The sequence below is a fragment of the Aliikangiella marina genome (genome assembly GCF_007004765.1).
Taxonomy (GTDB): Bacteria; Pseudomonadota; Gammaproteobacteria; order Enterobacterales; family Kangiellaceae; genus Aliikangiella; species Aliikangiella marina.
Genome location: NZ_VIKR01000001.1, coordinates 805256 through 862926 on the forward strand (window position 1 = coordinate 805256; position 57671 = coordinate 862926).

Consider the following 57671-nt stretch of genomic DNA (forward strand, 5'->3'; position numbering starts at 1 on the left):
CGAACTTCTACTCAATGGAGGATTCTCTCCACTCGAAGGTTTTATGTCAGAAGCTGACTATAACTCAGTTGTTGATGATATGCGGTTAGCTGATGGAACACTTTGGCCTATGCCGATTACTCTGGATGTTTCAGAAGCATTTGCGAGCGATGTAACCGTGGGTCAAGAGATTGCCTTGCGTGACGAAGAAGGAGTAATTATTGCGATAATCACTGTTTCAGATAAGTGGAAACCCAACAAAAGTAATGAAGCGATAAAGGTTTTTGGTAGCGATGATGATGCTCATCCGGCTGTGAGTTATTTGCATAATGTTGCGGGTGATTATTACATTGGGGGGCAATTAAAGGGAGTCAGTGATCCGAGTCACTATGACTTTAAGACTTTAAGAGATAGCCCCGCAGAGTTACAACAAAAATTTCATAAGTGGGGTTGGAATAAAGTCGTCGCTTTCCAAACTCGAAATCCAATGCACCGAGCGCATCAAGAGCTCACTTTTCGTGCCGCAAAACAGGTTGAGGCTAACTTATTGATTCAACCGGTGGTTGGTATGACTAAACCTGGGGATATTGATCACTTCAGTCGCGTTCGCTGTTATGAGCACATCGTTAAAAAGTATCCAGATCAAACCACTATGCTCAGTTTATTACCGTTAGCCATGCGCATGGGGGGACCACGTGAAGCGGTTTGGCACGCGATAATCCGTAAGAATTATGGATGTACCCATTTTATTGTTGGGCGTGACCATGCAGGACCAGGAAAAGATTCAAATGGCAATGATTTCTACGGTCCTTATGATGCGCAAGATTTGATGAACGAATTCAAAGATGAGCTTGGCATTGAAATGGTTCCATTTCAAATGATGGTGTATGTCGAAGAAAAAGCTGAATATGAGCCTATCGACAATATTCAAGAAGGACAAACCGTACTGAATATTTCTGGGACTGAATTCCGACGTCGATTACAAGAAGGCTTGGATATTCCCGAGTGGTTTTCGTACAAGGAAGTCGTTTCGGAACTTCGCAAGCGTTACCCCGCGCGTCACAAGCAAGGCTTAACAGTGTTTTTCACCGGCCTATCTGGGTCCGGTAAATCTACCATCGCTAATGCACTGTTAACAAAACTGATGGAAATGGGAGACCGTTCAATTACCTTACTCGATGGGGATGTGGTTCGGAAACATTTGTCGAGCGAACTCGGTTTTTCAAAAGAGCATCGTAACTTAAACATCCAACGGATAGGCTACGTCGCGAGCGAAATTACTAAAAACGGGGGGATTGCTATCTGTGCGCCTATCGCACCTTACAAAGCGACTCGCCGGCATGTTCGAGAAATGATAGAACCCTTGGGCGGATTTGTTGAGATTCATGTGGCGACCAGCTTGGAAGTGTGCGAATCTCGCGATCGTAAAGGTCTTTATGCTAAGGCAAGAGAAGGCATCATCAAAGAGTTTACAGGTATCAGTGACCCTTATGAAACACCGGAAAACCCAGAGTTAAGAATTGATACCGTCGACTGCACGCCTGATGAAGCTGCTCAGCGTATCATCCTCAAGCTTGAGAATATGGGGTACATCAAGTAACAGGCGTTATCCAAATTAGAGCCAAATAGCGAGGTTTGAATTTACAACCTCGCAACTTTTATTCCTTTTTAATCTCAACTCAAAATCTCTGTTCCTTTATACTCCAATCTTTAACGCTAATCCCCTTAAGATTCATTGCTTTATATACTGGTATTAGCTATTATCCGCCTAATTTTTATGGATAAAATCAAGCTTCTGAAGCAAAAGCACCGATAAGGTGCTTTTCGTGCTTTTTCAGTCGACTAAAATATTTTCAATCGTGGTTTAATTGATGATTAAACCGAAGAAACAAGGTTAAATTAAAGAAATGCCTGTAATTACGCTTCCTGACGGTAGTCAAAGAGAATTCGATAATGCAGTGACTGTGTATCAAGTTGCTGCCGACATAGGTCCAGGTCTTGCCAAAGCTGCTTTGGCAGGTAAGGTTGATGGTCAGTTGGTTGATACCAGCTACATCATCGACACCGATGCTGAGTTGTCTTTGATCACCGACCGTGATGCCGAGGGTTTGGAAGTGATTCGCCACTCTTGTGCGCATTTATTAGCGCAAGCGACTCAAGCCATTTTTCCAAAAGCTCAAGTTACTATCGGCCCCGTGATTGATGATGGCTTTTATTATGACTTTGCTTTCTCGCGTCCATTTACACCCGATGATTTAGTGGCGATTGAAGACAAGATGGCTGAAATCGTTAAAAAAGACCTTCCGGTCGAGAGAACTACAATGGAAAGGGACGAAGCGGTTAAGTTTTTCCGCGATATGGGTGAAGAGTACAAAGCTGAGATTATTTCTAGTATTCCTGCAGGGGAAGAACTTTCATTGTATCGTCAAGGTGATTTCATCGATTTATGTCGAGGTCCTCATGTACCCAGCACGGGGCGTATTAAGGCTTTCAAATTGATGAAATTAGCGGGTGCATACTGGCGCGGTGATTCGAACAACGAAATGCTCCAGCGTGTTTATGGTACAGCCTGGGCGAACAAAAAAGATCTCAAAAAATACCTTCATCGATTGGAAGAGGCAGAAAAGCGCGATCATCGAAAAATCGGTAAAGCCTTAAGCTTGTTTCATTTCCAAGAAGAGTCACCCGGCATGGTGTTTTGGCACAATGATGGATGGACTATTTTTAAGGAATTGGAAACTTATATTCGCCAAGTTCTTCGCGATAATGATTACCAAGAGGTTAAAGCACCGCAAGTGCTCGATCGTTCATTGTGGGAAAAGTCCGGTCACTGGGATAAGTTCAAAGACGATATGTTTACAACTGAGTCGGAAAACCGAACCTATGCAGTAAAACCAATGAATTGTCCTGGCCATATTTTAATTTATAATCAAGGACTTAAGTCTTATCGTGATTTACCACTCAAAATCGCAGAGTTTGGCTCCTGTCACCGGAATGAACCATCCGGCGCATTGCACGGCTTGATGCGTGTGCGCGGTTTCACTCAAGATGATGCCCATGTTTTCTGTACCGAAGCGCAAATACAAGAGGAAGTCAGCAAACTCATTGACATGATTTACGCAGTATATGCTGATTTTGGTTTCGATAAGATAGAAATCAAATTATCAACCCGCCCAGAAAAACGGGTTGGTGATGATGCGATTTGGGATCAATCTGAAAAAGCGTTAGCTGACGCATTAGTATCGAAAGATATCGAATATGAATTGCAACCTGGAGAAGGCGCTTTCTACGGCCCTAAAATTGAGTTTGCTTTGAGAGACTGCTTAGATCGCGTGTGGCAATGTGGTACGGTTCAGCTTGATTTTTCAATGCCCGGTAGATTAGGCGCTGAATATGTTTCAGAAGAGGGTGACAAGAAGATCCCGGTAATGATCCATCGCGCTGTATTAGGATCGTTGGAACGATTTATCGGCATTTTGATAGAAGAATATGCGGGCAAATTCCCGCCGTGGTTATCGCCAAATCAAGCGGTAATTATGAATATTACTGATAAACAGAGCGATTATGTCAAAAAATGTGCGAAATATTTGAATTCTCAAGGGTTTAGAGTAAATTCGGACTTGAGAAACGAGAAAATCGGCTTTAAAATTCGCCAGCACACTTTACAACGTGTGCCATTCTTGCTCGTTGCTGGCGACAAAGAGGTGGAGTCCGGCACGCTTTCCGTGAGAACGCGTGGTGGAAAAGATTTAGGCTCGTTGTCTTTAGAGGATTTCGCTGCTCATTTGCAGGCCGGAATTGAGCAAAAAGGACGCTATGAGGAATAAATCTGAGTAATTCGAGTTGGCGTAGTGGTAAAATATGCGCTTAACTGAGAGTTTACTCGTATAAGACTCATGCATATTGTTTAAATAGTAGAGGAAATTACACATTAAAAGACCAAGACCAAAAGCGGGGCAAAGAGAGCAACGCGCTAGTATAAACGAGGAAATTACCGCACCAGAGGTAAGATTAATCGGGCCAGATGGTGGTGCTATCGGCATTGTTTCTAACAGAGAAGCACAACAAGCAGCAGATGATGCTAAGCTGGATTTGGTAGAGATTTCGCCACAGGCTGAGCCGCCTGTTTGCAAAATCATGGACTATGGTAAATTCGTTTTTGAGCAGAAAAAAGCCAAAGCGGCTGCAAAGAAAAAACAAACCATCGTTCACGTTAAAGAGATTAAGTTTAGGCCAGGGACCGATATTGGTGATTACAATGTCAAATTGAGAAAACTGACTCAATTTTTAACTGATGGCGATAAGACCAAAATTACGGTAAGATTCCGCGGTCGTGAAATGGCTCACAAAGAGTTGGGCATGGAGTTACTCGGCAGAGTCGAGAAAGACTTGGCAGAATTTGGCGAAGTCGAAGCCCGACCAAAACTAGAAGGGCGCCAGATGATCATGGTTATCGCGCCTAAAAAGAAGAAATAAGCAGTAAGAAGTAGCCACAGGCATTGGTCGCCCGGCTACTAAATAAGTAGCAATGTTTTAAGACCTTCTCGTAGATTGAGGGTCAAAGAGAAGTCAGTCGCTTCTCTTGAAGAGAATAAGCAGTAACGAGAAATCGCAATCTGCTTTGCTCCTGCAAGGTTTTTGGCAACCCTGTAAGAGCTGGTGAGAAGACCACGATTTATCCTGGTCTTCTTTTTATTAACACTGTTAGGTAACAAACGGCATAGTTTGTAGTTAATTTAAACTCCATTCAAATTGCGACCTACAGCTGACATTTGAGGTAAAAGAGAAATGCCAAAAATTAAATCTGATAGTGGCGCGTCAAAGCGCTTCAAAAAAACAGGTAAAGGTGGATACAAGCACGCTCAGTCGCATCGTCGCCACATTCTTACTAAAAAGAGCTCTAAGCGTAAGCGTCATCTTCGTAACATGGAGATGGTAGCACCTGCTGATGTAGCACAATTGGATCGTATGATTCCTTACGCGTAAGAATGGGAGAATTAAAGAATGCCTAGAGTAAAACGTGGTGTGACCGCCCATAAGCGTCATAAGAAAGTTTTAAAAGCCGCTAAAGGTTACTACGGAGCACGTAGCCGTGTTTACCGTGTAGCGAAGCAAGCTGTAATTAAAGCTGCTCAATATGCTTACCGTGACCGTAAACAGCGTAAGCGTCAGTTCCGCGCTTTGTGGATCCAACGTATCAACGCTGAAGCTCGTGTTAACGGTATGTCATACAGCCAATTCATTAACGGCCTGAAGAAAGCGTCAATCGCTATCGACCGTAAAATCTTGGCTGACATTGCTGTTTTTGACAAAGCCGCCTTTGCTGCTTTGGTTGAAAAAGCAAAAGCTGCTCTTGCTTAAGCGCTAGCTGATTTAAAGCTGACTGAAATAGCTAAAACTATCTCAGTGGCTTAGAAACAGTCGATTAAAGGGAAGGGCTATTGTCCTTCCCTTTTTTTATTAAAATCGTTTTTTATTAATACCGATTTTTTATTAATCTCGAAACGTTTCGAACGATCAATAGAATATAGATAGACCTTTCTTGAGTGGGTGTTTTGCTGGAAAGGTAAAATAGAATAAGTAATCACTGAAACACATAAAACCAAATTAACCGGACAAGTTAAATGTCAGAAAAAATAGACGAACTCTTAAATCGTGGACTCACAGCGGTGGCTGATGCAGCTGATATGCAATCTCTAGAACAGGTTAAAGTCGACTTTTTGGGTAAAAAGGGCGAGTTAACGTCGCAACTAAAATCACTTGGCAGTTTGCCTGCCGAAGAAAGACCACTTGCCGGTGCTGCCATCAATAAAGCCAAAAAAGCAATTCAAGCTGCCCTTGATGAACGAAAAACAAGTTTTGAAGCGGCAGCAATTCAAGATCAGTTGTCGAGTGAGTCGGTTGATGTCACCTTAGCTGGACGCAACTCACAAGTGGGCGGTTTACATCCCGTTAATCGTACTCTCGAGCGAATAGTCAATTACTTTGCACAAATCGGTTTTGGTGTCGAAGAAGGCCCTGAGGTGGAAGATGATTTCCACAACTTTGAGGCCTTGAATATTCCAGGGCATCACCCCGCAAGAGCGATGCATGATACTTTTTATTTTGGTAATGGTGATCTGTTGAGAACACACACTTCACCAGTGCAAATCCGCACAATGGAAAAAACCTCACCCCCTGTGCGCATCATTGCACCAGGTCGAGTATACCGTTGTGACTCGGATTTGACTCACACGCCAATGTTTCATCAGGTTGAAGGGTTGCTGGTAGATAAAACTACTTCATTTTCTGATCTCAAAGGTGTTTTGGACGAGTTTTTGAAACACTTCTTTGAAAACGACAATCTCGCGGTTCGTTTCAGACCGTCTTATTTCCCGTTTACAGAACCATCGGCAGAAGTGGATATCGAGTGTGTTATGTGCTCAGGTAAAGGTTGCCGAGTCTGCAGTCATACTGGTTGGTTAGAGATTCTAGGCTCAGGTATGGTGCACCCGAATGTGCTTGAGTCTGCTGGGATCGACAGCGAAGAATATACTGGTTATGCATTTGGTATGGGCGTCGAACGCATGACGATGCTGCGCTATGGCGTGAACGATTTGCGCTTGTTCTTCGAGAATGACTTGCGATTTTTAAAGCAGTTTAATTAATCTTCAAGCGCTGAGCGCAAAAAGCGATAAACGATTAAAGAGAAAATACCCTCGCCAGTAGTAGAGGGGTTGGGAGAGGGGGATGCCCTCCGATAATTTCTGGAAAACAAAAGAATGAAAATTAGTGAAAATTGGTTAAGAACTTGGGTTAATCCTGATATCACAACTGAAGAATTGGTCGCTACGCTAACGATGGCGGGCCTTGAGGTTGATGGCACCGAAGCGTTAGGTGCAGAGTTGGCAGGTATCCTTGTCGGTCAAATAGAGAAAGCAGAGCGTCACCCAGAAGCCGATAAACTGCAAGTTTGTAGTGTGAATGTCGGCGCAGATGAAAACTTACAAATTATTTGTGGGGCGCCTAATGCTCGCGAAGGGATTAAGGTAGCGGTAGCAACTATTGGCTGTACCTTACCAGGCGACTTTAAGATCAAAAAAGCTAAGCTACGCGGCGTTCATTCTTTTGGAATGTTATGTTCTGGAAAAGAATTAGAATTGTCTGATGATCATGATGGCATAATTGAGCTAAATGAAGCCGCGGAGATAGGCACCCAGTTAGTCGACCACCTCGGTCTTAAAGACACTGCGATTGACATTGATTTAACTCCTAATCGAGGGGACTGTCTGGGGATCAAAGGTATCGCAACAGAAGTTGGCGTATTGACTCAAACAGAAGTAAATCCCGTTGAAATTAAAACAATCCCTGCAACTATCAACGATACTGTTGAGATTAAATTAAGTGCACCGCAGGCGAATCCTCGCTTTGTTGCACGAGTGATGAAAGGTGTCGACATCAATGCAGAGACACCAGAGTGGATGAAAGCGAGGTTATTAGCGAGTGATATCCGCTCAATCGATCCGGTTGTTGATGTCACCAACTATGTCATGCTTGAACTTGGGCACCCCATGCATGCATTTGATCTTAATAATCTCGAGGGCGCAATAGAAGTTCGTTACGCTAAAGCCGGTGAAAAATTAACAATGCTCGATGATACGGAGCTTGAATTGCGTGATGACACGCTGGTTGTTGCAGACGATAAAAAAGCCTTGTCTATGGCCGGAATCATGGGCGGTAAGTTTTCTGGAATTAATGAAAAAACAACTGATCTGTTGTTAGAAGCCGCCCACTGGGATCCGATTGATATTGCCGGTAAAGCGAGGAGCTATGGTATGCATACCGATGCTTCGCATCGCTTTGAACGAGGTGTTGACTATGATTTGTGCGCAAAAACCATTGAAAGAGCCACCGAATTATTACTTGAAATAGTGGGTGGCCAAGCGGGCCCTATTGTCGATCAGATTGATCCTGAACATTTCCCTAAACCGCGTTCCGTCAAACTCAGAAGTGCGCGTATCGAACGATTGCTCGGCATTCAGATGAGTGAAGAGCAAGTCGAGGACATACTTTCTCGTCTTGGCATGACGCTTTCTGCGGACGAAGAGGGGTGGCTGGTTGCTATTCCCAGTCGTCGCTTTGATATCGCCATTGAAGCTGATCTAATCGAAGAGCTGGTACGTGTTTATGGATATAACAATGTCCCAAGTCGAAAGCCGGTCGCAGAAATGGCAATGATACGTCAGCCAGAAAACCGCTTACAAAAATTGCAAATTGGCCGACTACTAGCCGGAAGAGGATACCAAGAAGCGATCACATATTCGTTCATCGACAAAGATTCTCAACAATTAATTGATCCAGGCGTCGAGCCATTACCGTTACTTAACCCTATCTCATCAGAGTTGGGCGTAATGAGAACCTCCATTTGGCCTGGCTTGTTAAAAGCCGTCGAATACAACCAAAAGCGTCAAAATGACTTAATCCGGTTATTTGAAACTGGTCTAAAGTTTGTTCCTGGTGAAGAAGGTTTGGCACAAGTGCCTGTTATTGCTGGGGCTATTTGCGGGCGTCGATACACGGAAAACTGGGAAGCGGCCAATGACAAGGTCGATTTCTTTGATCTCAAAGGGGATTTAGAGGCTATTTTTGCGTTAACTGCCGCGAGTGACCAATTTGAGTTTGTTGCATCGCAGCGTGACGGTCTTCACCCTGGACAAACCGCGAAAATCTTAAGAAATGGCGTCGAGTGCGGATTCATCGGTAAATTGCACCCGCAGACTCAAAAGGAGTTTGATATTGATGAAGCGGTATTTGTCTTTGAATTAGACCTAAAACGGGTTCTAGGCCGCAAATTGCCTGCTTTTAACCCTCTGTCCAAGTTTCCGGCCATTCGTCGAGATATTGCAATTTTAGTAAAAGAAAGCGTGACATCTTCGCAAATTGTTGATTTAATTGGACAAACGGCCAAACATTGGCTAAATAATATAGTGATATTCGATATTTATCGCGGTAAGGGTATAGAGCCCGGATATAAAAGTGTTGCTATTGGCTTTAGCCTCCAGCGTTCGGACCGCACTTTTAAAGAAGCCGAAATAAATAAAACCTTAGAAAGAATAATTTCAGCGTTAACAGAAAAACTGGATGCAGTTTTGAGGGATTAGCGATGGCACTTACAAAAGCAGATATGGCTGAGCGTTTGTTTGAAGATTTGGGTTTAAACAAACGGGAAGCGAAAGAAATGGTCGAAGGGTTTTACGAAGAAATTCGTAACTCTTTGGCAAGTAACCGTCAGGTCAAGCTTTCCGGGTTTGGTAACTTTGATCTGCGCGATAAGAAGCAACGTCCTGGACGTAATCCAAAAACAGGCGAAGAGATTCCAATCAGCGCAAGACGCGTGGTTACTTTTCGCCCTGGTCAAAAATTGAAAGCCCGAGTAGAGGCCTATGCTGGAAGCAAGTAATAATAACGAACTATTACCCATCCCAGACAAACGCTACTTTACAATAGGTGAAGTGAGCGAGCTTTGTTTGGTTAAACCTCATGTTCTGCGTTACTGGGAGCAAGAGTTTCCTCAGTTGAAACCCGTGAAAAGGCGAGGCAATAGACGTTATTATCAACGCGATGATGTACTGGTTATTCGTGAAATTCGTGAGTTACTCTACGACCAAGGTTTTACTATCGGCGGTGCACGCCAACAGTTAGAAACGGCTGATAATGGCGGTGCCAATGGTCAAGTTATTCAAGCAATCATCGATGAGCTTGAAGACGTTCTAAAAATTCTTAAACACTAAGTTAGATTGTTAAAAGTTATATGAGCGATAGTTCATCTATCGCTTGCAAACTTGTCAAAATACGGTAAGATTCCCGCTCACTCGAGTGGTGAGAACCCAAGAGTTTATTTTCAATCGGAGCGTGGCGCAGCCTGGTAGCGCACTTGCATGGGGTGCAAGTGGTCGGAGGTTCAAATCCTCTCGCTCCGACCAATTTCTTTATACTTCCTTCAAATAATTCTCGATTCAAGTCTTAGTTCGAAAGCGAAACTAATTCTTTGATAATTAACAATAACCTGTATACTTAAACCTAGCCATTAAACAATTAAAGAAGGTATTTTTCTTGTTAAGAATAGGTTTATTTTGCGCTATTCTGTTAATGGGGAGTTCATCCTTCGCTCAGGCATCTTCGAAGATCGCGGTTTTTTATCCGCAATCAAAAGAACCTTACCACTCCATTTATCGTGAAATTATTGACGGGGTCCGCTCCGACAGTGAGCATGAAATCATTGAGCAAATACTCGATAAAAAATTCGATATTAATGAAATTGTTGCTGAGTTAAAGCAAGAAGAAATTAACCAAGTTATCGCCCTGGGACGAATTGGATATCAGTTGGCTAAACAGTTACCGAGTGATATTAGCGCAGTCAGCGGCGCACTACCGTTTTCGCCTAATGGTGTCTCTGGTATCAGTCTTATTTCTGAGCCGGCCAATCTATTTGATTATTTAAGGCTAGTTGCACCTGAAGTGAAAACTATTCATGTAGCTTATAGTGCGAGAAGCGCTTGGATTATTGATCTTGCGCAAATTGCGGCCAATGAAAGAAATCTAAATTTTAACGCTAAAATGGTCGCTAATACTGCAGATGCCATTGCTTTTTATACCAACTTGTTTGATTCGAATATTTCAAAAAACGATGCCATTTGGTTGCCGGTCGACCGAGTCTCCTCTCATGACAAAGTGACTCTACCCATCATTTTAGAAAAAGCTTGGTCAAACGAAGTCGTCGTGTTTTCAAGTAAACCTTCGCATGCAAAGCGGGGGGCGTTATTTTCGACTTATCCGAATAATTTTAAACTCGGCCAACGTCTGGCAGGCATGGTTAACGAGTTGGCCAACACTCCCAAATCACAAAAATTTTCCGCGTTGAAAGATTTGCAGTTAGCCGTGAATTTGCGGACCGCCGCTCACCTAGGACTGAAGTACTCTTCCGAACAGCAACAATCCTTCAAGTTAGTGTTTCCTGAGTAAAAGCTAGGATAGATAAGGTGAGGTTTAATTCCAGACAGTCAGCAACTTTGCGAAGCCAACTTATTAGTTACTTCGTGGTGAGTGTGGTATTTGTGACCGTCTCCGCATCGATAGTTACCGCTTGGCAAACCAGTGAACAAATTAAATCATCAACTATTGCACTGGCGAAACAGTTGACTGAAAACCTTGCTGATCAAGCTGTGCTCGCGCTTTTGACGGGAAGTGAAGCGAATGCGGAAGAGGCTACACTCAATGCACTTGCGTTCAATTCGGTGGACAGTGTGACTTTTGTTACTGAAAGCGGCGGCTTGCTTGCAACCTCTGCTCAGATGGGGCGAATTCAATCGATAGTTCAAAGTCTGGTCGCGCCAACCTCTGTGCAACTTGCAATTGAAAGTGAGTCTTATTGGTTTTTTAGCGCGCCAGTCTATTTTATTGATGATGAGTTTGATTCAGATACGGTAGAGCCGGATCAGGAGCAGCTAGAGCGACAATTTCTTGGTTTTGTTCTCGTTGAATATAATAAAAATGAATTGGCGCAGATTCAACAATCGATTTTTGTGAATAATATTTTAATTGGCGGCATCGCAGGCTTGCTCTCGGCTTTTCTAATGCGGTTTATTATCAATCGGCTCACCAAGCCTTTAACGCTGTTATCGGAAACGATGAAATCTGCACGGGATTCTGGTATGCATAATCAAGCGAAAGTTTTTGGTGCCCTTGAAGTAAAGAGAATGGCTCAAGTCTACAATGAGTTAATGCTCAAGCTTAAGGCTCAGAACCTTGAGCTAAAAAGTTATCAAAATACCTTAGAGTCGGAGGTTGAAGTACGCACCCAAGAACTTAAAATTGCTCGGGATACGGCGTTGACCGCGAACCGTCTTAAATCTGAATTTTTGGCCAACATGTCCCATGAGTTAAGAACGCCCATTCAATCGATTATTGGCTATACGGACCTAGTCAGAGAAGAGCTTGAACTCGAGTGTATGGATGATTTAGCAAGTGACTTGTCAAAATCGATGCGCAGTGCTGCGAGCTTGTTGGAGTTAATTAACAATATTTTGGATATGTCTAAAATTGAATCGGGCAAGATGGATCTTTATGTTCAAGAAGTCGATATGTATCGACTTGTCGATGAAACAATGGAAACTATCTTACCGATGGCTAAAGGCAACAAAAACACTATTATTGTTGAGAAGGATCAACTCGCGGATAGATTATTTGTAGATGGTTTAAAGATAAAGCAAATCTTTCTTAATTTATTAAGTAATGCGAGCAAGTTTACTAAAAATGGAGAGATAGTTTTTAGTTTAAGAAGTGACGGTAAACGGTTTGAGTTTTCGGTTTCCGATACGGGAGTTGGTATTCCACAATCACAGTTGGCCTACATATTTGAGCCGTTTACTCAAGTGGATGGCAGCCAAACTCGAAAATATGAAGGAACCGGGCTAGGTATGGCGATAACTAAAAGCTTTTGTGAACTGATGGGCGGCGAAGTGAACGTCGTCAGCCAGGTTGGTGTGGGATCTAAGTTTGAAGTCTCCATTCCACTCGATGTTAAAGAGGTAAATTGAAGTCTGCTTGCAAAGCCGGCAAGGTTTACTAGAGTTATAAATTAGTATTATTAATTATTTCAATTAATTCGCGCATGGTGATTTGAATGTTTTCTGTGAGAGCTCTGTGTCAGACAAGCTTTTTGGTTTTTCTACTATCTAGCGTTACAACTATCGCAGCAGATAGTGAAGATACTGATATCGAAGAAAATTTAGAGGATTTTTATGGTGACGAGGACTTTGTTAGTATCGCGACCGGCACTAAAAAGTCGATTAAAAAAGCACCAGCAGTCGCATCAGTAATCACCGCTTCGGATATTCGGGCAATCGGCGCAAGAAATTTGGGAGAAGTGCTTGAGACTATACCGGGTGTTCATGTTTCGAGGAGCGGGCAGCAACTTACTCCCGAGTTTTGGTTTCGCGGGATTACTTCAACGTTCAACCCTCAAGCGCTTTTGATGATTGATGGTGTTTCTCAAAAAAGTGTTGTCAGGGGCGATAATCATACGGTTTGGGGAGAGTTTCCCGTTCATGCAATTGAGCGGATCGAAGTAATACGCGGTCCAGGGTCGGCGCTATACGGGGCTGATGCTTTCTCCGGCGTAATAAACGTAATTACCAAACGCGATCTGGACCAATTTAATAACGAAATAGGCGGTATGCTCGGGAGCTTTGATACCTATAATCTATGGGCGAACTGGGGAGCAAAAATTAGCGATTGGCGTTTAGTCACTAACTTTGAGTATTTAGAAAGTGAAGGCTACGATGGCTTCGTTGAAGCGGATGCTCAGACCATTGTAGACTCGGTTGCGGCTGGATTTAATGTGCCACCAGCATCTCTAGCTCCCGGTTATTTTTCAACGGGTTTTGAAAGCACCGATCTATGGGTTTCGCTGTCAAACGACCTAGTATCGTTGGGTTTCGGTCTGCAACATCGAAGCAATGTTGGTACCGGTCAAGGAGCGACTGAAGTACTCGACCCTCGTGGAAAACTTGGCAGTGAAAAAAGAACGGTAAAAGTGTCGCTTAATGAAATAAACATAGCCGATGATCTTTACTTTAAGGCACACGCAAGTTCCTATGTATCGACACAGGAGATTGAAGCGAATTTATTGCTCTTTCCACCTGGTGCTTTTTTAGGTGCGTTTCCAGACGGCTTTATCGGTAACCCACAATGGGAAGAGGAGACAACGCAAGTCGAACTCAGTGTTCGATACGATGGTTTCGAATCTAGCGAATTAATGTTTGGCACTGGCTACTCTCGTCAAAATTTATTTGAAGTCACTGAACAAAAAAACTTTAATCCAGACTTATCACCCCGTCCTGGTGGAATTGAAGACGTGTCTGATACACCCGAAATATTTATCCCAGAAGCCTATCGTGAAAATCGTTATGCTTATATACAGCTTATCAGCTTACTGTCGCCGGGCTGGGAATTAACCGCGGGGGCGCGCTATGATGACTATTCCGATTTTGGCTCCACATTTAACCCCAGACTCGCTTTAGTTTGGTCGACGAGTTTAAAGCTTACTTCAAAACTGCTTTATGGAAAGGCATTCAGAGCTCCTGCATTCGCAGAAACGACAGTCGTTAACAACCCGATCTCTCTGGGTAATCCAGAACTTGAGCCAGAAACGATTGAAACGCTTGAACTCGCATTTAATTATAACTTTTCTGAACAAGCTGACTTTGACTTCAACTTCTTTGTCTATGAAATCAGCGATTTTATAACTTTCGTGCCCGACTTAAATGGTATTACGGCGACAGCTCAAAATTTGGGTGAAAGAAGCGGAACCGGGTTTGAAGCGTCACTGGCTTATAAGTTTGAAAATGGATTTAAACTTACCGCGAATTCAGCCTTTGTTGACGCTAAAGACGATTTAGTGAATGACGATGTGGGAGAGTATCCATCCATTCAATTTTATGTTCAAGGTGATTGGCCGATCAATGACGCTTGGGTAATGTCGAGCCAGCTTTCGGTCATCGGCGAGCGCGAGCGAGTACCTGGAGATACTCGAGAAAAGTTGGACGGTTATACCACACTAAATATAGCTGCTACTTATCGATTTGCCGATGGAAAAACTTCGCTTAAGTTAGCGCTTAAAAATGTTTTGGATGACGATGTGCGAGAGCCTAGCTCGAATACCACTACTTTCGGACAAATTAATCTCCCGGGCGATTTGCCACAAGCGGGGAGTAGTGCCTATTTGTCGATGAGTACTACCTTTTAGCGGGTTAACTTTTAAAGGGGGAAATTTTTGAACGTTAGCTTTTTGAGGGTTAGCTTTTAGCCTGTCAACTTTGCTTATTCCAGGCTCTTTTGCTCGGGCCTGTATACCCAATATCGCTGCATTTTGTGGGCAAAAAGGCGCCTGGTGGTTTTTGAAGTGTATCTAAATAGCACGGCGGCATTCCGGCATAGACGAGAGTCGTGACAAATAAATTCATTTCAACTTCATTAAATCCAAGATCTAAACATACAGCAGAATACAAGGCTGCGATGTTCATTCTGATATTTTTCTTTTGCTTGAGATAGGCTTCGATTTTAAATGCAAGCTTGAAATTTGCACCGACGGGGTGTTGCTGTTCATTCAGAAAATTCACGAAATGGGGGACTCTTTCATCAATGGATGTAATTGGTCTTCCATAACCATAGATAGTCTGTTTTTTGTTAAGCTTTTCGTCGATTAAATCTTGGTAATCTGCCCCGTTGTCTACCTTGTCGCCGATAGCTTTTAGCATTTTTAAACAAGTAACGAGTGGTCTCGCAACAAATAGCTCTGCGTCGCAGGTACTAATCCCCCCAACCATCGCTAAAATTGGCGTTGTTCGTGCTGCGGCAGCGATAGCTGCAACTCTATTTGGCCAGATTCGGATGTCGGCATAACTGGTACTCGACCAAATGTAGTTGAGTACTTTAATTTCATTACTTGAAAACTGTCGTCCAGTAATGCCAAATAAATTGAGCTCAAACCAAGTTTTGTTTTTGATAAACTCGTGTAGGTTTTTACCACGAAAAATTGAACCACGACTTAATTCAGCGATACCGGCATGCGTCGGGTAAGACTGTCGATAAGCGGATAATTGTTGTTCAGTCATTAACGTACCCTTCAATCAAAGCGTCAACATCAGGCAACTCGAGTGGTTCAGACTCACCTTCGTATTTAACCGTATCAGCGAAAAACGGAAACTTTTGCCAGCCGAGATTTTTTTGTTCCATTGCGTGAGCCGCGGCACCGGGCAAACGTAAAATAAGAAAAAGATATTGAGCTTGTTCTCCAGAGAGAGCCAAGTCTCGAAATACGGCTGCAATTACGGTAGATAGAGCAATTGGTTGACCAAAATACTGTTCGATTTGTAGACGGTTTTGCACCAGCCATTTTAAACAAGAACCGTCTGAATAAGCCGCGAGTCTCACGAGACATTGACTAACAAATTTAGATGGCTGAGTTGAATATTCGTCAAACCCCGGTAGGTGGTCTAAATCAGGCCAAATATCCGAGTCTTTGCTGGAATTTTCGACGCGCTCGCAAAATGGTTTCAATTCTAATTTGTCGAAATAGCTCATGCAGTAGGCTATTTCTTTTGCGCCAAGGTATTGTCCAGATCCACCGGCAAGTGCAGCGACTAATACCGATGCTTCTGGAGCATTTCCTACACCGGCGTTCATCGCGGCTTGAACGCTTAAGTCTCGTATTCCTGGATTAGCCAGTAAAACCGCGAGCTTTTCCAACAATCGCGACTGGCTTTCACTAGGGCGATTACCGGATATGAGCAAATACAAATAGTCAAACCAAGAGGCGTTGGGGATTAACTCGTTGGCGACATCGTACCCATGACAAAAGCAAGCGTCAGGTTGAAACTCATTATGTGATGACTCTTCGTACCAAATCGCTGATTCGATGGTGTGTTTGTTACTCATTGTTAGCCACCCGGTGTTGCTGAGCCTTCGTTGGCGAGGCCTTTGACACGTTGACCCATCGGTGGCGTTTCATTGGGGTCGATAATTAAATTGATCATGGTTGGCGCTGATTTATTGCCAAGTCTTATCCAATCGATTTCATCCAATTCTTGCGGGGTACGGACAGTGATCCCTTCAATCCCCATAGCTTCTGCCATTTTAGCGTAGTCAATTTGTGGCAATTCAAATCCGATTTCTTCCGCTGAGCCAAGCTTTTGGCCGTGCTTTACCATGCCTAACTCACTATCATTTAAGACGACATAAATGACAGGCAGCTGGTGTTGCAATGCGACGGTAATTTCTTGTCCAGCCATTAAATAGCTGCCGTCGCCAGTAATACACACCGAAGGTTTCTTACTGGCTAAAGTATTGCCGATAGCCGCTCCCACGGCCCAACCCATCGAACCAAAACCCATTGCAATGTGGTAATAACCTCTAGAGCTTGCCCGGTGAAAATAGTGAGTGAACCATGCCCATGCGTTTCCGGCATCTAAATGTATCCTAAAAGCGGAAGGAATTCGGCGGGCAAACTCGGTGGCGACTCGTTGCGGCTTTAAAGGGACTTCGAGCGATAAACATTTTTCCGGCTCTTGGAGTCGGATTTGATAACCATGATTTTTACTGGGTTTCGCGTGCTCTAAATAATTTTGTTTTACGGGATCGACCGCCGCCCAACTTCGGCCCCATTTCATACCTAAGCGTATATTTTTGTTTAGCTGTTCGAAAATGGATTTTATATCACCGCAGACGTGGAGTCTTGCCATTGGGGAACGTGAAAAATGTTCAAGTGTCGAATCGATATGCACCAGCCTGTCACTGAGCAAAGAAGCGTGCCATCCGCCGGTACCTAATTCAGTCATTGGTGTACCCACGGCTAAAATTAAATCGATTGTTTCATCATTCATCGTTTCTTGCGCGCTTTCATGACCAGCAAAGCCATAAACTCCGCGGTAGAGAGGGTGGAATCCATTTACCCAACGTTTGCCAGCAGGTCCAGTCATGATTGGGGCGCGAGTCAGTTCTGCAAACTCGATAATTTGCTCGCTCGCCGCGCCGCAGCCCTTGCCAATGAATAAAGCTACACGCCATGAATTGGAAAGCATATCAGTGAGCTGTTCAACCGCACTGTTATCGGTCAGTGTCATTACTTGATTCAGTCGTTCGACTTTGACTTTTTCTTTAACCACGGCGGGTTGTCTTAAAATATCTGACGGAATGCTAATGTGAGCAGGGCCTGCCGGCGTTCGGTTGGCGGTCATGATTGCGCCAACTAACTTAGTATCAAGTTGTTCTGAATGCGACACGAGCGTATTGTAGCGAGTGCACTGCCGAAAAATCGCGACAGTATCTATTGCTGTGCAAGAAGACTCTTGTAACGCATTGCGACCAAATTTCGGCAGCGGCGTTTGTGCAGTTATGACTAACATCGGCACGCTGTCGGCGTAAGCCGATGCAACGCCAGTTAACAAGTTGGTTGCGCCGGGCCCCGTTGTTGCACAGACAACGCCTAATTTTCCGGTTTCTCTTGCGTAGCCTTCGGCCATGAATGCAGCGCCACATTCATGACGGGCAACCACCAGTTTTGGGCCGCCGCTTTGTTCATTTCGAGCAAGCGCATTAAATAGCGGTTCAATTGCACCACCTGGAACGCCGAAGACATATTCAATACCTAAAGCTTTCAAGTATTCGATTATTAAGTCGGCATTGTCTTTTGTTGATTGAGTGTAAACTGTTAATGGGGCTTGTTCGCGTTCGGGTTCTTGTCGTTCTTGTTTCGCGTCGTTGGCTAGATGCGCTAATTTCATACCATACCTCTTAGTTAAACTCACTGGTAATCTCAAGCTCAAAACAGTATAGACTATAAATCTCAGTTGCACTGATTGAGTAAAAAATAAACAGAGGGTATAGAGTTTTGAGATAAATCTCAATTAAAAAGGTAATATTACTTACATTTTTTAGTTTGAAAAGTAATCATCAATGGGGGCGGGTTTTCCCAAATGGTAGCCTTGAGCGTAGGTTACACCGATAGACTCTAAGATATTGAGGGTTGCTTCATTTTCGACAAATTCTGCAACCGTTTCTTTATCAAGAGCGGTGGCGACTTCGTAAATAGCCTTAACCAGTGCGTTGTCGACAGGATTTGATACTAGGTCAATGACAAAAGAGCCGTCAATTTTTACTGATTGTGCGGGGAGCTGTTTGAGATAGCTGAATGTGCTGAAGCCTGTTCCAAAGTCGTCGATAGAGAAATCGCAGCCTAATTCAGCGATATTCGAAACAATTTTTTTAGTCGCTGCAATATTGGACAAACTGGCACTTTCGGTTAATTCAAAAATAATCCGGCTTGGTTCTACTTGATAGGTTTCGATTTGCTCCTTAATCGCAGGAACAAGACGTTCGTCGCTGAAACCTTGTGCGGACAAATTAACGGACAGTTTTGGGAGTTCCGGATAAGTCTTTAAGTATTTGATGGCATTCTTAATCACTTGCATATCGAGGAAGCTCATGTAGCCTTCGCGTTCTAGTGCTGGAATAAATTCGCCCGGAAGGATAATTTGTCCGTCGATTTTTAATCTGACTAACGCTTCATAGTAGGCCGTCTGACGAGACTGTATATTAACGACAGGCTGAAGGTATAGCGCTAAGTTGTCATTCGCTACGGCTTGATGAATTTTTTGGGTCCATTCCATACTCGTTTTTAATTCAATACTTTGAGCATCATCTGCGGTATACAAATGGGCCATATTACGGCCTTGCTTTTTGGCGGCGTAAAGAGCGATGTCGGCTTGTTTCATATATTCTTCTGAATTTTGTTCATCGCCATCGATCTCGGCTATCCCGATGGAACAATTTAACCGAAAGAATTTATCTTTTAATTTGAACTGATAGTTATCCAAAAGTTTACATAGCGCTTCAGCGATAATAATTGCTTCTTGAGATTTTGTGTTCGGTAGAAGAATAGCAAACTCGTCACCGCCAATCCGGGAGAATATATCGGAGTCGCGCAAACGCTCTTTGACGAGCACGGAAATATCGCGTAAAACTGCATCGCCTTGTTGATGACCCAGCGTATCGTTAATGACTTTAAAATGATCAAGGTCGGCATACAGTAAACAATGCGGGCCATTTCCTCTCGATGCGGTCGCTGCGAATTGATTTAATTCTGCTTCAAAGTAATGGCGGTTAAACAAACCGGTCAGACTGTCATGCATGGCTAAGTATTCGAGATCTTGCTGGGCTTTTTTGCGATCGGTAATGTCATCTATCGTACCTGAGAAGGACTTATGCGTGTCATTCTCTGATTGGCAGTCTTTAATCTTTGCTTCGACCCAAAGGGTTTTCGAGCGGTTATTTTTTAGTTGAAACTCAAAACTATTGCGACCACTGGCGCTAAGTAAATCAGAGATTTGCTGGGAAAAATGGCGGTCGGACGGGGAATGTGATTCGATGTAATTAGATAGTGGCTGGTTAAGGCAATGCTCGATCGAAAATCCAGTTAGTCGAGTCCAAGCTTGATTTAAAAAAGTTATGTTGCCATCCGCGTCAAGCTCAATAACAACGCTGCCGAGCTGATCGAGTAGTTGTTGGTGAGCTTCGAAAATTTGCTGGTAGTTTTGCCTGCTCTTATTTAAAGAGTCAACTTTTGCTGCGAATTGTTGGTTTGAAATAAGATAGTCTTCGCGTCGAGCGGCTGTTTCGCAAGCGCGTCGTAACTGTTCTGCTCGAAAGGGTTTGGTGACAAAATCAGCTGCGCCGCCAAGCATGAGTTCTTCTGCGAGTTCCATAGTGTGGTTAGCTGTCATGATTACGACTGACTGAGAAGGGCACTCGGCCATGATTTGGCGCAGCACATCTTTTCCCGATAAACCGGGTAGCATCACATCGAGCAAAACAAGTGCTGGCTTGAGATCTCGCCATATCTTTAACCCTTCTTCGCCATCTTTTGCGTGGTGAATTTCAAATCGAGAACTTAATATACGACTAACAAGGTTACTGGTTTCGGGATTGTCTTCTATTGCAAGTAGTTGAAGCTTTTCGCGATCTTCAATTGGCTCTAGCTGATCCTCATTGATGATTTGAAGCAGTTTTGTATGTTCTTCGAATGAGAGTAGGCGGTTAACACCAAACTCTCGAGCGGTAGTGTTGGCGATATGCTCACACCAAGTATTCGCAACAATAACAAATGGCGTATCAGCTGAACACTTGAATACGCCCGATCTAACCAAGCGGGCTAAGCGCCAACCATCGAAACTTCCCATTTTTATATTGCTGACAACAAAATGAATAACGCTAACTCGCATAATTTTGATGGCATCAGCTGCTGAGTTAGCGGTAACAACTTCGAACTTTGTATTTTCTGCTAAGAGTCGACTAATCGTCGCTAACCGTTCTTGATTAGTATTAACGAGTAGTAATGTTTTTGACTGAGTCTGTGAAGACATACAACCTCAAAATAATGCAGAACGTTGAGACAACGGTGTTGTCGTGATTTAAAAATTGGATTGAAAAAGTATAACCTAAATCAATTTTTAACGCCTAATTATTGTTAGAGCGGTTAGCTGAATACTAGGAAGTCTGATTGATTTATTGATTAGTGAGCGGGTTCACTATTTTAGGAATGCTTGTCTTTAATCGGTAATGGTTTAGCCAATGAATAACTGATAAAATTCGTGCCAGTTTAAGTTTTCATAAAATACTCTTGGAGAGATACATGAGAGAACTATTAGTCATTGCTGATCGAGATGGAACTCAGCAACCGGCGTTTCATCATGCTTTAGAAGTTGCAAAGAATACCGGCGCAGCGATTGAATTTGTCGGTTTTGTTCATGCACCTGGTGTGGATAGCTCAGATATACTGACGCATGAAGAAAAGCGTAAAGTCCATCATAGCTATATCGATAACAAACAAAAAGAAATTGAGGATTTTTTGAGCACTATAGATGCGGGTGATGTCAAAATTCATACCGATGTAGTGTGGGAAAAATCATTTGAGCGCTGGGTGATTGCACGATGTGACCAACGTTCTTTCGATATGGTTTATAAGTCAGGTCATCGCTCTGAAACATTCATGTACACACCGTCTGATTGGCAATTGATGCGTCATTGTCCTGAGCCGGTGATGATTGTTGGCAATCAACCTTGGCGAGAGGGCGGTGTTATTTTGGCTGCGCTCGATTTAGGTTCTGATAGTCAGCGCTCGTTGACGCTCAACGAAGATATCTTGAGACAGGCAATAAAGCTCGCCAAAGCGACCAATAGCGAAATGCATGCTTGCTACTCTATCGCAATACCTAAAGCATTGGCTGATTTAGATTTGATTGATCCCGCAGCCTATGAAAGCAAGATGCGCGCGAACTTGGATCCGGTGATTCGTAAACTAGTTGACGAAGCAGGCCTTAATCGAGATAAGCTTCATCTTCTGTCAGGACGTCCGGCAAAAGAAATTTGTCGGATTAGTGAGAAAATAAAAGCGGATGTCGTTGTGTTGGGTAATAAGACTCGCACAAGCTTGCGCGGTCGTCTCTTAGGAAATACTGCAGAAGATGTATTGCACACCATCCAAGCTGATGTTGTTGTTATCAAATAAAACCCAAACGCTAATTTTCACTCTAAAGCGGGAGTTGCAACTCCCGCTTTTTTATTGCTTAATGTAGGCTAATACTAATCGAGATTTATCAACCACTAATAATGATAAGAATCACAAACTAGGGCGCTTTGATATGGCTAACCAAGATTTAACCGATGATATTCTTGGTCTAATTGTTCATTCATATAATAATTACCTTTCAGGTGCGATGGGATTCAATGAACTGATCAAGCTCGATTGTGATGATCAGTCTGTAATCGACAAATTAGACTTATCGTTAGCATCTTCAAAAGAGGCGGTAGATTTTGGGAGCCAACTGCTCGCTTCAATTAGTCGATTGCAAGTTCATTTTAATGACATTGAAGTCAGAGAGATCATTGAACGCGTCGTCAATACGGTAGTCCTTGAAAAGCGGGTGGACCCGCAAATAGATATGCATTTAGTACACACTGATCCTGAGTGGTTTATACGTAGCATTTCAATGATAGTCGACTTTATTCGTCAACTATCGCCAACATCTTCAATTGTTTTGCGAGCGAATATTAATTCAGAAGAAACCGAAGTTAACCTTCGAATCGGCGTCACAGATCTCAGCTTCACCGCTCAACAGCAAAAACGACTCTTTGAACCATTTTACTCGAGTCGGCATCTACTCGGCACAAAAGATGTTGGCATCGCTGTCTCGTCAGGTTTTATCAAACAAATGAATGGTGAACTTTCTTGGCAAGAGGGGCAGGGGTTTCTAATTCGGTTGCCGGTTTTTGAATAGCGATAACAAAAGTGATTAAATACTCAAGTGCCTGGGTAAAGTTGCCCAAAAAACATACAGTGGGTAAAGTTTATCAGCAGTTCTGCTGCGCTCACCGAGAAACTTGTCTCGTCCATAAATGATTCTCACGCATAAAAACAATACCCACGGTCAATGGCTGTCGGATCACAGTCGATATTTAATTCAGGACTCAAACGAGCCAGTACGCAATTAAATCAGCACTCAATAATATTAACCGCTAGCCCACCACGCGCCGTTTCTTTGTATTTGGTTTTCATGTCAGCACCGGTTTCGCGCATTGTTTTGATAACTTTATCGAGTGAGACTTTTTGGTCGCCATCACCTTGCATCGCTAATCGAGATGCGTTTATCGCCTTGACTGCGCCCATTGCATTTCGCTCGATACAGGGGACCTGTACAAGTCCACCAACGGGATCGCAGGTTAGTCCCAAGTTATGCTCCATACCAATTTCTGCGGCACATTCGACTTGGTTAGCAGAGCCTCCTAGCGCTTCGGTTAAGCCACCGGCAGCCATTGAACAGGCAACGCCAACCTCGCCTTGGCAGCCGACCTCAGCGCCAGAGATCGAAGCATTCAGTTTGTACAATACGCCTATAGCGGCTGACGCGAGTAGAAAACGCCTGATTGTTTCTGTGCCTTGAGGTTTATAGAAATGTTGATAATATTTAATGACCGCGGGAATTATACCGGCAGCACCATTTGTGGGTGCAGTGACGACTCTACCACCGGCAGCATTTTCTTCATTAACTGATAGTGCATATAAGTTAACCCAGTCCATTGCTGCCAGCGGGTCTAAACTGTCTCCGCGTGAAGAGAGTTTGCGATGTAAAGAAACGGCACGTCGTTTAACTTTGTATCCGCCAGGCAAAATTCCCTCCGTTTTTATGCCTTTTTCGATACATGCATCCATGGTCGCCCATATATGATCAAGGCCATCGAGTATTTCCTGCTCACTTCGCCAAACCTTCTCGTTTTCGAACATGATACTGCTGATACTTTTGCCGGTTTCCTTAGCGATTTGTAATAGCTCGGCGCCTGACTGAAAATCATATGGCAGTTTCAAGTGAGCATCTTTTATTGGTTGTGGATCGGTGTCGCCACTAATAATAAATCCACCGCCGACGGAATAGTAAGTTTTTTCAAGTAGCACCCGGTTGTCATTATCGTAAGCGGTAAACTTCATACCGTTGGCGTGGCCGGGGAGTGTTTTTTTGCGATGGAAGATTAAATCAGTCTTATCAGAATAGGCTATTTTACTGCTTTGGTTTAAATTGATTTCACCATTTTGTCGAATTGTGTTTAAGCGATTTGGTATTGAATCTGTATCGATAACATCAGGCTTTTCTCCTTCCAGCCCTAGTAGCACTGCGACATCGCTTCCATGTCCTTTGCCGGTGTGGCCGAGCGAGCCGTAAAGTTCAGATACAACTCTCGCCACTGGCTTTTCTTGGTTGAGCGCTTTTAAAACAAATTGTCTTGCTGCCCTCATTGGACCGACGGTGTGAGAACTGCTGGGACCAATCCCTACGGTAAATAAATCAAATACTGAAACAGCCAAGGTGTACCTCGTTTAGTGTCGCTAAATGTTATTAATGAATATTTGTTGATTGATTCATTTAACTTTAATTGGGTAAAATTAAATGACATTTTCTGTTAGTTTATGCGTTAAATATTATGCGTTAAATATTATGCGTTAACAGTTGTGCGTTATCGATTTTGCATTCTGCGAGTCAAGTTGACTAATATCCGCGCTGTTGCACCCCAAATAGTGTATTGCTCGTACTGAATCACATAGTAATCGACAGGCTTGCCGTTGAAGGTAGCAGTTTTTTTGATTTGATTGGTCTGATCAGTGACAAATGCGAGAGGAACCTTAAACACTTCTGCCACTTCATTTTGATCAATACTCAGTTGGTAACCTTGATCGACCAGGCCAACGAAGGGCGTCACGAAATACTGTGAAATCGTTTCTTGTTGAGGAAGGCGACCAATCAGTTCGATATGTTCGTCACCGATGCCAATTTCCTCATGGGTTTCTCTTACCGCGGTCACGGCTAAGCTTTTGTCGTTGGCTTCAAAACCTCCGCCAGGAAAGCTGATTTGACCCGGATGGTGTTTAAGGTGTTCGGCTCTCCTAGTTAGAATGACTTGCCAGCCGCTTACAGGGTCATCGACGATCGGCATCAAAACCGCGGCACAACGTAAGTCTGGCCGTCGTTTGGCGGGCTCATCGAGTGGAATAATACTGTCACGGAGCAAATCAATCATTGTAGTTTTCGGTCGCGTTACTCATTTGGGTTAACACAGGCAATATCTTGGCTAACTTATCGAATGTTTCTTGGTACTCAGTGTCTACCTCTGAGTCTGCAACAAGGCCTCCACCAGCCCAACAATAAAGGGTATTGTCTTTCGCAACGAGAGTTCGAATGCAGATATTGGTGTCCATATTATCATTAAAATCGATATATCCAATGATGCCGCAATAGATATTACGGCGTACTTTTTCGAGTTCTTCAATAATTTCCATTGCTCGTATTTTCGGCGCGCCGGTGATGGAGCCTCCGGGAAGGGTTGTTGCCAGCAAGTCGCAATTATCAAACTGACTATCTAGTTTTGATTCAATGGTCGAAATCAAATGGTGGACAGACTCAAACCGATAATGACCGAATAATTCGCTGACTTTTACGCTGCCTTTTGCCGCAGTTTTACTTAAATCATTGCGCAACAAATCGACAATCATTAAGTTTTCAGCGCAATCTTTATCACTGTTAATTAAATCCTCGCCAAGTTGCCGGTCAATAGAGGGGTCATTACTTCTAGGGCGAGTGCCTTTGATTGGTTGAGTTATGACGTTGTTTTGGTGACTTTCAATAAATCGTTCCGGGGATAAACTGAGAATTTGATAATCGTCAAAGTTTAAAAAAGCGGAAAACGGCGCCTTGTTATGCAATGACAGATGTCGATAAGCTTGTTGAATATCACCACTAAATTTCGCTTGAAAGCGCTGAGCATAGTTAACTTGATAGCAGTCCCCGGCTTGAATGTAGTTTTGTATTTTGGCAAAAGCGTTTTGATACTCCGTTTTTGTCGTATTACTCATGAAAGGCTCACGTAACTTAAAGTCTTTAGTATTTACATGGGCCGTAGTTGTTGATTTTTCCTTTTTGTCGAACTTGCTGAGGTTTGCAATGATTGATTGGTTGAGCATATTGCTGACTTTGCTCCAGTGAGCTTGCGCCAATCCAAAATGATAAATCCTTGATGTTTTATCTTGGTGGTCGGTAATGAGTGCCCATTGATACAAGCCAAATTGAAGCTCAGGTAGATTAATATCATCTTCCGTGAGCTCAGGTAGGGTCTCTAAATAGCGGCCATAATCATAGCTAATATAACCCATCCAACCACCATAAAAGGGCAGGGCGAAACCATCTGGAGCGCTCTTGTTTTGCTTTGATGCGCCTTTGTACCGCTTTAAGAGTTCGCGCATCAATTCAATCGGATTTTCGACGATATGAGTGGTTTGATATTGGAATTTATCTTGCGTGTTGTCACCGAGTTGCAACTCAGCGAGCTCGACGTTGCCCGCTTTAAAGCTTAGTTTAATTGTTGGCGCAAAGGAGAAAATATCATATCGATTGTAGGTTAAATTTTCACCAGCGCTATCAAGCATTACCGCCCAGGGTTCTGCCATCATTTGACTGAGAGCGTCGAGTTTTTTTGAGTTCGAGAGGTACGGAAGCGTTATCGGCTGCATATTACTTTATTCGAGGTGTTTAACTAGACACTATTGGGTCAACGCTCAAACTTAAAATAGATGCCGAGCGGATAATATTGGTAAAAAGCCCATCACTGGGATAGTGGCTAAAGACAGCAGTTATTGTACTGGAAACACTCGAGTTGGCAAATTTCTCATTTATAATTTTGTTAGTCGGTTAACGAATCAAACAAAGCTGGTATTATCACGAACATGATTCATATTGCACTCCACTTTATTATTCCATGGTTGATCGCCAAGATCGCTTTCCCTAAGCGGTGGTTGAAAGTGTGGCTAATTTTATGTGCCACTATGTTAGTTGACATTGATCATTTGTTAGCCGACCCAATCTATGATCCACAAAGATGCAGCATCAATTTTCACCCATTACATACCTATTGGGCCATAGGCGGGTATGTTTTATTGCTCATTCCTAAAAAGACGCGACTAATCGCTATCGGACTATTAATTCACATGCTTTTAGATTGGCAAGATTGTCATTTTAAACTGCCTTGGTAATCGAACAATTTATTCGACTGATCGGTGGATCGATATTCTTGTCTCATAAAATAAAAGCATAAGCCCAAAAGACATTTTACATTTACTACTGATCACGGTTAAATGCGTCAATCAGCAACCGACAAGAACTCAAAAGCTTGAATCTTTCGATAAAACCCTGTGGTCCGGTCAAAGCGACAGTCACGCTACCCGGCAGTAAATATATTGCGAATCGATTGCTACCACTGTGCGCGCTAGCATCAACGACTTCTCACATAAAAAATGTGGTTAATAACGACGATATTCAGACCGCAGCCGCAGGTTTGTCGCAACTCGGCTATCAAATACAAACTGACGGTAATGCGCTAAAAATTAACCCTCGACAAGTGACTGCGATGAAACCTATAGATATTTATACCGCACATAGTGGCACTTTTTCTCGTTTTGTTGCTGCGATTGCGGCCTTAGAAAAGGTACCTGTCAACATCGAGTGCTCGGCTAAAATGGCGACTCGGCCGATGATTGAATTGTTTGATGCGCTACGAAGTCTTTCGGTGGAAATTGATACGCCCAATGGTTGCTTACCGGCAAAGATTATCGGACCGGTTAAAGGTAATGAGTGCCGACTTGATGCGAGTCGAAGTAGTCAATATTTAAGTGCTTTATTAATTATTGCACCGCTGCTAGATGATGGCTTGCGAATAAACCTTACGGGTAGTGTTGTTTCTCGCGCTTATGTAGACATGACTATCCAGTTGATGAAAAAAATGAGCGTTAATGTAGAAGAGGACGAGCAAGGCTTTTACGTGCCCCCAGGGCAAAAATATCAAGGAATAGACTTTATGATTTCTCCTGATCCAGTTTCTTCTAGTTATTTTATGGGAGCGGCTGCGATCTCCGGTGGAGAAATTCTTCTGAAAAACTTTGATAAGAACTCATTGCAGGGAGAAGCAGGATTTTATCAAGTGCTAGAAAAGATGGGCTGTAAGATCACGTTTCAAGGTGACGATTTATTGGTCGAAGGTCCAGAGAGGCTCCAGGCTATCTCGATAGATATGGGAGGAATGCCTGATGCCGTGCAAACCCTAGCGGTTGTTGCTTGTTTTGCCCAGGGTATAACGACAATTACAAACATTGAACACTTGGCTTTCAAAGAATCGAATCGTATAGAAGACACAGCCAATGAACTCCGTAAAACCGGTATTAAGGTCGAATCTGGTAAGGATTATCTGAAAATTGAAGGCGGAATACCTCACGGCGCCAATATTGAGACGCATGATGATCATCGTATGGCAATGAGTATGGCGTTGTTGGGGATTAAAACGCCGGATATTTGTATTTTAGATAGCCAAGTTGTGGCTAAGTCGTTTCCGAAATACTGGGATTATTTAGCGGATATAGGAATATCGACTTTCCCGCAGACCAAGAGTCTGGGTTAAGTCGTGAGCGCTGAAGATATTTGCCTAGATCAGCTTTCATTGGCTGATCTCGAAAAGCTACAACAAAAAGTGCTAGCCCGCAAAGCGGAACTAGAATTGTCTAGCGGTACCACAAACAAAATATCACCTAGTGCATCAGAGCAGATTCAAAAAGTGGTGGTTATTGGCGGTGAAGGACAACTCGGACAATTTTTTTGCCGGCTTTTTAACGAGTCTGGTTGTGATGTAACAAGTCTCGAAAAACAAGATTGGGCAGATGCTGAGCAGATTCTAAAAAGCGCTAACCTTGTGTTAGTGGCTGTTCCGATCCATGTCACTGAGTCGATAATAAATCGACTGACTATGCTTTCCGCTGATTGTGTTCTGGCAGATATCACCAGTATCAAAACTATACCGGTTGAAACTATGCTAAAAGTTCATCCCGGACCTGTAGTGGGCCTGCATCCCATGTTCGGGCCGGGAGTTGAAAGCATCTCTGGACAAACCGTCGTTGTTTGCCAGGCGAGAATGGCAGCACATTCCTCGTGGCTTATCGAGCTGCTGAACTCATATGGCGCAAAGTTGGTGAAAGTGACTGCAGCAGAGCATGATCAAACAATGGCTTTTGTGCAAGTCCTCAGGCATTTCTCTACGGTTGTTTATGGTTGTCATTTAGCGGAAGAGTCTGTTGATATAGAGCAAGTGTTGTCCATGAGTTCGCCAATTTATCGACTTGAGCTTGCTATGGTTGGTCGGTTGTTTGCACAGAGTTCGGACCTGTATACAGAGATTATATTTGCCAACCCACAAAATGTTGGCATGATGAAACGTTACATAGAGCGCTATACACGACTCTTGTCTCTGGTTGAAACAAATGATAAAAAGCGATTTAAGCGCGAGTTTGCAACAACAAGACATTGGTTTGGTAAGTATGCTGAGCAATTTTTGGATGAAAGTTCTAAGTTGTTGAGTCAGGCGAGGTTGACAAGGTCTAGTGAGGATAATAAATCAGACCAAGTCAAAGAAAGTAATAATGATTAGATGCGTTAATTAAACATCTGCTAATAAAATAAGAGCAAGTAATATGTCAGGCGACAGTATCGGTAAATTATTTAAGGTCACTAACTGGGGCGAGTCACACGGACCCGCTTTAGGATGTGTCGTCGAAGGATGCCCATCAGGTCTGTCTCTTTCTGAGGATGATATTCAGCCATTTTTGGATAGAAGACGCCCCGGACAGAGTCAGTTGGTTACGCAACGTAAAGAAGGTGACAAAGTAAGAATATTATCTGGCGTTGTCGACGGCAAAACGACGGGGACTGCGATTAGTCTTATGATTGAAAATAATAATCCCCGCTCAAAAGACTATTCTGAATTTGCCAAACTGTTTCGACCCAGTCATGCCGATTTCACTTATCAGAAAAAATATGGAATTCGAGATGTCGCCGGTGGCGGACGGAGTTCTGCTCGAACTACTGCCGCTAATGTTGCCGCAGGTGCAATTGCCAGCAAATTATTGGCGTCGCAAAAAATAGAAATTGTTTCGTGGGTGGAAGCTGTAGGAGACATTCAGTCGACAATGTCACCTGACAAAGTGACCACAGCGCTGGTCGAATCAAACCCAGTGCGTTGTCCTGATAGTAATGTAGTCAATCAAATGGAAGAAAAGATTCTAGAGGTTCGTAAGCAGGGGGATACAATCGGCGGTGTTGTACGATGCGTAGTGAGAAATATGCCTCTCGGATTGGGCGAACCGCTGTTTGACAAACTAGAGGCCGACCTGGCTAAAGCAATGATGTCGATAAATGCAAGTAAAGGATTTGAAATAGGTTCAGGATTCGAAGGAACCAAAATGCATGGCAGTGAGCACAATGATATTTTTTATAAAAACGAAGCGGGGGAAGTGAAAACTCACACGAATTATTCGGGTGGCGTTCAAGGCGGAATATCAAATGGCATGGACCTGGATTTTAAAGTGGCCTTTAAACCTGTCGCTACTTTAATGCAAAACCAACAAACTGTCGATCTAGAAGGCAATCCCATCGAGTACCATGGGAGAGGCCGTCACGATCCTTGCGTTCTGCCAAGAGCGGTACCTATTGTTGACGCGATGACCGCACTTGTGATTTGCGATCATTGGCTTCGATATCGTGCTTATCAAAGCTAGGCGATTTTATTATTAGTCGCGTTCTTTATTGAGTTTGGGTAACTCTAATCCGAGTTGCTCTCCTCGCCATTTTGCAAAATACATTCCCGCAAAAAGAAATAAAGTGGCGAAAAACAACTCAAGCAAGATAGCGAATAACTCATTAAGGTTAGTGACTAAAGACGTCAATGCATGGCATATGTAAATCACCGCAATGAATCCCGACCAAGCATGTGTGTAGGCTTTCCCTTGGAGTAAACCTTTGAGCGGGAATATCAACGGAATAAGCCAAAATACTGTTAACACCTCGTTGGAAAATACTTCAGAGGGATACCACCAAAGATTCCACACCGGAATCAGAACTACGAGTCCAAAGTAGCCCGCTAAAGTTAATCGATGGGCTAACATCATGGCCGGTGAGGGTGCCGGTATTGAAGGAGCGGATGTTGAGGAAGCGGATGTTGAAGACGGATTGTTCATTGGCTGATCCAACTTAGGCGAGTAATTGGGTAAATTTTGCGATGCGTTTGCCTTGAGCTATCGCTAAAGCCTTTTCGCTGTCACTAATCGATTTGTCGTTATCTTTCCCGGACCAGTGACTCACTCCATAAGGTGTGCCGCCGGACTCGGTATGGATTAACTCAGTCTCGCTATAAGGTAACCCGCAAACAAGCATGCCATGATGCAAAAAAGGATTCATCATCGATAATAAGGTAGATTCCTGACCGCCATGTAGACTACTTGTGGATGTGAAAAAACTCACGGGCTTGTCGGCTAATTTGCCGCCCATCCAGATTTCGCTGGTGCCATCGATAAAGTATTTCAACGCAGCGGCCATGTTACCGAATCGAGTTGGGCTACCTACGACGAGTCCATCGCATTCGATAAGATCAAGTTTTGTTGCGTATAAATCACCGGATTCAGGAATCGCTGAATCGACCGCTTCGTTTTTTGGAGACACCCCCGGAACAGTTCTGATGACAGCTTCACAGCCTTGCTCTTCAATGCCACGAGCGATTAGCTTAGCCAGTTTCTGAGTATGACCACTTTGTGAATAGTAAAGAACTAACACTTTAGGCATAACAATTTTCCCACGATTCTAATGATTTAAATTGGCCAAGAGAGTCTAGATTAAGTCCAGCACGTTTTCAGGCGGACGACCGATGACCGCTTTATCGCCGGATACAACAATAGGCCTCTCGATGACTTTAGGAAAGGCGACCATCTTCTCAACCTGTTGCTCCTTAGTTAACGTTGTATCATCTAAACCTGCCTCTTTATACTCAGCTTCTTTTTTGCGCATGAGATCTTGTGGTTGCATATCTAGCGCTTTTAAAATTGACTTCAATTTAGTTTTGCTTGGTGGTGTTTTTAAGTACTCGACGATTTCTACATCAACTCCTTTGTCATTGAGAATCTCAAGCGTTTGACGAGATTTTGAACAGCGTGGGTTATGATAAATGGTAAAGCTTGCCATGGTCAGGTCACCTTAAATTATTGACTGATTTGTTATCGTAAAGCGTGTTGGGTAGTATGTGAATGATTAGCACAATAATAAAACCGGTTATTTTAGGACTAAGTCGTGTTGGAAGAAAGGATTAAATACCTTCTTACTTTTATTTCTTTCGTATTTAAGCGATACGGACAGAATGGTTGTTCTTCAATTGCTGCCGAACTAACGGTCACAAGCTTACTTGCTTTGGTTCCGTTGACGGCAGTTGTCTTCGCGCTATTGGCTTTTATTCCAAGCTTTCAGGAACTCGGCCAGCAGTTGCAATCAATCATTTTCGAATATTTCGTGCCGAGCACGGGGGAAACGGTACAAACCTACTTAAATGAATTTGTTGGTAAAGCAAAAGGACTATCCGGCGTTGGCACCCTAATGCTTTTTGTTACCGCATTATTATTGATGCGCACCATTGATAGTAGCTTTAATAAAATTTGGCATGTTCAAACCAATAAATCTTTCGTAAGAACAATTTTAGTTTACTGGGCAGTGCTGACTTTGGGGCCAATTTTACTTGGTTCGAGTCTGCTCATTACTTCTTATGTGAAATCCCTTCCGGTTATTTCAAACGTGGTTACTGATTATGGGCAGTGGATGACCCTTTGGTTACCTTTTTTAATGGCATGTTTAGCATTTTCAGTGATGTTTTATGTAATACCCAATAGAAAAATACCGTTTTCCCATGCTTTTGGTGCGGGAATCCTAACCGCGGGTTTTTTCGAAGTGGCGAAATGGTGTTTTGGTGTTTTTGTCGCTAGCTTTTCGACTTACCAGTTTATTTTCGGCGCGCTGGCGTCAATCCCCTTGTTTTTAATTTGGATTTATCTAAGTTGGGCGATTGTTCTATTAGGGGCTGAAATCTGTCATGCTTTTGATGCATTCGAAATGACCAGCGATGTTCACAGAGAACATCCGCTGATAGAAGTGATTAACTTATTATTGATTCTCGCTAATTTTCAGTCGCGGGGAGAGTCTCTCGATGAAATGGCATTAGATCGATTGTCTGCCGAAGGTAAACGCGCTATTAACTTTGACTGGATAGAGAAGTTAGTCCAATTTGGTTTAGTGACTAAAACACAGCAGCAGTCCTATTGCTTATTGAAAGCGGCTGACGAAGTTTCAATGCAGGATCTTTATGAAGTGGCGGGAAGGCTGGTTCCGGAAAAAGCGGATATCGAAAACTCTCAACTGCCCGCTGAAACCAAAAATAGCCTATTAAATTTTGCAGACAACCTTAAGCGAACGCTTAATGGTCGCCTGGTAATCTAACATCATCAAGCGAGGAGGGTTTTTCAAATTCGTCAATTTCAAACTCGTCCGTCAAGTTTCCCTTTTCGTGTGGGATCGCTGTCCACGGGATAACGTCTGACACTTCCTCTTGAACTTCTTCTGCTAACTCATCTCGTAATTCATAAGTTTGGTAGAAGAAGCGTTCGATACAAGGTGTCACTTCGACTTTCAGTCTAGGTCTCACCTCGACGGGTTTATCCATGCCTAGCATCGCGTAAACCCGATTATCTTTGTGTGAACCGCGAGATGTGATTATAGTGGCGGAATTGCTGCCCTCGACAATCGCGTCTGTGACGACGATGCCTGGTTGACCACCTTTCTCGTTTTTACCTTGGTACAAGATTAACCGAACGGGATGATAACGGCCTTCAATATATTTAAGGCCGAGCATAGTCCCGTTATGTTTATCACCGGTGTGCCAGCGACAAACCGCGAGCCGCCAATGAGGGGCTGGTTTGCCGTCCATGTATTCGCGGATTAAAGCAATATCGCCGAGCCTAATGTGCGGAATCATGTAGCGTCTCGAACACAGTCCTATTCCACCGGCAGAAACGTTGATGGCATCCCAGGTTAAATGATCCTGCTGCTTGATTTCCGTCAGTGCCTTGATTTCATCATAGGTAAGCGGCTTTCGTCCGTTTTGTTCAGCTCTACCGAGTACTCGACTAATATCGTCAATACCCCAGACTACATCGACGCGAGTGACGATCGGATAACGCCGAGTAGACCGCTCAACGCGGTGGCTCCAGTGTCTCGTCAAATGCTCCCAGAGGTACTTGGCTGTAGAAAAGCGAATCGACCGGTGAAAAGACTTGGCCGGTAATTTGTTGTTTTCGGTGAAACTTTCGAGGTCAAACTTGATCTGACGGAGCAGGTCAAAGGTCAACAATAAGCGAATTTTCGGATCTTCGGGATCATCGAGCTCGCTGGTAACAAAACTGGGTTTGTTTTCGCTGGTAACATCAATGATAAAGCATTGTTCTTTACGGAATTCGTCTGGATCTTCAGAAATACTGGCCAGATGTCCCCAATTTTGAAGATAATAAAAGAGCTGCCAATGCTCACCTTTATCAAGGTGATAAGGATCGGCGAGGGCTATCAAGCAGTTACGTATGTAATTCTGCTCGATAGAAGGCAAGCAATGGGATTCACCCACTTCGACCACCGCTTTCTCGGATTCTTCTTTGCCGGCGTTTGCGAAGAGGGCATTGATCTCTCGCCATAAGTAGATGGGCACCGGTGTATAAATTTCGTACTGCTCGATCAGCATGATGCCGAGGTAGAAAATCGCAAAAGCCGTTGCCTTGACTTTGTGCTTATTTTTTCCCCAAAACTGACGCTTTCCGAGGCAATCATTGACAATGATTTTATGAGCGAAGGCCATTTCTCGTGTCAAGTTGTGGAGCTTTTCGAGAATCTCTTTTTCGGCACTGTTGCTTTTGTTGCTGACGACATTGGCAACGATTTTAGGGCGGTAGCTATCGTGGATTAGGCGATAGCTGGCATCGAACAGCTCAGTAAGTTCTGCTCGATGTTTGTAATTCATTTCAGTTCGATTGAGACTTGATATCGCACGAGTGATTTCAGGCAATGTCTTCGACATATCTGCCAGAGGCAATGATCGAAGCCATTCCGATAACTTGCTCTTATCCGTCTCAACTAGAATGTGTTGACCTTCCTGTTGAGAGGGGATGGTTAATCTAAGACTATCCATGATTAAATTTACTACTCTCCTAAGATCTTCCTATTTTTAATTATAATTTTTATCGTTTTAAACTTGGCTCAATTCTGCTTCCTCTTTCAAGTACTTATCTTTGCACTCAACCTGTGCTCGTTTGCATCCGAAAGTGGATAATTCGAGCAGTTTGTTGACAGCCTAGTTAGGCATCCTGGTGTTTTAAGATAAGTTCCCTATATTCCTTGAGAGAATCAACCTTAGTAATGTTACAATCGCCGTTTTATAGCGAATTCGGGCTTTTCTAACAAAAATGATTGTAAATCAAAGCGATAAACAAAAAAATTTTACCCAGATACGTAAAACTATAGCATACAAATTCACCTTAATTCTATTTATGAACGCGTTATTTCTCGCAGGATGCAGCCAAAATGGTGAATTTATGTTAATGAACGGCGAAAAGCGCTCACTTGATGACTATCAAGGGAGTTGGGTTGTGGTCAATTTTTGGGCAGAATGGTGTGCCCCTTGCTTAGAAGAAGTTCCAGAGTTAAATAAAATTCATGGGACCTCAGCTGATCAGCCGATACAAGTGATCGGTGTTAGTTTCGATCCGTTAGAGAATCAGCAAATTACAGCGATTATCAACAAGTGGAAGATTAAGTATCCTGTTATGGCGAGTGACCCGGTACCTATTCTACCCTTTGGTTTGCCTGCTCAATTACCGACCAACTATCTGATTAATCCGCAAGGGGAAGTCGTCGAAAAGTTAATTGGTAAGCAATCGGCAGAAACTATCTTAAAAGCGATAGGGCGCACAAAAAATAAAAATTAAATAGGAATTCTCAACCCGTTTCAGCCAGCGGCTGGCAAAATAGGGACCAGTCCTCATTTTTTTATATTGGTCTGAGATAAAATCTAATAGCATCAACGGATTATTGATTCTCGTTATTAAATAATCTAAGTTAGTACTGTAGCGTTTATCACTATCTTAAATTTCGACCGTTTGTAAGAATCTCACTGGTATCATTTGCTAAAATTGGCTATTAATACAAAGTGTTAGAGCCAAAAGCTCGAAGTGGGTGTAAGATAAGGGCTTTACAAAAATCGAATAGAATAACGAGCTGAAAAATTAAACAATAAGAAATAAGCTCCATAATGAACGAAGCAAGAATTAAGAACGGAAAAAAGTAGACATACTATGCGTAATTACTGGGTTGAATCCAAAAGGATGTTTAAGACATTTTTTGCCTGCATTGCTGTAATGTTTAGTTTGACAGGGCTAGCGGCTGAAGAGGAGCAAACGACCGCTTCGAAGCTGGAAGCTCTCAAGAAAGATGTGCTCAGCGTCAATCGCGACCTGTTTATCCTTGAAGAAGACTTGTTGTTTCCGGCTTCGACTCAAGTGGCTGTCTATCTGTCAGTTGATATTGGCTATTTTTTCGCGCTGGATAATATCAAACTCAAAATAGACGATAAGGATGTTACTCATTACCTTTACACGAAAAACGATGTCGACGCACTTTATCGTGGTGCGATACAAAAGCTTTATTTAGGGAATTTGAGTACTGGCAAGCATGAAGTTGTTGCAATTGTCATGGGCGAAGGTCCGTACAAGCGTCAATATCGACGAGCAATTGCGTTTGAGTTTGAGAAAGGGAGTGAGGCTAAAGCGCTCGAAATTCAACTAAGGGACGATACCACTAAACAGCAACCCCGCCTTAATATCGTAGAGTGGTAGTTTTTGCAGATGAGTTCGCTCGGCTTTACACTTTCTAGATTGCAGAAAGCATTCACCATCGGATGTCTTGGTTTGGTTTTAGCCTTGTCATCCGATGCAACTCATGCTGCAGAACAATCCGTATCTGTTCAAGACGTTCAGCAAACCGATCAAGATAAGCCTGCCGAAATAGAAGCACCGGCGGACAACAATGAGCAAACTGTAGCGCTTTCAGAAGAAGAAATTGAAGAAGCGAAAGAGCGGGCAGAGCAAGCAAAAGAAGATCTCAAGAAACCAGTTAAATTAGAAGATCTCGCATATGGTGGTATTCTGTTCGACTACTATCGTGGTGAAACAATCGATGCCTTAAATGGTATCTTAGTAGCCCAAAAAAGAGATTTGTTACCCAACCATAGTCAAAGCGCTCGGTTACTTTCTGGCGTTATATACTTGGATTTGGGGATGTTGTCTCACGCTCAGGAAATTTTTAATGATTTGCTGACTGAAGAAGAGTTGCAATCTGGGCTGCTTTCAAGAATTGAATTCTATTTAGGTAAGCTCCACTATCGACAAAGCGATTTTGCTAAGGCTGAGTTTAGATTAAGTAGAATATTAAACGCTCTCGACTCAGATTTAAAAGACGATGCTTTAATCATGTTGAGTAACATTGCTATTTATGCTGATAAAAAAGAGCAAGCGCGTGCTTGGCTGCAACAAATATCAACTGACTCAAAGCTCTCAGCGATAAGCCAATACAACTTAGGAATTCTCTGGTTAAGAGAACAAAAGGTTCAACAAGCAGCGCCATTATTGACGACAATTCACCCTGAATTTACTGAAGATAAAGTCGTAAAAAGTTTGCAAGATAAAGCCCATGTAGCGCTAGGCTATTATCATTTGTCGCAAAAAGAGTTTGAAAAGGCGCGCGAATACTTATTTAAAGTTCGACTTGAATCGCCTCAAGCTAACAAAGCCATGTTGGGTGTCGGATGGAGTTATGGCGAAGATGGAAACTACAATCGAGCTTTATCACATTGGACTGAATTAGCAAAAGGAGATATTCGCGATGTTGCAGTTCAAGAAGCCTATTTAGCGGTTCCTTTTGCTTATCAAAGGCTCAATTCGATGCAGTTGTCGCTAGAAAAATATGTCGATGCATCAAATGTCTTTCAAAATCAAATTGAATTGATCGATGACTTGATGACGCAGATCCAGGAGGGAGACTTGCTGGAGCGGTTCGTTAACAACATTGTGACAAATCAATTTGCATCTATCGCAGACGAAAGCGGAATTCAAGACTCCAAACTGTTCGGTGATAAGTACGATTATTACTTATATGAACTTGTATCGCAGCATCAGTTTAATGAAGGATTTAGAAGTTACCAAAAGCTCGGAAAACTCGCCCAGATTTTAGACCGTTGGGAAGAGGCGCTGCCTACTTTTAGCGATATCTTAACCACTAACGAATTGCGTTTTGCTGAACGTATTCCTGTGATTGATCAATACCTCGCTGAAGGCGCTTTTGAAAAGTTCCAGTCTCAGTTAGCAGTGTTCGACGAAGACATCAAAGCATTAAAAAATAATGAAAAGATGCATCTCATAGCCACCAAAGAACAATTAAAATTACATAAGCGAATCAGCGGGTTGTTCGAGAAGCTAGAGCGGATCCCTGAGGATATGCTATCGCCAGGCCAAGTGGTCATGGCTAAGCGAGCAAGAGGAATTTTGCAGTGGCAAATGGAAGAAGGCAAAGTAGCCAAAATCTGGCAACTAGAAAAAATTGCTCGAGATATTCGCCGGGTACTTTCAGAGATGGAAGCGAGAAAAATTTCTTTAGCTAATGCAAGACAAAAAGCGCAAACACGCTTTATGGGATATCAAGAACAAGTGGATGGTGCCACTGGTCAACTCGTCGGTTTACGTGAAAAAATCAAAGAACAAATTGACGCTCAAGCGACTGATTTAAAATCGCAGATTGTTAATGTCTTATTACAACGCAAAGCTGCATTAAATCAATACTTATTGCAATCAGACTTATCTATCGCACGACTTCATGAAAAAGCAATCAAAATACCGGAGCTGGATTAAATGAATAGTCGTTTAATTCAGTCTATAAAACCGTTGAAAACGGCGTCGATGACAGGGCGCGGATTCTTGGCGCTTTCACTTGTGGTGATTTTGAGTTCATGTGCAAGCCTAAAGAGTATAATCCCATTTGATGAATTGAAACCGGAAGATCAAGAACCAAGAGTAAGTTTTGTAGATCAAAAAACGGTTGAAGTCGAGACCTCGACTATTGAGTCGATTGACCCAGAAATTGTTATCGCGAGTTATGAACGATTACTTACTCGAGGTAATCCCGAAATTCGTAAAGAAGCGCTACACCGACTGGCTGATCTAACAATGCGCCTGGCGGAAACAAAAATTGGGGTTTCTGACGAACAACAAGCTAGCTTCAGTAAGGCCGTTAATGAAGCTTCATTTGGTAAGGCAATTGCGCTTTATCAAACATTGTTAACAGAGTTTCCTGAATACAAAGCCGGTGACGAAGTTAAGTATCAATTAGCTAGGGCACATTCGATGAATAGTGATCCAGAATCTTCATTAGCTATTCTGGATCAAATTGCGGTAAGACATGATGAATCACTTTCCTACATTGAAAGCCAATTCAGACGAGGTGAAGCGTATTTTGCGCGTCGAGAATATCGAGTTGCGCAAAATGCCTATGCAGAGGTTATTAGCAAAGGAACCAATACTGAATTCTATGACAAAGCGCTCTACAAGCGAGGCTGGTCTTTCTTTAAACAAAGTTTATTCTTAGAAGCCGAGCAAGATTTTTTCAAATTGTATGAGAGATTGCTTGCGCAAAAAGCAGGTGGTGAAACAACCAATAAATTGCTCGAGGATTTAATTCTCGATACGCGTCGCGTAATTAGTTTATCTTTTTATAATGAAGAAGGCGCTCTTTCAATACAAAAATACTTTGAGACTTTCGGTAGGCAGCCTTTTGAAGATCAAATTTATTTAGCACTCGCCGAGCTTTACATTGAGCAGGAAAGATTCCAAGACGCTGCCGACACATTTAAAGGGTTTATCGATCGCAATCCCGTTAATTTAGCTGCACCAGATTTTCACACTCGGATGATTGATGTTTATCGAAAAGGTGGCTTTCCAAGTCTGATATTACCCGCTAAAGAGTCTTTTGTTGTTAACTATGGCCGCAACAGTGCCTTTTGGCAAAAGTACTCGGGTAAAGTAATTGATGATTTGAAAAAACCGTTGCGCTTACATTTAAACGATATTTCGAAGTTTTATCATGCAAAAGCACAGAAATCTAAAAAGTCAGCTGATTATTTAGTCGCTGCTAAATGGTATCGGGAGATTCTTGCGACATTTGATGACCCGAGCATCGATTCTGAGTATCGTTATGCACTCGCAGAAGCATTATTTGACGGGGGAGCTCTAGGCGATGCTGCAAAAGAATTTGAGCATGTTGCGTATAAAAACCCGATGAGTAAATATGCAAGAGATGCGGGATACAAAGCACTTTTATCTTATCAAGGTCTCGAGTACCCAGCTTCGGCAACTCAGCTAGAAAAATTATTGCCTTCAATCCAAAGTGGTTTAAAGTTTAGTGAAACCTTCCCAAGTGATGCCAAAGCACCAGAAATTTTATCGCGTGTCGCAGAACAACAGCTAACCATTAATAATGTTCAAGGTGCGATTGATGCGAGTAACCAGTTATTAGTTCTGCCTGCTGTGCCGACCAAAAAACAAGCTGACCGGGCACGGATTATTATTGCGAATGGTCTTTTCGATCTTAAGCGTTATGCCGAAGCGGAAGTCGCTATTACCGACTTGCTTAAAAATGTAAACCTAACCAGTCAACAGCGTAAAGACTTTAGACAGCGACGGGTAGAGTCAGTTTACAAACTCGCTGAGAAAGCTAAAACGGAAAATAATAATGAATTAGCCGTGAGCTTGTTTTTAAAAGTAAAAGCATTAGAGCCTAATTCAACGGTTGCTGTTAACGCGCATTTTGATGCTGCCGTCATCTTGCTACAAACAGAAAAGTGGTCGGATGCTGCTAATCTATTTGAATCTTTCCGTCGTTCCCATCCTAAAAATCCATTAACCAAGACGATACCGGAACGGTTGGCATTAATTTACGAAAAGCAAGAAAACTGGAATAAGGCAGCTGCCGAGTACCAGAATCTCTCTGATGCCCAAGCCGATCCAGAGTTAAAGCGAGAGGGGATTTGGCGAGTCGCTGAACTATACGAAAAAGCGGGTAACAAAACGCAAGCGATTGCCAGTTATAAAAATTACGTGTGGACCTATCCTGCGCCTTATCTATTGTCGCAAGAAGGACGTTATAAGTTGGTCAATTTGTACATTGAGCAAGAAGATGTCACCAAGGCTAATTTTTGGCGTCAAAAAATCATTCAGTTTTACGATACCAACAAAACTGAAAATAACGCTAGGACTGCATATATGGCCGCTGAATCAAAGTTTATTCTCAGCGAGCCGCTTTACTATCAATTTAAACGTATCAAATTAAAGCTGCCGCTAGCCTCAAGTTTAAAGAAGAAACGAGCTGCAATGAAAAAAGCCTTAGATGCATTTAATGCAGTGGCCAAGTATGAGGTGGCTAAATACACTACCGCGAGTACTCATAAAGTCGGTGAAATTTATCAGATTTTGTCAGACGACTTAATGAACTCTCAAAGACCGAAAGGTTTAAGTGAGGACGAGTTGGAGGAATATGGCTTCTTACTCGAAGATCAAGCACTACCTTTTGAGGACAAAGCCATTAGCTTCTATGAGATTAATGCGCAGCGCACCGCAGATAATATTTATGACGACTCTGTTCGCTCAAGCATAGATTCCCTTAGAAGATTGAAGCCTGCGCAATACGACAAATCAGAAATGTTGGAGGCTTTCGATGAAGTGGTTTTCTGATCCTATGACGCTTCCTAAGCTTAATAAAACTCTTAAACTTAATTTGCTCGTGATAGGGACTTTGATCACGGTGGGGTGTGCCAGTGTCGATAAACAGTCACTACCTGAACCTATTGAAGCCGACCAAGAGCAAACTGATCCAACAGCCGTCGCGCAAGATGGGGGGCAGCCTGGACAAACCGTCAGCTCACTTCCAATGGTCGAAGATCCGATGAAAGTCGATTTACCATTAGAGTTAATCAAAGCCTACGATGAAGCGAAAAGCTTGTTCGCTGCCAAGAATATTGAAGGCGCTATAAACAAGCTAAAGCAAACGCAACAAGCGTTTCCGCAAGAGTCAGGACCGAGTTATCGAATTGCACGAATCTACTTACAAGAAAAACAATATGAAAAAGCCCTTGAAGCGGTTGAAAGTAGTGTATTTGTCAATCCAAAGAATTATTATGCGCAAAACTTGAAAGGCGTGATACTTAGAGAGATGGGTAAATTTGAGGAAGCTAAAACCGCTTACCTTGCATCGCTAGAAGCCTATCCAAGACACGCTCAAACCCATCTAAATTTGGGGATTTTGGCTGATATTTATCAATATGATTTAGCGTTGGCTTTAAAGCATTATCAGTATTACTTAGAGTTAATCCAGTCTGAGGATAAGAAGGTCAGTGGATGGGTGATCGATTTGAAGCGGCGGATCCCGCAAGGCAACTAATTTAAGTGGGTAAATTGCTAGTGCTGTGTGGTTAAATGGTGAGTGATCAATCAGTGAATGATCGGCAGGTGATTGAGCGGTAGTTGATTGGTCAACAGGTGAATAGTCGGAAAGGTGAACGGTTATGAAGTATGCTAAAACACTAATAGGTTTAACAGGTTTAGCTGGGATGCTGACGCTTGGCTTGTCGGTTAACACCGTAAAAGCCCAAGAAATCGAAGAAACCGTACTCGGAATGAACGTATCCGGCACTAAAGATTTGCCCAATGTACTTTATATCATCCCTTGGAAACCCAACTCTGGCCAGGTTTCGCCGCCCGAGATATCGAGACTCGTCGACGAAATTTATGAGCCGGTTGATCCCGAGGTTTTTACAAAGCAAGTGAACTTTTATTACCAATTGACGAGTGCTAAATCGCTGGATAATAAGAATAAAAAAGCAACGCAAGGCCAACCATAGCAAATGTGAACCATTGCCACTTTTTTATCATAAAATAATGTCTATACTTGTTTGTTAACAGATATCTGTTATTTTTGTTTTTTTACGTAATTTTATTATTAATTAACTGCCTTTAGGGGACTAACATGGCTCAAGAACAAGCTGCCAACGCTAATCAACTGCTAAACACTGCATCGGAACAAGCGGATCCTGGCATGTACGCCACGATAGTGAGCTTTTTTCAGGATGGCGGGGCATTCATGTACCCCATTTTGTTTGTATTTATCTTTGGTGTAGCAATCGCAATCGAAAGGTTAATTTACCTAAACATGATGAAGGCGAAAAACCAATCTGCGTGGAAGCGCCTTTTACCGATTTTAAACCAAGGTAATTTCCGCCAAGCGATGGAAATTGCCACTAACTCTAAATCTGCGGTTGGCCGTATCTTGGCATATGGTTTATCCAAAGTGGGTAAAGGTCGTCGGCACGATGACCTAGAGATGGCGATGGAAGAAGGTTTGATGGAAATCCTTCCTCGTTTGGAAAAGCGTACGCCTTACCTGGCAACCTTTGCTAATATCGCAACGCTACTAGGTCTTTTGGGAACAATCCTTGGTTTGATCAAGGCATTTACAGCGGTTGCGAATGTTGATCCAGCAGAAAAAGCGAATATTCTTTCTGCCAGTATTTCGATTGCGATGAATACAACCGCTTTTGGCCTAATGGCGGCAATTCCACTGCTGTTAGCATTTACCTTTTTACAAACTAAAACGACTGAGATTGTCGATAGCATAGAGATGGCTTCAGTTAAATTTGTGAATCTCATTCGCGATGCGCGTCCAGCAGAAGCTGCGGCTAGAGCAACAACAAAGAAAGTTTAAGCGTAAGCCTTAAACACTCATTTGTTTAACTAGCTCATACAGGTGTCTTAATGTTGCGACGAAAATCGAAAAGAACCAAAGAAATGAATGCGGAATTAAATATCACCGCGTTCATGAATTTGATGGTGGTTCTTGTTCCGTTTCTACTGATTACTGCTGTTTTTTCGCAAGTATCAATTCTTAATTTGAACTTGCCGACGGGCACAAGTGATGCGTTACCGGCAGAAGAAGATCCACCCAAAGCGCTCGAAGTTGTCATCAGAAAAGATAAATTTGATGTTTTGGAGCGTAATTCAGGCTTACTCAAGCGAATCCCAAATAATGAAGAAGGTTACGATTACAAAGAATTGAATGCGTTTCTGCAGCAGGTGAAAGCGCACCCAGAGTTCAACACCGATACCGGCGTGACGTTACTAATGGAAATGGAAACTGAATACGACACCTTAATTCAAACGATGGATGCAGTTCGTCTAATCGAACGTGAAGAACGGGAACTCGACGAACAAGGTAATGTAATTCAAGGTGAACTTTTCCCAAATATTTCGATGGGTGATGCGCCGCCTGAAGATAATCAAGCAACCAATAGTCCTGGAGCGAATCAATAATGAAAAAGTCGTATCGCTCTGTCAGGATGGAAAGACACCATAAGCGATTTGGTACCGGTGGATTAAATCTGGTATCGCTGATGGATATCTTTACTATCCTAGTTTTCTTTTTATTGGTTAATTCATCCAATGTTCAGCAGTTACCGAGTAGTAAAGCGGTAAAATTACCGGAGTCTACGGCGCAACAATTACCAAAAGAAACGGTCATCGTGCTAGTGAACAATGATCAAATATTGGTTCAAGGACGAGTCATTGCAAATGTGAATCGTGTTTTAGCTTCTGAGGAAAATGTGATTCCTGAATTGCTCCAAGAAATGGCAATACAAGCCCGCAATAGCTGGCAGCAGGTATCTGAAGAGGAAGGTCTTGATGTAACCGTTATGGGAGACAAACAAATTCCCTACAAGTTATTACGCAAGATTTTGGCGACGTTGAGTGAAGCCAACTACACCAACATTTCGATGGCCGTTATGAAGCGCGGTAACAAGAATGAAGACGGGGCAGGGTAAACGAGCATATGGCGAGTTATTTATTAAGATCTGTTGTTAACCCAATACTGCCTTGGGAAAAGGATCAGGAAGAAACCTCTCGGTATTATCGAATCCTCGTAGCCTTGTTGGTTGCGAGTTTGATACTCAGCATTATTATTCCGTTTCTTGAGGTCGAAAAGCCTGATCGGAATCGCGCAACCAGTATTCCGCCGCGGTTAGTCAAAATGGTGCTTGAGCAAAAACGAGAAGTTAAGCCACCTCCACCTCCTGAAGTGATAGAAGAAGAGCCGGAACCTGAGCCTGAACCGGAAAAAGCTGAGGAAGAAAAACCAAAAGAGCCTGAGCCAAAGCCAGAGCCGAAAAAAGAGACGGCGAAAGAAGTCGCTAAAAAACATATTGCAGTATTCGATGCTTTAGCCGATTTAAGAGACCCTGATGATATGCAGGACCTGCGCAAAAACCAAAGCCTCTCGAATGATGCGGGTCAAGCGCAAACCGTCACGCGCTCGTTGATCACTAAGAAGGCCACTTCTGGTAGTGGTGGTATTCAAGTAGCTACAGCGAGCCGCTCTAGCGGTACGGGCTCGCTAGCGGGTCAAAATACGACCAATGTTGAAAGTGAAATTGATGATGCGCTCGAAAATACCAAACGAGTTACCAAAAGTGGTTCGCTTAAGCGAAGTTCTGAAAACATCAATCTCGCATTTGAAAGTCACAAAGGTGCCATTTTTACTCTTTATCAGAGAGCGCTTCGTAAAGATCCAAGTCTTCAAGGACGTGTTAATTTCAGATTAACTATCGATCCAAGCGGCAAGGTAACTCAGTGCTCAATTGATTCAACTGAATTAAATAATCCTGCACTTGAGAAACGTCTTATTGCTCGAATCAAGCGAATTAATTTCGGTGCGTTAGATGTGGCGGTTTGGGAAGGAACCTATTTGATTAACTTCTTCCCGAGTTAAGCGTAATAAAATCTCACTACAACTTCTGCAAATGCGCGAGTTTTATGGACATAGAACTCGCGTATTTTTATTATAACCCTTCGACTTTTCAGTAAATTGGTTTTCTCTGGTATGAAAAAAGTGATTTTCACTCTAATGTGGTTTGTCTGTTTGCCATTTATGAATTGCGTGCAAGCGCAATGGCACTCACATGACTTCAATGTTATGGGAACCGCAGCACGAGTTGAGCTAGAGTCTAACGATCCCGAACAAGCTAAGGCATTAATTCAAGCAGTCGTTGCTGAGATGAATCGGATCGATCAACAGATGAGCCCTTACAAAGCAACCAGTGAGCTCAGCCTGATCAATCGTGAAGCAGCCAAGGGGCCTTTAAAAATATCCAATGAGATGTATCAGATCCTGGCTTTGTCTAATCGAATATCGGCAATGACCCAAGGTTCTTTCGATATTAGTTACTCCAGCGTTGGTTTTCTCTACGATTATCGTAACAATCAAAAGCCGAGTGAGCGGCAAATCGAACAGCTCAAAGATGCCATCAACTACAAAAAGATTAAACTGACACCGCAAGATAAAAGCGTTGAGTTTTTGGATAAACGGGTCAAAATAGACTTAGGCGGCATTGCAAAAGGACTCGCTGTTGATAATTGCATAAAAATTTTGCAACAAGCCGGAATTAAAAACGCTTATGTCAATGCGGGCGGAGATAGCCGGCTAATCGGTCGAAAAAATGACCGCTTGTGGTACATCGGTATCAGACATCCGCGAGATGAAAGTAAATTGTTGACTAATCTGCCTTTAGAAGATGTCGCACTGTCCACCTCAGGGGACTACGAGCGTTTTTTTGAGGAAAATGGTGTGCGCTACCATCACATCATCGATCCGCAGACTGGCGACAGCGCGCGCGAAATCCGCAGCGCAACAATTCTTGCCAACGACTCAATAACCGCTGACGCGCTATCCACCAGCGTTTTTGTTATGGGGGTTAAGGATGGTATGGCATTGATTAATTCTCTCGATGGCGTATCAGCCATTGTGGTCGATAAAAACGGAAAGTTATTTTTGTCGACGGACATGCAAGCGGTAGAATAACTGAACTGAAAAGGTCAGCTTTTGTCTGAAATTAAGAAAGTACCAGTAAGTTGAGACGAGTTATGAGCTCGTTTATCTGGGTTAGCGGGAAAACACTCAAGATCCGTTGGATTAATTCAGAATAACCGGGCATGAGTGAAAGCCTATGAAGTCAATCCTAGCGGGCAGTTGTAAGAGACAATTCATAATTGATTGTCAGGTTTGACAGGATAAATAGGCGACTCACTGCGCGTTCGACGATGTCAGTAAGCGTGTCTCAGACATTTCTGGGTTTGATGTTTTTTTAACCACATTCACTACAACTTGGTTCCAAGCGCCAGTTCGATTATCATTGGCAGCGAAATTCAAGATTAATCTTATGGAAACGCCATTGGCTAGAATATTTTTAATAGGTTTGCTGTTTGTTGCAACGTCGATATCTTCTGTTATAGCGGTAGAAGTTGAAGGGCTTTATCAAGTTGAAGTCCCAGTTGCGGATCAATCCAATAAAAATCAATGGGGTGCAATGCTTGAGGGATTTAAGGTCGTGCTGATTAGAAAGAGTGGCAGCCGGCAAATTTTAACCACAGAGGAATCCCGTCAGGCTTATCGCAAAGTTAAGGCTTACGTCCAGCGGTTTCAATACCTTCCAAATCCCGAACCAGAAACTGAGTTTCCTTACGTCTTAAAACTCGACTTTGAACCACGTCTCGTGGAAGAGCTCATTCAAGAAGCCGGTATGCCTATCTGGGGGAGTAATAGACCAGTGACCATTATGTGGTTAGCGGCAGAGGAGAATTTTAATCGTCAAATTTTAAAAGACGATGCAGAGAATCCCATTTCTGGTTTGCTGAAAGTCGATGCAAAGCGACGCGGAATCCCGATTATATTTCCACTAATGGATTTAGAAGACGAGTTGAATGTGACTATCAGTGATGTGTGGGGACGATTTAACAATACCGTGGTGAACGCAAGTAGCCGTTATGGCGCTGATTCGGTCGTAGCCGGTCGTCTCGCTAAAATTGGCGAAGTTTGGCAAGCAAAACTATCTTATATTAATCAGGGTGAGGAACAGTTTTTAGAGTTTGACGTAGAATCGCCCGAGCTGCTCACTGAAACCTTAACCGATCGGGTTGCTGAATTATTATGTCAACGCTACTGTGTCGTGGAAGCCCTCGCGAGTCGTCAAATAGCTATCCAAGTGTCGGGAGTCAACAACTTTGCAAGTTTTAAAAGCGTCCAAGACTATCTTCAAGGTTTATCTTCTATTCGAAAAATTGAAGTGAACAAGATTTCTGCCAATATCATTCGATTTTCGGCAACACTGCTTGGCGACGTTCAAAGTGTTAAAGATGGTATCAAACTTGGCAGAAAAATGATCGTCGAGGTTGCACCAGAAATTGATCCTTTTGCTAAACCGATTAATCCACCAGTCGCAACTGATGGCGATCAAATGATTGAAGGAAGTTCAGGTTTTGACATTCCAGTGAGTGAGTTAACTTCTCCTAATCTTGCTCAAACTGGCGAGGGAGAAGTAGTTGCCCCAGTTAGTCAAAACGAAAATACCGAAGCGCTAACGGAAATGGAAGGCATTCAAGATGTCGTTCTATATTACCGGTGGACTGAATGAATTTAAGTTTTCTGCCAAACTTAATTACTATCATCAGAATTATCTTACTGGTTCCACTATCTTATTTGTTAGTTCACGAAGAATATACAACGGCGTTAATTATCTTCGTAGTTGCTGGTGCATCTGATGCCTTAGACGGATTTTTAGCGAAACATTTTTCTTGGGTAAGTCGCTTCGGCGCAATTTTAGATCCATTAGCTGATAAAGCGTTGCTGGTTCTGACGATGGCAATTTTGACATACAACGGTGTCATTAGTTGGCTTTTGTTGACGGTGGTATTTGCTCGCGATATTTCAATCGTTTTGGGTGGTTATTATTATCACTACAGACTCGGTCCATTTGAAATGCAACCGAGTTATTTGTCTAAATTTAATACCTTTGTACAGATCTTGTTGGTTTCAAGTTATTTAATTTCTTTGGGATATCGACAACTTCCTGGCTTATATATCGATACCTTAGTTTTGTTGACTTACTTCACAACCGTATCGAGTGGGATCCATTATGTTTGGGTGTGGGGTGGCAAGTTTAAACAAGCAATTAGTGACCATAAGGCTGAGCTGATGGATAAGCATAGTTCACCAAAAAGTAGCCAAGATCCAGCCCAAGATAAGTAGTTCTGCATGCTCCAATTGCCACTGAATATTCAATTAGATGATTCGGCGAAATTTGACAATTTCTTTGCCGAACCAAACCGGCTATTGGTCAATCGCTTAGTCACCATGAAAGGTGAGCATCCGCAATTTATATTTATTTGGGGAAGCGAGCAGACTGGCAAAACTCATCTTGCACAGGCACTTTGTCATCAGGCTGACCAACAGGCACTCACTGCAGCTTATCTTCCATTGGACAACCCAGAATTGTCGCCGGCAATCATCGAAGGGATGAGCTTTATGGATTTAGTGTGTATAGATAACCTTCACAGCGTAATCGATGATGAAGCGTGGCAAGTTGCTTTATTTAATTTGTATAACGAGCTCAAAAGTGAAGGGCGAAGCTTAATCATTTTGAGTGATCAACCACCGGCAGACATGTCTATTTCGTTGGCGGATTTAAAGTCACGCTTAACAGCAATGGAAGTGTATAAATTGGAAGGTTTGAGCGATAATGACAAAGTCGAGTTATTTAAAACAAGGGCATCTAATCGGGGAATCGACTTATCAGAGGAAGTGGTTAAGTTTATATTTAGTCGCCACAGTCGAGCATTGCCAGAATTGATGACGTTACTCGATAAAATTGATCGGTCCAGTATCGCATTAAAAAGAAAGGTGACAATTCCATTAGTCAAAGGTCTATTAGACTAAGAATTGTCACCCCTCGAATTGCACAGATACTATTGACTGATAAAAAACCAGTTAAATATCAAGATCGAATTCTCGACATTCAAGTACTGCATTACCACTTTGAATGAGTGCTTTATGGGTTTTTACTCTCGGCAAAATTCTTGCGAAGTAAAAAGCGGTAGTCTGCAGTTTTGACTGTTTAAAGTCGTCACTCTGTTGTGAGCTTAAAACGGCGTTCGCTTGCTGTAATAAGACATGACCAACAGTGAGGTAGCCTGCATACATCAAGAAGTCAAAGGCGGCGGCGCCCACTTCATCCATATCCTTTTGCGCGCTCATGCCAATTCCCTGTGCAAGTTCGCCGCACTCTTTCGCGTACCACATAACTTTTTCGGCGAGCGGTTTTAAACTCTCATCGACTTGCTGGGCTGCAGTGGCAATTTCAGTTAACCATTGCGTGAGTGCTTTACCTTGGTCGCGAAGAATCTTACGGCCAAGGAAATCCAACGCTTGGATACCATTTGTACCTTCATAAATTAGCGTAATTCTTGCGTCACGGACCTGTTGCTCAAGCTCCCACTCGGCAATATATCCATGACCACCCAAAACTTGAACGCCGTGATTGGTTGATTCAAAACCGGCTTCCGACATAAAGGCTTTACAAATGGGGGTGAGTAAATCGAGAATACGGCCGGCTTCAAGGTCGTTTTGGTACTCTACCTTATCGACTAGTTTTGCCACATAATAAGCCAAGCCGCGACAACCTTCTGTGAGCGCTTTCTGGGTCAACAACATCCGTTTTACATCGGGGTGAACGATGATTGGATCGGCTGGCTTATCCGGAGCCTTAACACCTGAGAGGGATCGCATTTGGAGGCGATTTTTGGCGTAATCTAGAGATGCTTGACGAGATAGTTCTGCGATAGCATAACCTTGCACACCAGTTGCGAGTCGCGCTTTGTTCATCATTGTGAACATACACATTAATCCATTGTGCGGTTGGCCAATTAAATAGCCCTTCGACTCTTCAAAATTGATAACACAAGTCGCTGAAGCTTTAATGCCCATTTTATGTTCGATTGCACTACAAGTAACGGCATTGTCAGTTTCAGTGGTGTTGTTCTCAGTGTTCAAGATTTTTGGCACCAAAAATAATGAAATACCTTTAGTGCCGTCTGGCGCGTCAGGCAGTTTTGCGAGAACCAAGTGAATGATATTATCCGACATATCGTGCTCACCCGCAGAGATGAATATTTTACTGCCGGTAATTTTATAACTGCCATCTTCGGCAGGCTCTGCTTTGGTTTTGATCAAACCGAGGTCTGAGCCACAGTGAGGTTCTGTTAAACACATGGTTCCAGTCCAAACACCGGAAACAAGTTGAGGTAAGTACGCCGCTTTAAGTTCGTCAGTCGCATGATGCTTTAACGCGCTGATTGCACCGTGAGTTAAGCCTGGATACATACTCCATGAAGTATTAGCAGAGCTCGACATTTCAGCTGTCACTAACGACAACGAATAGGGTAGGCCCTGACCACCTAGCTCTTGCGGCTCTGCAAGGGCTGACCAGCCAGATTCACAATACTGCTTGTAGGCTTCTTTAAAACCCTCTGGCGTAGTGACTTTGCCGTTCTCTATTTTGCAGCCTGTTTGGTCGCCAGGGTAGTTGATAGGCGACAGAACTTCGCTGGAGAATTTAGCAGATTCTTCAATGATTGCGTTGACTAGTTCTTTGTCGGCAGCTTCTTCCATGCCGAGTTCTTGATAATGTTGAGTCATATTCAACCAGTCATGCATAACAAATTGCATGTCTTCAGTGGGTGCGCGATATTGAGGCATAAACAGTGCTCCGCTTTATTAGTGTCTTTTTTGATATAAGAGAATTGTATTTGACCTAAACTGTAGCTGGTCGGATGAGTTGCGTCAAGCAAAACATAGTCTAGAAAATTGGCCAACATTTAGACTTTTCTGATGCTATAATCGCGCGGTTTTATGGTCATTGGTATTGAAGATACGATGCAGGATATTAATCAGCTAAGGTTTGGTGGAACCCAGCGTTTATATGGTAAGCAAGGGGAACATCGGCTGCGCGCGAGCGCAGTCACTGTGGTTGGGATAGGCGGTGTTGGCAGTTGGGTCGCTGAAGCCTTAGCACGCACTGCAATTGGCCGAATCACTCTGGTTGATTTAGATGACATTTGTGTGACTAATACCAACCGCCAAATTCATGCCCAAAGCGGTAATATCGGCAAGCTGAAAGTTCAGGCGATGGCTGATCGTATTAAAGCGATAAATCCAGAGTGTGAGGTTCGGGTAGTTGAAGATTTTATCAGCGTTGATAATCAGGCGGAGATTCTCAGTGACAAACCTGATTATGTCGTCGATGCGATTGACAGTGTTCCGGCTAAGACGGCTTTAATTGCTTTTTGTAAACGAAATAAAATTCGCGTTATTTGTGTCGGTGGTGCAGGTGGTCAAATCGACCCTCTCAAGATTCAGGTCGCCGATCTGAGCAAAACAACCCAAGATCCTTTGGCAGCAAAAGTAAGAAGTGAATTACGGCGAAATTTTAATTTTAGCAAAAATCCAAAAAGACGCTTTGGGGTAGAGTGTGTCTTTTCGACGGAGCAGTTGTCCTATCCAACGCCAGATGGCGGAGTATGTCAGCAAAAACAGTTTAATGATGGCAGTGTTAAATTAGACTGTAGCGGTGGGCTTGGTGCTGGTGTTGCGGTGACGGCAACCTTTGGCATGATAGCCGCGTCCAGGGTGGTTAATTGGTTGGTAGCAAACAAACAAATCGAGCCTGCATCACAAATCTCGTCATGAGAGATGTTCTGAATAAGAGCCAAGTCAGCTCGCGTATCTCCTAAGTTAATGGAAAATTTTGCGCTTGTTTGACGCGCTGAATGTACATATACAATTCACTTTCAGCTTCAAGTTGGGAAACAAACGGTCCTTCTTCGGTTTTCTCTCTGGTCAGAAACCACCATCCATCATTCGTATGATAATATCGCTCTGTTCTGAACCAGGGTCTACCGGCTTCTCCGTGTCGTACTCGCATAGTCAAGTTCTCGCTGTGTGCCGTGTTCGATTTCATTCTAGCTGCAAAAAAGCCTAGTTTTAAAGCAAACCCGTCCGGTATAAGAATTATCCATTAGTATGCCTGGGCTAATAGGCTTTGGTTATTAGCGCTAAATCACAAATATTGGACTAAAGTAACAATAAATCAGCAAGATATTTCACACGCTTAAAGGGATTTGCTAATATTTTGTAATATTTGCCGTCATAGGGACATGATTAAGGCCAACTAACTGAAATTACAATAAAAACTCTAATAAAACGATAAACAATAAGGCGGTATCAGTGAGCGCAACTGAAATTCCAGGCTATAAGATCATTCGCACCCTCGGCGTTGGTGGACAAGCGACAGTGTACCTGGCAATTCAGAAAGGTTTTGACCGAGAGGTTGCATTAAAAGTCATGTCACCGGCGCTGGCTGCCGATCCGACTTTTGGCGAGCGATTTATTCGCGAAGCGAAGATCGTTGCCAAGTTGTCTCACAAAAGCATTGTTACTGTTTATGATGTTGGAGAGAGCGGTAATTTTTATTACCTTGCGATGGAGTACCTACCAAAGGGCGATCTTAAAACTCGGATCGAAAATGGTTTAAAAACTCGTGACTGTCTTACGATAATCGGCAAGCTAGCCAAAGCACTTCATTTTGCCCATGAAAAAGGCTATATCCATCGCGACGTAAAATCAGAAAACATCCTGTTTAATGAAGACGATGAGCCTGTCCTGACTGATTTCGGTATCGCAAAAGCGTCTAATTCTTCGACCCAAATGACTCAAACGGGGAAATTAATTGGTACGCCTGAGTATATGAGCCCAGAGCAATGCCGTGGTAAAACCGTCGATGGTCGCTCCGATATCTATAGCCTTGGCGTAATTTTGTATGAAATGCTTACGCGCAGGGTCCCTTATACCGGCGAAGATTCAGTGGCTGTGTGTATTAAGCATGTCACCAAACCGATTCCCAAATTACCGCAAAGGCTCAATCATTTTCAATGGTTGCTTGAGTCTTTGATGGCAAAAGACGCGGCTAAGCGGTTTCAAACAGGTGGAGAATTGGCGGCTGCAATTCTTAAGTTCGGCAAAACCGGCCAAGCACAGAAAGTTGAAAAGGCCGCCGTAGAACCTACCCGAGTGACAAAAAAGCATGATACCGATGAATTTAATGCGTTACCTGACAGTGACGATCATTTCGAGGAATTGCACTCCGAAAGACGGTATCAAATATCCGAAGTTGAGGAAAAAAGCTCGCTCGGAAAAGTGGTGGCAATTATTCTTGTTTTATTGATTGGTGTTGGTGGGTTTTTTACCCAAGAACAATGGTACCCCAAGGTCGCAGAATGGATCGACAAAACCAGCAATCGAGAGACTCGAAATACGGCTGGCGGTGTCAACCCGAAAAATCCCTCAGACATATCGCAACAATCGTCAAATCAAGAAAGTAACACTCCGTCTTCTGCAGATTTGTTACAAGAGGCAGATGCGTTAGTTCAATTTGTACCGCAAACAGTTGAAGATATTAAGAAGGCGCTCAGATTAGTCGCGACGGTTAAAACGTTGGAACCAGGCAATAAAAGCGCGCAGCTGATTTATCAAAATATATTGAGTTCAAGCTTGATGGAGGCGACAACAGAAGCAGAAAAAAATAATTTTGTTAAAGCTGAGGAATGGTTATCTTTGGTTCAATTTGAACAACCGGACTATGCACTACTTGAAGCAACAAGAACTAAAGTTATTAACCTTAAAACTGAATTTGAGTCGCAAAATTCAGCAAGGAAACAACGGGTAGAAACGATTGACCAGCTGATTACATCGGGCCAAGAAGCGCTTGCAGCAAATCGTTTATCTTCTCCGGCGAACGATAATGCCATTGACTACTTTCAGCAAGCACTGCAAATTGATGCTGCGAATACGCTAGCGAAGCAGGGGTTAATTGATGTGAGTATTGCTTATGAAAAATTGATTGCTGGTGCCATCAACGATAAGAAATTTTCAAGAGCAAAAACCTTTTTAGCTCGGTTTAATAGTTTGTCAAACGACCAAGCTAAAAAGCTTTCACTGAGACAACAAATTGCCACTGAAGAGAAATCATATAATGACTTGATTGCCCAACGAAGACAACAAGCTGCTGCGGCAGAGCAAGCCAAGTTGGCAGAGGCAGCTCGATTAGAGAAGCTCAATGACCCGATGGTTCAAATGCGACTACTCGGTAGTTTGGACTCTGCGAGAACCTTAGAATCACAAGGCGATCTTGTATCTCCCGAAGGCAATAATGCGCTTGAGAAATACCGAGCAGCGCTAGCGATAGATGCCAAAAACCAAGATGCGTTAGCGGGCATTTCAAGAATTGAAAAGGCAATCATTGATAGCTTAACCAATGCGATCGCCGACAGTGATAAAAGCAAGGCGACAGAGTGGTTAACTCAACTGAAGCTTTTTGATGATAATCATCCACAATACGATTCATTCAATATTGCCGTTTCGGAAATTATTGAGCTAATTCCAGAAATTGAAACACCAGTCGTTGATTCTAGCGATTCTGTAGTACAAGACTTATCGGCTGGTGAAAGTACTATCAATGAGCCCGAAATTTCTTCAACACTTGAAGATTCGGCCACTCAGTCGAGTCAAGAAAATGTTGCAGCCTCTGATAATGCGGCTATCGAAGACAGCGCTTTACAATCTAATTTGCAAGGCTCTTCAGAAGCAACCGAGTCAGGCGAATCGAGTCAGCAGCAATCCTCGGCAGCCGAAGGCGCTGCTGAAACGCCGACTGTCGCAAAAAATTCGGAACAGCAAAAAACAGATCAGACAGAAAAAAAGGAATCAGATGATAATGAACCTGATCCCGATGCGATCCCTGAGCCGTTTAATGAGTAAAGCTTTTAGACCAATTCATACAGACAAGACCAATAATTTATAAGGTATTTTACAATGTTTAAGACAACATCATTCCTGAATACATTATTAGTAGCAGGAATTTTTACTTTGATGGCTTGTGGCGGCGGAGGCGCGGCGCTCATTTCTCAATCTGAAATTGATACCGCGCGAGCGTCGGGTAATCTGCCTGCTCTGTATGATAAAGCAACTCAATTAGTGACTGAGTCGCGCGGAAGCAGTAAAGAGGAAGCAATTAGTTTGCGTTCCAAAATTGTTGCTTTGTTAGTTCAAGATAAATCGCAAGCAGTTGATCAAGTTCTCGCTAAACATGAAAAAGCCCCTGAGACGGTAACTCGAACTGAGCTTAATCAACTCAGTGAATCCATCAACCCAATGCAGGTGTGGTCAGCAACTGATTATGCACGAATCAAATCTAAAATTGATGCTGCAAGGCAGACTTTAGAATCACTAATCTCAAAAGCTAAAACTGATGCGAGTGATTCCGATCTCAGCAATGTCGATCAGGTTTTGGCGTTAAAAAAAGCCGCTCAACTAGCGGGTGATAATCAACCTGAAGCAGATGTTTATCAAAAGCGACTTGAGGAAGTGACGGCTCAGTTAAACTATCAAGGCAATGAGGGACTTAGTAAACGGTTATATACAATGGCCATTCAATCTGCGGAAGGGGGGTTGAAGCTTGATCCCGGAAATATTCAGTTTGAGTCAATGTTGTCACAAGGACAGGCCGGATTATTCGAAAAAGATTTTCGGTTTGCTTTGGAAAGTGGCAAACCGGAGTCCGCATATCAAGCCATCCAAACTGTTGCTGATAAACCAATCTTCTTACAGTTAAAAAAGTCGATGGGCAAAAGTATGAGCCTATTAGCCAACTTTTTTGCGGGCAGTGCAGCTAAATCTTATCAAGCGGGTGATCTTTTAGGTGCGTATAACAATTTTGTCAAAGGGCGAGACATCCAAACCAAAACGGCATTAACTAAGCCAGGGTTTATTCAAGAGAAAAACTATCTTGATCTACTGATGAAAAAAGCGTCTGACGCAAATCTTGGTGAAGGAACTCAGCTTTCATTGATGAGAGTGGTGAGAGAGTTTGATCGTAATTATCCGGGTCTTGATACAGCCTTTTTAAAAGCCAATGATGCGGTGACAAAGCGAGCGATGACTAAGCTCTCTATCGCTGAATTCAAAGAAGTGCCATCACAAAATAGCGTTATGGCATCAGTGGGGCGCCGAGTAGGCAGTAAGCTTGAAAAAATATTATTTGATCAGTTGGGTAAAGAAGTCATGATTGTCACGAATGCCCAAGGTTCGACAGTAAACTCTTATGAGGGGTTGGCTTTGCAAATCGATGGAGAGGTTTTGCAAGCAGCTATTGAAGAGTCAACCAATCAAGGTACTCGAACTCAGAAAGTGCAAACGGGTGTACATCGCGTGGAGACAGAAGAATACCAAAAGTGGGCCAAGCGTAAACGCGGGGATGCGCCAACTCAATACATAGAAACACCAATTGAAGAAGACATTCAGTTGACCGTTGAACACATTCGTAAGCAAGCGATTGCTGAAGTAGCTTTTAGAGTAATTGAACCGGCTACAGGCTCTATTCTGTTGACCGATACTGTTGTCAAAGAGAGCGAGTTTAGTGGTGAGTCGATTAACGAATTTCAAAAGGGTGATTTTCATCAAAAGTATGAGCGGGCCGATTTACCCTCGGACATCAAAATAATGGATGCTTTATCTTCCGAGTTAGCGAGTAATCTAGGAGAGAAGCTTTCAAGTTATTTAAAAAGTCCGGAA

49 protein-coding genes and 1 tRNA gene (2 of these 50 running past the window's edge) are annotated in these 57671 nt (G+C 43.0%); 37 read left to right on the plus strand and 13 right to left on the minus strand.

Annotated elements, in window-relative coordinates; translation table 11 throughout:
* From FLL45_RS03575 to FLL45_RS03635, 13 genes are all read left to right on the plus strand, one after another.
* A protein-coding gene (locus tag FLL45_RS03575; RefSeq protein ID WP_142888405.1) for a bifunctional sulfate adenylyltransferase/adenylylsulfate kinase crosses the window boundary here: on the plus strand, positions 1 to 1579 show its 3' portion. It extends 134 nt beyond the left edge of the window; the window shows 1579 of its 1713 coding nt (coding positions 135–1713); the start codon falls outside the window, past its left edge; it ends in the stop codon at positions 1577 to 1579.
* 307 nt (positions 1580 to 1886) lie between these two features.
* A complete protein-coding gene (gene thrS / locus FLL45_RS03580; RefSeq protein WP_142888406.1) occupies positions 1887 to 3806 on the plus strand; it encodes a threonine--tRNA ligase in 1920 nt (639 codons plus the stop codon).
* Between the two features lie 103 nt (positions 3807 to 3909).
* Positions 3910 to 4455 carry a translation initiation factor IF-3 gene (gene infC, locus FLL45_RS03585; protein ID WP_142888407.1) on the plus strand — a complete coding sequence of 182 codons (546 nt, stop codon included), beginning with the start codon at positions 3910 to 3912 and terminating at the stop codon, positions 4453 to 4455.
* 312 nt (positions 4456 to 4767) lie between these two features.
* Positions 4768 to 4965, plus strand: a complete 198-nt coding sequence (gene rpmI / locus FLL45_RS03590; protein ID WP_142888408.1) for a 50S ribosomal protein L35 — start codon at positions 4768 to 4770, stop codon at positions 4963 to 4965.
* A gap of 18 nt (positions 4966 to 4983) precedes the next feature.
* The gene (gene rplT, locus FLL45_RS03595; protein WP_142888409.1) at positions 4984 to 5340 is read left to right on the plus strand and encodes a 50S ribosomal protein L20; all 357 of its coding nucleotides are present in this window, start codon (positions 4984 to 4986) and stop codon (positions 5338 to 5340) included.
* A gap of 263 nt (positions 5341 to 5603) precedes the next feature.
* Positions 5604 to 6626: a phenylalanine--tRNA ligase subunit alpha gene (gene pheS / locus FLL45_RS03600; RefSeq protein WP_142888410.1), complete on the plus strand. Its 1023-nt coding sequence runs from the start codon at positions 5604 to 5606 to the stop codon at positions 6624 to 6626.
* A 114-nt stretch (positions 6627 to 6740) separates the two neighbouring features.
* Positions 6741 to 9119 (plus strand): phenylalanine--tRNA ligase subunit beta, encoded by a 2379-nt coding sequence (gene pheT / locus FLL45_RS03605; protein WP_142888411.1) that lies wholly within the window; start codon positions 6741 to 6743, stop codon positions 9117 to 9119.
* A gap of 2 nt (positions 9120 to 9121) precedes the next feature.
* Positions 9122 to 9418 carry an integration host factor subunit alpha gene (gene ihfA, locus FLL45_RS03610; protein WP_142888412.1) on the plus strand — a complete coding sequence of 99 codons (297 nt, stop codon included), beginning with the start codon at positions 9122 to 9124 and terminating at the stop codon, positions 9416 to 9418.
* On the plus strand, positions 9402 to 9749 hold the full coding sequence (locus FLL45_RS03615; protein WP_142888413.1) for a MerR family transcriptional regulator: 348 nt from the start codon (positions 9402 to 9404) through the stop codon (positions 9747 to 9749). Before ihfA ends, FLL45_RS03615 begins: the two co-directional genes overlap by 17 nt.
* Before the next feature lie 115 nt (positions 9750 to 9864).
* Positions 9865 to 9941, plus strand: a tRNA-Pro gene (locus tag FLL45_RS03620).
* A 130-nt stretch (positions 9942 to 10071) separates the two neighbouring features.
* Positions 10072 to 10980: an ABC transporter substrate-binding protein gene (locus tag FLL45_RS03625; protein WP_142888414.1), complete on the plus strand. Its 909-nt coding sequence runs from the start codon at positions 10072 to 10074 to the stop codon at positions 10978 to 10980.
* A gap of 17 nt (positions 10981 to 10997) precedes the next feature.
* Positions 10998 to 12554, plus strand: a complete 1557-nt coding sequence (locus FLL45_RS03630) for a sensor histidine kinase (RefSeq protein ID WP_142888415.1) — start codon at positions 10998 to 11000, stop codon at positions 12552 to 12554.
* 86 nt (positions 12555 to 12640) lie between these two features.
* Positions 12641 to 14764, plus strand: coding sequence for a TonB-dependent receptor plug domain-containing protein (locus FLL45_RS03635; protein ID WP_142888416.1), 2124 nt, complete (start codon positions 12641 to 12643; stop codon positions 14762 to 14764).
* A 64-nt stretch (positions 14765 to 14828) separates the two neighbouring features.
* Here FLL45_RS03635 and FLL45_RS03640 read toward each other — a convergent pair whose 3' ends face one another.
* From FLL45_RS03640 to FLL45_RS03655, 4 genes are all read right to left on the minus strand, one after another.
* Entirely contained in the window at positions 14829 to 15632 is an 804-nt protein-coding gene (locus FLL45_RS03640) for a citrate synthase family protein (protein WP_142888417.1), read from the minus strand.
* Entirely contained in the window at positions 15625 to 16455 is an 831-nt protein-coding gene (locus FLL45_RS03645; RefSeq protein WP_142888418.1) for a citrate synthase family protein, read from the minus strand. The genes FLL45_RS03640 and FLL45_RS03645 overlap by 8 nt, the downstream gene beginning before the upstream one ends.
* Before the next feature lie 2 nt (positions 16456 to 16457).
* A complete protein-coding gene (locus FLL45_RS03650; RefSeq protein ID WP_142888419.1) occupies positions 16458 to 18299 on the minus strand; it encodes a thiamine pyrophosphate-binding protein in 1842 nt (613 codons plus the stop codon).
* Positions 18300 to 18449: 150 nt separating this feature from the next.
* On the minus strand, positions 18450 to 20936 hold the full coding sequence (locus tag FLL45_RS03655) for a GGDEF domain-containing response regulator (protein ID WP_142888420.1): 2487 nt from the start codon (positions 20934 to 20936) through the stop codon (positions 18450 to 18452).
* A gap of 269 nt (positions 20937 to 21205) precedes the next feature.
* Here FLL45_RS03655 and FLL45_RS03660 point away from each other — a divergent pair, with 269 nt between their 5' ends.
* The gene (locus FLL45_RS03660) at positions 21206 to 22081 is read left to right on the plus strand and encodes a universal stress protein (RefSeq protein WP_142888421.1); all 876 of its coding nucleotides are present in this window, start codon (positions 21206 to 21208) and stop codon (positions 22079 to 22081) included.
* A 133-nt stretch (positions 22082 to 22214) separates the two neighbouring features.
* A complete protein-coding gene (locus FLL45_RS03665; RefSeq protein WP_142888422.1) occupies positions 22215 to 22850 on the plus strand; it encodes a histidine kinase in 636 nt (211 codons plus the stop codon).
* Between the two features lie 215 nt (positions 22851 to 23065).
* Here FLL45_RS03665 and FLL45_RS03670 read toward each other — a convergent pair whose 3' ends face one another.
* The 3 genes from FLL45_RS03670 to pabB form a co-directional block, all read right to left on the minus strand.
* On the minus strand, positions 23066 to 24430 hold the full coding sequence (locus FLL45_RS03670; RefSeq protein ID WP_142888423.1) for an L-serine ammonia-lyase: 1365 nt from the start codon (positions 24428 to 24430) through the stop codon (positions 23066 to 23068).
* Positions 24431 to 24579: 149 nt separating this feature from the next.
* Entirely contained in the window at positions 24580 to 25140 is a 561-nt protein-coding gene (locus FLL45_RS03675; protein WP_142888424.1) for a CoA pyrophosphatase, read from the minus strand.
* Positions 25133 to 26626 carry an aminodeoxychorismate synthase component I gene (gene pabB / locus FLL45_RS03680; RefSeq protein ID WP_142888425.1) on the minus strand — a complete coding sequence of 498 codons (1494 nt, stop codon included), beginning with the start codon at positions 26624 to 26626 and terminating at the stop codon, positions 25133 to 25135. Before pabB ends, FLL45_RS03675 begins: the two co-directional genes overlap by 8 nt.
* A 213-nt stretch (positions 26627 to 26839) precedes the next feature.
* Between pabB and FLL45_RS03685 the strand changes: the two genes are divergently transcribed.
* The 4 genes from FLL45_RS03685 (at position 26840) to aroC (ending at position 30709) form a co-directional block, all read left to right on the plus strand.
* Positions 26840 to 27145 carry a DUF6122 family protein gene (locus FLL45_RS03685; protein WP_210247100.1) on the plus strand — a complete coding sequence of 102 codons (306 nt, stop codon included), beginning with the start codon at positions 26840 to 26842 and terminating at the stop codon, positions 27143 to 27145.
* A 137-nt stretch (positions 27146 to 27282) separates the two neighbouring features.
* Positions 27283 to 28563 carry a 3-phosphoshikimate 1-carboxyvinyltransferase gene (gene aroA, locus FLL45_RS03690; RefSeq protein WP_185964308.1) on the plus strand — a complete coding sequence of 427 codons (1281 nt, stop codon included), beginning with the start codon at positions 27283 to 27285 and terminating at the stop codon, positions 28561 to 28563.
* A 3-nt stretch (positions 28564 to 28566) separates the two neighbouring features.
* Positions 28567 to 29583, plus strand: a complete 1017-nt coding sequence (tyrA, locus tag FLL45_RS03695; protein ID WP_142888428.1) for a bifunctional chorismate mutase/prephenate dehydrogenase — start codon at positions 28567 to 28569, stop codon at positions 29581 to 29583.
* Positions 29584 to 29626: 43 nt separating this feature from the next.
* A complete protein-coding gene (aroC, locus tag FLL45_RS03700) occupies positions 29627 to 30709 on the plus strand; it encodes a chorismate synthase (protein WP_142888429.1) in 1083 nt (360 codons plus the stop codon).
* 12 nt (positions 30710 to 30721) lie between these two features.
* On the opposite strand, the gene FLL45_RS03705 is transcribed toward aroC, so the two are convergent.
* From FLL45_RS03705 to arsC, 3 genes are read right to left on the minus strand one after another with little or no spacing between them, the layout of a single operon-like run.
* Positions 30722 to 31168, minus strand: coding sequence for a DUF2069 domain-containing protein (locus FLL45_RS03705; RefSeq protein WP_142888430.1), 447 nt, complete (start codon positions 31166 to 31168; stop codon positions 30722 to 30724).
* A gap of 13 nt (positions 31169 to 31181) precedes the next feature.
* Entirely contained in the window at positions 31182 to 31769 is a 588-nt protein-coding gene (gene wrbA / locus FLL45_RS03710) for an NAD(P)H:quinone oxidoreductase (RefSeq protein WP_142888431.1), read from the minus strand.
* Positions 31770 to 31814: 45 nt separating this feature from the next.
* Positions 31815 to 32165: an arsenate reductase (glutaredoxin) gene (gene arsC / locus FLL45_RS03715; RefSeq protein WP_142888432.1), complete on the minus strand. Its 351-nt coding sequence runs from the start codon at positions 32163 to 32165 to the stop codon at positions 31815 to 31817.
* Positions 32166 to 32270: 105 nt separating this feature from the next.
* Here arsC and FLL45_RS03720 point away from each other — a divergent pair, with 105 nt between their 5' ends.
* Positions 32271 to 33464, plus strand: a complete 1194-nt coding sequence (locus FLL45_RS03720; protein ID WP_142888433.1) for a YihY family inner membrane protein — start codon at positions 32271 to 32273, stop codon at positions 33462 to 33464.
* Here FLL45_RS03720 and FLL45_RS03725 read toward each other — a convergent pair.
* A complete protein-coding gene (locus tag FLL45_RS03725) occupies positions 33442 to 35199 on the minus strand; it encodes a hypothetical protein (RefSeq protein WP_142888434.1) in 1758 nt (585 codons plus the stop codon). The genes FLL45_RS03720 and FLL45_RS03725 overlap by 23 nt on opposite strands.
* A gap of 358 nt (positions 35200 to 35557) precedes the next feature.
* On the opposite strand from FLL45_RS03725, the gene FLL45_RS03730 reads away from it, so the two are divergent.
* From FLL45_RS03730 to hda, 14 genes are all read left to right on the plus strand, one after another.
* On the plus strand, positions 35558 to 35995 hold the full coding sequence (locus FLL45_RS03730; RefSeq protein ID WP_185964309.1) for a TlpA disulfide reductase family protein: 438 nt from the start codon (positions 35558 to 35560) through the stop codon (positions 35993 to 35995).
* A 366-nt stretch (positions 35996 to 36361) separates the two neighbouring features.
* Positions 36362 to 36901 carry an AraC family transcriptional regulator gene (locus FLL45_RS03735; RefSeq protein ID WP_210247101.1) on the plus strand — a complete coding sequence of 180 codons (540 nt, stop codon included), beginning with the start codon at positions 36362 to 36364 and terminating at the stop codon, positions 36899 to 36901.
* Between the two features lie 9 nt (positions 36902 to 36910).
* The gene (locus FLL45_RS03740) at positions 36911 to 38968 is read left to right on the plus strand and encodes a tetratricopeptide repeat protein (RefSeq protein WP_142888436.1); all 2058 of its coding nucleotides are present in this window, start codon (positions 36911 to 36913) and stop codon (positions 38966 to 38968) included.
* Entirely contained in the window at positions 38969 to 41842 is a 2874-nt protein-coding gene (locus FLL45_RS03745; RefSeq protein ID WP_142888437.1) for a tetratricopeptide repeat protein, read from the plus strand.
* On the plus strand, positions 41826 to 42548 hold the full coding sequence (locus FLL45_RS03750; RefSeq protein WP_142888438.1) for a tetratricopeptide repeat protein: 723 nt from the start codon (positions 41826 to 41828) through the stop codon (positions 42546 to 42548). Before FLL45_RS03745 ends, FLL45_RS03750 begins: the two co-directional genes overlap by 17 nt.
* Before the next feature lie 124 nt (positions 42549 to 42672).
* The gene (locus FLL45_RS03755) at positions 42673 to 43008 is read left to right on the plus strand and encodes a hypothetical protein (RefSeq protein ID WP_142888439.1); all 336 of its coding nucleotides are present in this window, start codon (positions 42673 to 42675) and stop codon (positions 43006 to 43008) included.
* Positions 43009 to 43133: 125 nt separating this feature from the next.
* Complete coding sequence (locus FLL45_RS03760) at positions 43134 to 43868, plus strand: MotA/TolQ/ExbB proton channel family protein (RefSeq protein WP_246075749.1); 735 nt, start codon at positions 43134 to 43136, stop codon at positions 43866 to 43868.
* A 50-nt stretch (positions 43869 to 43918) separates the two neighbouring features.
* Positions 43919 to 44473: an ExbD/TolR family protein gene (locus FLL45_RS03765; RefSeq protein WP_142888440.1), complete on the plus strand. Its 555-nt coding sequence runs from the start codon at positions 43919 to 43921 to the stop codon at positions 44471 to 44473.
* A complete protein-coding gene (locus FLL45_RS03770) occupies positions 44473 to 44982 on the plus strand; it encodes an ExbD/TolR family protein (protein WP_142888441.1) in 510 nt (169 codons plus the stop codon). Before FLL45_RS03765 ends, FLL45_RS03770 begins: the two co-directional genes overlap by 1 nt.
* An 8-nt stretch (positions 44983 to 44990) precedes the next feature.
* Positions 44991 to 45926 (plus strand): AgmX/PglI C-terminal domain-containing protein, encoded by a 936-nt coding sequence (locus tag FLL45_RS03775; RefSeq protein WP_142888442.1) that lies wholly within the window; start codon positions 44991 to 44993, stop codon positions 45924 to 45926.
* Between the two features lie 111 nt (positions 45927 to 46037).
* A complete protein-coding gene (locus FLL45_RS03780; RefSeq protein WP_210247102.1) occupies positions 46038 to 47015 on the plus strand; it encodes an FAD:protein FMN transferase in 978 nt (325 codons plus the stop codon).
* A gap of 370 nt (positions 47016 to 47385) precedes the next feature.
* Positions 47386 to 48624, plus strand: coding sequence for a DUF2066 domain-containing protein (locus tag FLL45_RS03785; protein WP_185964310.1), 1239 nt, complete (start codon positions 47386 to 47388; stop codon positions 48622 to 48624).
* Positions 48621 to 49238, plus strand: a complete 618-nt coding sequence (locus FLL45_RS03790; RefSeq protein WP_142888444.1) for a CDP-alcohol phosphatidyltransferase family protein — start codon at positions 48621 to 48623, stop codon at positions 49236 to 49238. Before FLL45_RS03785 ends, FLL45_RS03790 begins: the two co-directional genes overlap by 4 nt.
* Positions 49239 to 49244: 6 nt before the next feature.
* Positions 49245 to 49925 (plus strand): DnaA regulatory inactivator Hda, encoded by a 681-nt coding sequence (gene hda / locus FLL45_RS03795; protein WP_142888445.1) that lies wholly within the window; start codon positions 49245 to 49247, stop codon positions 49923 to 49925.
* A 51-nt stretch (positions 49926 to 49976) separates the two neighbouring features.
* On the opposite strand, the gene FLL45_RS03800 is transcribed toward hda, so the two are convergent.
* Complete coding sequence (locus FLL45_RS03800; RefSeq protein ID WP_142888446.1) at positions 49977 to 51743, minus strand: acyl-CoA dehydrogenase C-terminal domain-containing protein; 1767 nt, start codon at positions 51741 to 51743, stop codon at positions 49977 to 49979.
* A 153-nt stretch (positions 51744 to 51896) separates the two neighbouring features.
* Here FLL45_RS03800 and tcdA point away from each other — a divergent pair, with 153 nt between their 5' ends.
* Positions 51897 to 52733: a tRNA cyclic N6-threonylcarbamoyladenosine(37) synthase TcdA gene (gene tcdA / locus FLL45_RS03805; protein WP_246075751.1), complete on the plus strand. Its 837-nt coding sequence runs from the start codon at positions 51897 to 51899 to the stop codon at positions 52731 to 52733.
* A gap of 40 nt (positions 52734 to 52773) precedes the next feature.
* Here tcdA and FLL45_RS03810 read toward each other — a convergent pair whose 3' ends face one another.
* Positions 52774 to 53004, minus strand: a complete 231-nt coding sequence (locus tag FLL45_RS03810) for a DUF6316 family protein (RefSeq protein ID WP_246075753.1) — start codon at positions 53002 to 53004, stop codon at positions 52774 to 52776.
* Between the two features lie 266 nt (positions 53005 to 53270).
* Here FLL45_RS03810 and FLL45_RS03815 point away from each other — a divergent pair, with 266 nt between their 5' ends.
* Complete coding sequence (locus tag FLL45_RS03815; RefSeq protein WP_185964311.1) at positions 53271 to 55859, plus strand: serine/threonine protein kinase; 2589 nt, start codon at positions 53271 to 53273, stop codon at positions 55857 to 55859.
* 54 nt (positions 55860 to 55913) lie between these two features.
* On the plus strand, positions 55914 to 57671 hold the 5' portion of the coding sequence (locus FLL45_RS03820) for a hypothetical protein (protein WP_142888448.1). The gene runs 159 nt beyond the window's last position; only the first 1758 of its 1917 coding nucleotides appear in the window; its start codon is at positions 55914 to 55916; its stop codon lies beyond the right edge, outside the window.

Excerpts from the sequence above, each read along its gene's own strand:
- FLL45_RS03750 (WP_142888438.1), top strand. The coding sequence starts at position 41,826 with ATGAAGTGGTTTTCTGATCCTATGACGCTTCCTAAGCTTAATAAAACT.
- FLL45_RS03675 (WP_142888424.1), bottom strand. The coding sequence starts at position 25,140 with ATGATTGATTTGCTCCGTGACAGTATTATTCCACTCGATGAGCCCGCC.
- FLL45_RS03765 (WP_142888440.1), top strand. The coding sequence starts at position 43,919 with ATGTTGCGACGAAAATCGAAAAGAACCAAAGAAATGAATGCGGAATTA.
- FLL45_RS03775 (WP_142888442.1), top strand. The coding sequence starts at position 44,991 with ATGGCGAGTTATTTATTAAGATCTGTTGTTAACCCAATACTGCCTTGG.
- FLL45_RS03725 (WP_142888434.1), bottom strand. The coding sequence starts at position 35,199 with ATGGATAGTCTTAGATTAACCATCCCCTCTCAACAGGAAGGTCAACAC.
- rpmI (WP_142888408.1), top strand. The coding sequence starts at position 4,768 with ATGCCAAAAATTAAATCTGATAGTGGCGCGTCAAAGCGCTTCAAAAAA.
- FLL45_RS03640 (WP_142888417.1), bottom strand. The coding sequence starts at position 15,632 with ATGACTGAACAACAATTATCCGCTTATCGACAGTCTTACCCGACGCAT.
- pabB (WP_142888425.1), bottom strand. The coding sequence starts at position 26,626 with ATGCAGCCGATAACGCTTCCGTACCTCTCGAACTCAAAAAAACTCGAC.
- pheT (WP_142888411.1), top strand. The coding sequence starts at position 6,741 with ATGAAAATTAGTGAAAATTGGTTAAGAACTTGGGTTAATCCTGATATC.
- FLL45_RS03730 (WP_185964309.1), top strand. The coding sequence starts at position 35,558 with ATGAACGCGTTATTTCTCGCAGGATGCAGCCAAAATGGTGAATTTATG.
- FLL45_RS03745 (WP_142888437.1), top strand. The coding sequence starts at position 38,969 with ATGAATAGTCGTTTAATTCAGTCTATAAAACCGTTGAAAACGGCGTCG.
- FLL45_RS03740 (WP_142888436.1), top strand. The coding sequence starts at position 36,911 with ATGAGTTCGCTCGGCTTTACACTTTCTAGATTGCAGAAAGCATTCACC.
- hda (WP_142888445.1), top strand. The coding sequence starts at position 49,245 with ATGCTCCAATTGCCACTGAATATTCAATTAGATGATTCGGCGAAATTT.
- FLL45_RS03800 (WP_142888446.1), bottom strand. The coding sequence starts at position 51,743 with ATGCCTCAATATCGCGCACCCACTGAAGACATGCAATTTGTTATGCAT.
- FLL45_RS03665 (WP_142888422.1), top strand. The coding sequence starts at position 22,215 with ATGGCTAACCAAGATTTAACCGATGATATTCTTGGTCTAATTGTTCAT.
- FLL45_RS03755 (WP_142888439.1), top strand. The coding sequence starts at position 42,673 with ATGAAGTATGCTAAAACACTAATAGGTTTAACAGGTTTAGCTGGGATG.
- thrS (WP_142888406.1), top strand. The coding sequence starts at position 1,887 with ATGCCTGTAATTACGCTTCCTGACGGTAGTCAAAGAGAATTCGATAAT.
- FLL45_RS03650 (WP_142888419.1), bottom strand. The coding sequence starts at position 18,299 with ATGAAATTAGCGCATCTAGCCAACGACGCGAAACAAGAACGACAAGAA.
- rplT (WP_142888409.1), top strand. The coding sequence starts at position 4,984 with ATGCCTAGAGTAAAACGTGGTGTGACCGCCCATAAGCGTCATAAGAAA.
- FLL45_RS03760 (WP_246075749.1), top strand. The coding sequence starts at position 43,134 with ATGGCTCAAGAACAAGCTGCCAACGCTAATCAACTGCTAAACACTGCA.
- ihfA (WP_142888412.1), top strand. The coding sequence starts at position 9,122 with ATGGCACTTACAAAAGCAGATATGGCTGAGCGTTTGTTTGAAGATTTG.
- wrbA (WP_142888431.1), bottom strand. The coding sequence starts at position 31,769 with ATGCCTAAAGTGTTAGTTCTTTACTATTCACAAAGTGGTCATACTCAG.
- tcdA (WP_246075751.1), top strand. The coding sequence starts at position 51,897 with ATGGTCATTGGTATTGAAGATACGATGCAGGATATTAATCAGCTAAGG.
- FLL45_RS03790 (WP_142888444.1), top strand. The coding sequence starts at position 48,621 with ATGAATTTAAGTTTTCTGCCAAACTTAATTACTATCATCAGAATTATC.
- pheS (WP_142888410.1), top strand. The coding sequence starts at position 5,604 with ATGTCAGAAAAAATAGACGAACTCTTAAATCGTGGACTCACAGCGGTG.
- FLL45_RS03705 (WP_142888430.1), bottom strand. The coding sequence starts at position 31,168 with ATGAACAATCCGTCTTCAACATCCGCTTCCTCAACATCCGCTCCTTCA.
- aroC (WP_142888429.1), top strand. The coding sequence starts at position 29,627 with ATGTCAGGCGACAGTATCGGTAAATTATTTAAGGTCACTAACTGGGGC.
- FLL45_RS03660 (WP_142888421.1), top strand. The coding sequence starts at position 21,206 with ATGAGAGAACTATTAGTCATTGCTGATCGAGATGGAACTCAGCAACCG.
- FLL45_RS03685 (WP_210247100.1), top strand. The coding sequence starts at position 26,840 with ATGATTCATATTGCACTCCACTTTATTATTCCATGGTTGATCGCCAAG.
- arsC (WP_142888432.1), bottom strand. The coding sequence starts at position 32,165 with ATGGCAAGCTTTACCATTTATCATAACCCACGCTGTTCAAAATCTCGT.
- FLL45_RS03770 (WP_142888441.1), top strand. The coding sequence starts at position 44,473 with ATGAAAAAGTCGTATCGCTCTGTCAGGATGGAAAGACACCATAAGCGA.
- FLL45_RS03655 (WP_142888420.1), bottom strand. The coding sequence starts at position 20,936 with ATGTCTTCACAGACTCAGTCAAAAACATTACTACTCGTTAATACTAAT.
- FLL45_RS03635 (WP_142888416.1), top strand. The coding sequence starts at position 12,641 with ATGTTTTCTGTGAGAGCTCTGTGTCAGACAAGCTTTTTGGTTTTTCTA.
- FLL45_RS03735 (WP_210247101.1), top strand. The coding sequence starts at position 36,362 with ATGCGTAATTACTGGGTTGAATCCAAAAGGATGTTTAAGACATTTTTT.
- FLL45_RS03645 (WP_142888418.1), bottom strand. The coding sequence starts at position 16,455 with ATGAGTAACAAACACACCATCGAATCAGCGATTTGGTACGAAGAGTCA.
- FLL45_RS03780 (WP_210247102.1), top strand. The coding sequence starts at position 46,038 with ATGAAAAAAGTGATTTTCACTCTAATGTGGTTTGTCTGTTTGCCATTT.
- FLL45_RS03615 (WP_142888413.1), top strand. The coding sequence starts at position 9,402 with ATGCTGGAAGCAAGTAATAATAACGAACTATTACCCATCCCAGACAAA.
- FLL45_RS03810 (WP_246075753.1), bottom strand. The coding sequence starts at position 53,004 with ATGAAATCGAACACGGCACACAGCGAGAACTTGACTATGCGAGTACGA.